General features: G+C 66.2%; 48 protein-coding genes. 32 read left to right on the forward strand and 16 right to left on the reverse strand.

Going from position 1 to position 56,692, the window contains the following annotated elements:
- Positions 1-1,339, reverse strand: a 1,339-nt coding sequence (locus tag AB4061_RS31810; RefSeq protein WP_441640194.1) for an MdtA/MuxA family multidrug efflux RND transporter periplasmic adaptor subunit, incomplete at its 3' end; no start/stop codon positions are given.
- 330 nt (positions 1,340-1,669) lie between these two features.
- Here AB4061_RS31810 and AB4061_RS31815 point away from each other — a divergent pair.
- From AB4061_RS31815 to AB4061_RS31825, 3 genes are all read left to right on the forward strand, one after another.
- Complete coding sequence (locus AB4061_RS31815; RefSeq protein ID WP_441640195.1) at positions 1,670-2,401, forward strand: response regulator; 732 nt, start codon at positions 1,670-1,672, stop codon at positions 2,399-2,401.
- Complete coding sequence (locus AB4061_RS31820) at positions 2,398-3,675, forward strand: ATP-binding protein (RefSeq protein ID WP_441640196.1); 1,278 nt, start codon at positions 2,398-2,400, stop codon at positions 3,673-3,675. Before AB4061_RS31815 ends, AB4061_RS31820 begins: the two co-directional genes overlap by 4 nt.
- Before the next feature lie 204 nt (positions 3,676-3,879).
- Positions 3,880-4,140: a GYD domain-containing protein gene (locus tag AB4061_RS31825; protein WP_441640197.1), complete on the forward strand. Its 261-nt coding sequence runs from the start codon at positions 3,880-3,882 to the stop codon at positions 4,138-4,140.
- Positions 4,141-4,206: 66 nt separating this feature from the next.
- Here the strand turns inward: AB4061_RS31825 and plsY are convergent, their stop codons facing one another.
- From plsY to AB4061_RS31870, 9 genes are all read right to left on the reverse strand, one after another.
- A complete protein-coding gene (plsY, locus tag AB4061_RS31830) occupies positions 4,207-4,824 on the reverse strand; it encodes a glycerol-3-phosphate 1-O-acyltransferase PlsY (RefSeq protein WP_441640198.1) in 618 nt (205 codons plus the stop codon).
- Positions 4,825-5,839: 1,015 nt separating this feature from the next.
- On the reverse strand, positions 5,840-6,469 hold the full coding sequence (locus tag AB4061_RS31835; RefSeq protein ID WP_441640199.1) for a nucleotidyltransferase family protein: 630 nt from the start codon (positions 6,467-6,469) through the stop codon (positions 5,840-5,842).
- The gene (locus AB4061_RS31840; RefSeq protein ID WP_441640200.1) at positions 6,466-7,494 is read right to left on the reverse strand and encodes an XdhC family protein; all 1,029 of its coding nucleotides are present in this window, start codon (positions 7,492-7,494) and stop codon (positions 6,466-6,468) included. Before AB4061_RS31840 ends, AB4061_RS31835 begins: the two co-directional genes overlap by 4 nt.
- Positions 7,467-8,048, reverse strand: a complete 582-nt coding sequence (locus tag AB4061_RS31845) for a CoxG family protein (protein WP_441640201.1) — start codon at positions 8,046-8,048, stop codon at positions 7,467-7,469. The genes AB4061_RS31840 and AB4061_RS31845 overlap by 28 nt, the downstream gene beginning before the upstream one ends.
- The gene (locus AB4061_RS31850; RefSeq protein ID WP_441640202.1) at positions 8,039-9,334 is read right to left on the reverse strand and encodes a vWA domain-containing protein; all 1,296 of its coding nucleotides are present in this window, start codon (positions 9,332-9,334) and stop codon (positions 8,039-8,041) included. The genes AB4061_RS31845 and AB4061_RS31850 overlap by 10 nt, the downstream gene beginning before the upstream one ends.
- 3 nt (positions 9,335-9,337) lie before the next feature.
- Positions 9,338-10,234 carry an AAA family ATPase gene (locus AB4061_RS31855; RefSeq protein WP_150987835.1) on the reverse strand — a complete coding sequence of 299 codons (897 nt, stop codon included), beginning with the start codon at positions 10,232-10,234 and terminating at the stop codon, positions 9,338-9,340.
- 126 nt (positions 10,235-10,360) lie between these two features.
- Positions 10,361-11,161, reverse strand: a complete 801-nt coding sequence (locus AB4061_RS31860; RefSeq protein WP_441640203.1) for an FAD binding domain-containing protein — start codon at positions 11,159-11,161, stop codon at positions 10,361-10,363.
- 15 nt (positions 11,162-11,176) lie between these two features.
- Positions 11,177-13,558 (reverse strand): xanthine dehydrogenase family protein molybdopterin-binding subunit, encoded by a 2,382-nt coding sequence (locus AB4061_RS31865; protein ID WP_441640204.1) that lies wholly within the window; start codon positions 13,556-13,558, stop codon positions 11,177-11,179.
- A gap of 10 nt (positions 13,559-13,568) precedes the next feature.
- Entirely contained in the window at positions 13,569-14,051 is a 483-nt protein-coding gene (locus tag AB4061_RS31870) for a (2Fe-2S)-binding protein (RefSeq protein ID WP_441640205.1), read from the reverse strand.
- Positions 14,052-14,430: 379 nt separating this feature from the next.
- Between AB4061_RS31870 and AB4061_RS31875 the strand changes: the two genes are divergently transcribed.
- The 10 genes from AB4061_RS31875 (at position 14,431) to AB4061_RS31920 (ending at position 27,531) form a co-directional block, all read left to right on the forward strand.
- The gene (locus AB4061_RS31875) at positions 14,431-15,009 is read left to right on the forward strand and encodes a YqaA family protein (protein ID WP_441640206.1); all 579 of its coding nucleotides are present in this window, start codon (positions 14,431-14,433) and stop codon (positions 15,007-15,009) included.
- A gap of 158 nt (positions 15,010-15,167) precedes the next feature.
- Positions 15,168-19,142: a DUF3683 domain-containing protein gene (locus tag AB4061_RS31880; protein ID WP_441640207.1), complete on the forward strand. Its 3,975-nt coding sequence runs from the start codon at positions 15,168-15,170 to the stop codon at positions 19,140-19,142.
- Positions 19,143-19,377: 235 nt separating this feature from the next.
- Complete coding sequence (locus AB4061_RS31885) at positions 19,378-19,812, forward strand: HIT family protein (RefSeq protein WP_441640208.1); 435 nt, start codon at positions 19,378-19,380, stop codon at positions 19,810-19,812.
- Positions 19,813-19,971: 159 nt separating this feature from the next.
- Positions 19,972-21,855, forward strand: a complete 1,884-nt coding sequence (locus AB4061_RS31890; RefSeq protein WP_441640209.1) for an ABC transporter ATP-binding protein/permease — start codon at positions 19,972-19,974, stop codon at positions 21,853-21,855.
- Positions 21,856-21,907: 52 nt separating this feature from the next.
- Positions 21,908-22,321, forward strand: a complete 414-nt coding sequence (locus AB4061_RS31895; RefSeq protein WP_441640210.1) for a gamma-butyrobetaine hydroxylase-like domain-containing protein — start codon at positions 21,908-21,910, stop codon at positions 22,319-22,321.
- A gap of 44 nt (positions 22,322-22,365) precedes the next feature.
- Positions 22,366-23,097, forward strand: a complete 732-nt coding sequence (ubiE, locus tag AB4061_RS31900) for a bifunctional demethylmenaquinone methyltransferase/2-methoxy-6-polyprenyl-1,4-benzoquinol methylase UbiE (protein WP_150987860.1) — start codon at positions 22,366-22,368, stop codon at positions 23,095-23,097.
- A 52-nt stretch (positions 23,098-23,149) separates the two neighbouring features.
- Positions 23,150-24,163: a Tim44 domain-containing protein gene (locus tag AB4061_RS31905; RefSeq protein WP_441640211.1), complete on the forward strand. Its 1,014-nt coding sequence runs from the start codon at positions 23,150-23,152 to the stop codon at positions 24,161-24,163.
- A gap of 276 nt (positions 24,164-24,439) precedes the next feature.
- The gene (locus AB4061_RS31910; RefSeq protein WP_441640212.1) at positions 24,440-25,114 is read left to right on the forward strand and encodes a ubiquinone biosynthesis accessory factor UbiJ; all 675 of its coding nucleotides are present in this window, start codon (positions 24,440-24,442) and stop codon (positions 25,112-25,114) included.
- A gap of 105 nt (positions 25,115-25,219) precedes the next feature.
- On the forward strand, positions 25,220-26,797 hold the full coding sequence (ubiB, locus tag AB4061_RS31915; RefSeq protein ID WP_416047571.1) for a ubiquinone biosynthesis regulatory protein kinase UbiB: 1,578 nt from the start codon (positions 25,220-25,222) through the stop codon (positions 26,795-26,797).
- A 71-nt stretch (positions 26,798-26,868) separates the two neighbouring features.
- Positions 26,869-27,531, forward strand: a complete 663-nt coding sequence (locus AB4061_RS31920) for a methyltransferase domain-containing protein (protein WP_441640213.1) — start codon at positions 26,869-26,871, stop codon at positions 27,529-27,531.
- A 49-nt stretch (positions 27,532-27,580) separates the two neighbouring features.
- Here the strand turns inward: AB4061_RS31920 and AB4061_RS31925 are convergent, their stop codons facing one another.
- Entirely contained in the window at positions 27,581-28,189 is a 609-nt protein-coding gene (locus tag AB4061_RS31925; RefSeq protein WP_441640214.1) for a hypothetical protein, read from the reverse strand.
- Between the two features lie 438 nt (positions 28,190-28,627).
- On the opposite strand from AB4061_RS31925, the gene AB4061_RS31930 reads away from it, so the two are divergent.
- From AB4061_RS31930 to AB4061_RS31960, 7 genes are all read left to right on the forward strand, one after another.
- Positions 28,628-30,064, forward strand: a complete 1,437-nt coding sequence (locus AB4061_RS31930) for a sodium:solute symporter family protein (protein ID WP_441640215.1) — start codon at positions 28,628-28,630, stop codon at positions 30,062-30,064.
- A 199-nt stretch (positions 30,065-30,263) separates the two neighbouring features.
- A complete protein-coding gene (locus AB4061_RS31935; protein WP_441640216.1) occupies positions 30,264-30,629 on the forward strand; it encodes an FmdB family zinc ribbon protein in 366 nt (121 codons plus the stop codon).
- Between the two features lie 14 nt (positions 30,630-30,643).
- The gene (locus tag AB4061_RS31940; RefSeq protein ID WP_441640217.1) at positions 30,644-31,342 is read left to right on the forward strand and encodes a DUF502 domain-containing protein; all 699 of its coding nucleotides are present in this window, start codon (positions 30,644-30,646) and stop codon (positions 31,340-31,342) included.
- A 43-nt stretch (positions 31,343-31,385) separates the two neighbouring features.
- On the forward strand, positions 31,386-33,191 hold the full coding sequence (gene aspS / locus AB4061_RS31945; RefSeq protein WP_441640218.1) for an aspartate--tRNA ligase: 1,806 nt from the start codon (positions 31,386-31,388) through the stop codon (positions 33,189-33,191).
- 217 nt (positions 33,192-33,408) lie between these two features.
- On the forward strand, positions 33,409-34,299 hold the full coding sequence (locus AB4061_RS31950) for a hypothetical protein (RefSeq protein ID WP_441640219.1): 891 nt from the start codon (positions 33,409-33,411) through the stop codon (positions 34,297-34,299).
- A gap of 105 nt (positions 34,300-34,404) precedes the next feature.
- A complete protein-coding gene (gene nudB / locus AB4061_RS31955) occupies positions 34,405-34,878 on the forward strand; it encodes a dihydroneopterin triphosphate diphosphatase (protein ID WP_441640220.1) in 474 nt (157 codons plus the stop codon).
- The gene (locus AB4061_RS31960; protein WP_441640221.1) at positions 34,875-35,663 is read left to right on the forward strand and encodes an endonuclease/exonuclease/phosphatase family protein; all 789 of its coding nucleotides are present in this window, start codon (positions 34,875-34,877) and stop codon (positions 35,661-35,663) included. The genes nudB and AB4061_RS31960 overlap by 4 nt, the downstream gene beginning before the upstream one ends.
- 31 nt (positions 35,664-35,694) lie before the next feature.
- Here AB4061_RS31960 and AB4061_RS31965 read toward each other — a convergent pair whose 3' ends face one another.
- Entirely contained in the window at positions 35,695-36,576 is an 882-nt protein-coding gene (locus AB4061_RS31965; protein ID WP_441640222.1) for a LysR family transcriptional regulator, read from the reverse strand.
- A gap of 135 nt (positions 36,577-36,711) precedes the next feature.
- Between AB4061_RS31965 and AB4061_RS31970 the strand changes: the two genes are divergently transcribed.
- A complete protein-coding gene (locus tag AB4061_RS31970; protein WP_441640223.1) occupies positions 36,712-37,311 on the forward strand; it encodes a short chain dehydrogenase in 600 nt (199 codons plus the stop codon).
- On the opposite strand, the gene mobB is transcribed toward AB4061_RS31970, so the two are convergent.
- Positions 37,299-37,853 (reverse strand): molybdopterin-guanine dinucleotide biosynthesis protein B, encoded by a 555-nt coding sequence (gene mobB / locus AB4061_RS31975; protein ID WP_441640224.1) that lies wholly within the window; start codon positions 37,851-37,853, stop codon positions 37,299-37,301. The genes AB4061_RS31970 and mobB overlap by 13 nt on opposite strands.
- A gap of 141 nt (positions 37,854-37,994) precedes the next feature.
- Between mobB and clsB the strand changes: the two genes are divergently transcribed.
- The 7 genes from clsB to AB4061_RS32010 all read left to right on the forward strand — a co-directional run bounded on the left by clsB (position 37,995) and on the right by AB4061_RS32010 (position 47,911).
- Entirely contained in the window at positions 37,995-39,311 is a 1,317-nt protein-coding gene (gene clsB, locus AB4061_RS31980) for a cardiolipin synthase ClsB (protein WP_441640225.1), read from the forward strand.
- A gap of 368 nt (positions 39,312-39,679) precedes the next feature.
- Positions 39,680-40,270 carry a TetR/AcrR family transcriptional regulator gene (locus AB4061_RS31985; RefSeq protein ID WP_043343612.1) on the forward strand — a complete coding sequence of 197 codons (591 nt, stop codon included), beginning with the start codon at positions 39,680-39,682 and terminating at the stop codon, positions 40,268-40,270.
- Positions 40,271-40,343: 73 nt separating this feature from the next.
- Positions 40,344-42,131, forward strand: a complete 1,788-nt coding sequence (locus tag AB4061_RS31990) for an acyl-CoA dehydrogenase C-terminal domain-containing protein (protein WP_441640226.1) — start codon at positions 40,344-40,346, stop codon at positions 42,129-42,131.
- Positions 42,132-42,334: 203 nt separating this feature from the next.
- Positions 42,335-44,761, forward strand: a complete 2,427-nt coding sequence (locus AB4061_RS31995) for a 3-hydroxyacyl-CoA dehydrogenase/enoyl-CoA hydratase family protein (protein WP_441640227.1) — start codon at positions 42,335-42,337, stop codon at positions 44,759-44,761.
- An 18-nt stretch (positions 44,762-44,779) separates the two neighbouring features.
- Positions 44,780-45,979 (forward strand): acetyl-CoA C-acyltransferase, encoded by a 1,200-nt coding sequence (locus AB4061_RS32000; protein ID WP_441640236.1) that lies wholly within the window; start codon positions 44,780-44,782, stop codon positions 45,977-45,979.
- A 144-nt stretch (positions 45,980-46,123) separates the two neighbouring features.
- On the forward strand, positions 46,124-47,080 hold the full coding sequence (locus AB4061_RS32005; RefSeq protein ID WP_441640228.1) for a DegV family protein: 957 nt from the start codon (positions 46,124-46,126) through the stop codon (positions 47,078-47,080).
- A gap of 54 nt (positions 47,081-47,134) precedes the next feature.
- On the forward strand, positions 47,135-47,911 hold the full coding sequence (locus tag AB4061_RS32010; RefSeq protein ID WP_441640229.1) for an enoyl-CoA hydratase: 777 nt from the start codon (positions 47,135-47,137) through the stop codon (positions 47,909-47,911).
- 11 nt (positions 47,912-47,922) lie between these two features.
- Here AB4061_RS32010 and AB4061_RS32015 read toward each other — a convergent pair whose 3' ends face one another.
- The 3 genes from AB4061_RS32015 to AB4061_RS32025 all read right to left on the reverse strand — a co-directional run bounded on the left by AB4061_RS32015 (position 47,923) and on the right by AB4061_RS32025 (position 51,429).
- Positions 47,923-48,606 carry a Fe2+-dependent dioxygenase gene (locus AB4061_RS32015; RefSeq protein WP_441640230.1) on the reverse strand — a complete coding sequence of 228 codons (684 nt, stop codon included), beginning with the start codon at positions 48,604-48,606 and terminating at the stop codon, positions 47,923-47,925.
- Positions 48,607-48,661: 55 nt separating this feature from the next.
- Positions 48,662-50,863, reverse strand: a complete 2,202-nt coding sequence (locus tag AB4061_RS32020) for a TonB-dependent receptor (protein ID WP_441640231.1) — start codon at positions 50,861-50,863, stop codon at positions 48,662-48,664.
- A 161-nt stretch (positions 50,864-51,024) separates the two neighbouring features.
- On the reverse strand, positions 51,025-51,429 hold the full coding sequence (locus AB4061_RS32025; protein ID WP_441640232.1) for an acyl-CoA thioesterase: 405 nt from the start codon (positions 51,427-51,429) through the stop codon (positions 51,025-51,027).
- A 200-nt stretch (positions 51,430-51,629) separates the two neighbouring features.
- Between AB4061_RS32025 and AB4061_RS32030 the strand changes: the two genes are divergently transcribed.
- The 4 genes from AB4061_RS32030 to AB4061_RS32045 all read left to right on the forward strand — a co-directional run bounded on the left by AB4061_RS32030 (position 51,630) and on the right by AB4061_RS32045 (position 56,504).
- Positions 51,630-53,525, forward strand: a complete 1,896-nt coding sequence (locus AB4061_RS32030; protein ID WP_441640233.1) for an ABCB family ABC transporter ATP-binding protein/permease — start codon at positions 51,630-51,632, stop codon at positions 53,523-53,525.
- A 308-nt stretch (positions 53,526-53,833) separates the two neighbouring features.
- Positions 53,834-54,844, forward strand: a complete 1,011-nt coding sequence (locus AB4061_RS32035) for an ABC transporter substrate-binding protein (protein ID WP_441640237.1) — start codon at positions 53,834-53,836, stop codon at positions 54,842-54,844.
- Positions 54,841-55,704, forward strand: a complete 864-nt coding sequence (locus AB4061_RS32040; RefSeq protein ID WP_441640234.1) for an ABC transporter ATP-binding protein — start codon at positions 54,841-54,843, stop codon at positions 55,702-55,704. The genes AB4061_RS32035 and AB4061_RS32040 overlap by 4 nt, the downstream gene beginning before the upstream one ends.
- A 2-nt stretch (positions 55,705-55,706) precedes the next feature.
- A complete protein-coding gene (locus tag AB4061_RS32045; protein ID WP_441640235.1) occupies positions 55,707-56,504 on the forward strand; it encodes an ABC transporter permease in 798 nt (265 codons plus the stop codon).
- The last annotated feature ends 188 nt before the right edge of the window (positions 56,505-56,692 follow it).

Genomic DNA, 56,692 nt, shown 5'->3' on the forward strand with positions numbered 1-56,692 from the left:
CCGCTGGCGCCACCATCCCGCTGGCGCCACCATCGCGGCGCCGTCCGCGCCCGCGCGGCGCGCTGGCCGGTACCAGCGCGGCGGCGCGCGCCGCCGGGTCCACGGTTTCCACCGTCATGCCTTCCTTGAGCCGGTCGGCGCCGTCGATCACCACGCGCTGGCCGGGCTGCAGGCCCTTGGTCACCACGGTGCGCTCGCCGTCGCTCGGGCCGAGCGCGATAACCTGGACCTTGACCTTGCTGCCGTCGTCGACCACATAGACAAAAGTGCCTTGCTGGCCGCGCTGGATCGCCGCCACCGGTACCACGGTGGCGTCCTCGATCGTGTCCACCTTGGTGCGCATGTTGACGAACTGGTTCGGGAACAGCAGGCCGTCCTGGTTCTGGAAGATCGCCTTGAGCTTGACCGTGCCGGTGGTGGTGTCGATCTGGTTGTCGGTGGTCAGCAGCGTGCCATCAGCCAGGCGGTTGCGGGCCTGGCGGTCCCAGGCCTGCACGGGAATGGTCTCGCCCGCGTGCAGACGCTTGAGCACCGACGGCAGGTTGTCTTCAGGGATGGTGTAGAGCACCGCGATCGGCTGGATCTGGGTGATCAGGGCGATGCCGCTGGTGTCGCTGGTGCTGATGATATTGCCCGGGTCGACCTGGCGCAGGCCGATGCGGCCGGAGGCCGGCGCCATGATGCGGGTGTAGCCCAGTTGCAGGCGGGCGCTGTCCACATTGGCCTGGTCGGTCTTGACCACGCCTTCATACTGGCGCACCAGGGCGTCCTGGGTGTCTACCTGCTGGCTGGAGATGGAATCCTGGCCGAGCAGCGTGCGGTAGCGCTTCTGGTCCAGGCGGGCGTTTTCCAGCAAGGCACGGTCGCGCGCCAGCGTGCCCACGGCCTGGTCCAGCGTGGCCTGGAACGGGCGTGGGTCGATCTCGGCAAGCACGTCGCCGGCCTTGACCATCTGGCCCTCCTTGAACAGGACCTTGAGCAGAGGGCCCGACACCTGGGCCCGCACGGTCACATTGGCCACGGGCGTGACATTGCCCAGGCCGTTGAGGATGACGTCCATATTACGCTTGGCCACGGTGCTGACCACCACCGGCGAGCGCTGGCCGCCGGGACCCCCAGGGCCACTGGGGCCGCCAGGGCCGCCAGGGCCACCACGGCTGCCGTTAGTGCCGCCGGGCGCGCCCGCGGCACCGGCGGCGGGCGTACGATGCTTGTACCAATACCAGCCTCCGCCGGCCAGCAGCAGGATCAGCGCGGCGGCAATCAGTTTGCGGCGGTGCGAGGCAGCCTTGGGCGGCGGTGGCAGCTTAGCCGGTTGATGTTCTTCGGGGTTGGCCATGACCGGATCCTGGGAGCGACGCGTCAACAAAAACGCGTTTGAACGATGTTCGGGGTTTGAGAGGCAGAAGTATGCCGCAACGCCGTCGGCACGTGCCGCTCGCAGCACGCGGCTTCATGCGCGACTACGCGCTGGCCGGGCGGCGTCGGGCGGGGCCGTCCTGACCGGCGACCGCCGGCAACGGCAACATAAGCGAAGGATAATGCGCCTTGGCGGCACCCATGTTTCAGCGCGGGCGGCCAATCTTACAGATCATTACCAGCAGCCCGGGTGTAATGCCTTGAAACAATTCGCCCGGATTGCCGCGCCCAGCCTAGCTATCATCTGCCTATGCGAGCCAATCAGCCTACCCAAATCCTCGTCGTGGACGACGATCCCGAACTCCGCGACCTGCTGCGCGAATACCTCACCCAGCAGGGCTTTGCCGTGTCCGTGCTGCACGATGGCGAAGGCTTGCAGGGACGCCTGGAGCGCGAGCGCCCCGCCCTGATCGTGCTCGACCTGATGATGCCCAAGGTGGATGGGCTGACCGCATTGCGCAACCTGCGTGCCAAGAACGACGACATTCCCGTGATCCTGCTGACCGCGCGCAGCGACGAGATCGACCGCATCGTGGGGCTGGAGATCGGCGCGGACGATTATCTCGGCAAGCCATTCTCGCCGCGCGAGCTGCTGGCGCGGATCAATGCCGTGCTGCGCCGCAAGCTGGCCCGCCCCGCGGCTGCGCCGGAAGACCGCGAGGGCATGGCCTTCGGGCCGTTCCGCGTCAACTTCCGCCAGCGCTCGCTGGCGCGCAGCGGCGACCCGGTGGCGATCAGCGATACCGAGTTCGCGCTGCTCAAGCTGCTGTTGATGCACCCGCTTGAGGTGCTGTCGCGCGAGCGCATCGTGGAGCTGATGTACGGCACCGCGAGCGGCATCAGCGACCGCGGCATCGATGTCCAGATCTGGCGCCTGCGCCGCTTGCTCGACGAAGACGCCCAGCGTCCCCGCTACATCCAGACGGTACGGGGGCGCGGTTATACCTTCGTGCCCGACGAAGCCGAAGACATCGCCCAATGAAGCTGCGCATCGATACGCTGTTCGGACGCATCGCGCTGCTGATCGCAGCGGTGCTGGTGCTGAGCCATTTCTCCTGGCTTGCGATCCTGCGCATGGATCGCCGCCAGCAGCAGGTGGATTACTCCGTCGAGCAGATGATGTTCCAGTTCGACAGCATCCAGCGCGCGCTTGCCGCCCAGCCGCCCATCAAGCTGCCAAGCCTGGTGGAAGTGGCCAGCGAGGCCAGCGCGGCCGAGCACACCGTGGCGGCCAAGGGCCGGGCGCGACGGCTGGTCGAGCAGTTCTCTCAGCGCATGCCGCCTGGGACCCAGGTACGGCTCGAGGAAGACCAGACCACGCGCATCTGGGTCAAGCTGCCACACCGGCAGGACTGGATTGCCATGCCTGCGCTATGGGTGGTCAACCCGCCGCCCGACAACCGCCTGCTGCCTGGCGTGATCCTGGTGGTCGGCGTAGCCATGGCGGTGGCCTTGCTGATTGCCTGGCAGATCCAGCGCCCGGTGCGCGACATGGCCGCCGCGGCCGAGCAGCTGTCGCGCCAGCACAGCGTCAAGCCGCTGCGTGAGCGCGGCCCGCACGAGCTGCGCCAGTTGATCGTGCGCTTCAACCGCATGATGGCTGACCTGACCCGCATCGACCAGGAGCGCAATACGATGCTTGCCGGCATCGCCCACGATCTCAAGACGCCGCTGGCGCGGTTGCGGTTGCGCGCCGAGATGCTGGCCGACCCGAAGGCCGCGGCCGGCGTCACGCGCGATGTCGAGTCCATGTCCGCCATCGTCGAGCAGTTCCTGACCTTTGCCCAAAGCGGCGAGCCCGCGGCGCGGCCGGTGCCGGTCGATCGCCGCATCGGCGAGCTGGCCGCCTCGCTGGCCGAGCAGGACAAGTCGGTGGAGGTCTCGCTGATGGCGGGCGAGGGCTTCCGCATGATCGCCACCCAGCTCGACCGTATCGTCGGCAACCTGGTCGACAACGCCTATGCCTACGGGGCAGCGCCGGTGCTGCTCAGCACCTCGCGCCAGGCCGATGGCTGGCACATGGTGGTGGAAGACCATGGCGAAGGCATTCCGCCAGATGCCATGGAAAAGGTCACCCTGCCGTTCGTGCGGCTGGACCCGGCGCGCGGCGGCAATGCGCACTCGGGCCTGGGCCTGGCCATCGTCGACCGGCTGGTGCGCCAGGCGGGCGGCCGCCTGGCGCTGGCAAACCGGGACGAGGGCGGCCTGCGGGTGGAAATGGTGTTTCCGTTCGCGGCGCTGGCACAAGCGGCCTGAGCACCGGCCGCCGGACGGCGGCGTCCCGGCTCGTATCAGATCTGGAACACATTCAGGCGGTTTTCCCCTGCGCGGGGGCTGCCTGCTGACGCCATGCCCACGCCGGCCATATGCTGGCTGGCGTGGTACGCAGCTTGCTGCGAGTAGTTGCTCTATGCGCTTTGGCAACGCGTAGCGCGAATCCACTTGATCAGGAGACGCATCATGGCAACTTTCGTCACGCTTCTAAACTTCACCGACCAAGGAATCCGTACCGTCAAGGACACAACCAAGCGCGCCGCGGCCGTTCGCGAAATGGCGAAGGCAAGCGGCATCGAAATGAAAGATATCTTCTGGACGCTCGGTCAATATGCCACCATGACCGCATTCGGCCTTGCCCTGGGCATGGCGGGCAACGTCCGCAGCCAGACGCTGCGTGCCTTCTCCGCTGACGAGATGAGCGGCATCCTCAGCAAGCTGCCGTAGCCACTTGCCAGCCGGCATGAAAAAGCCCGCATCACTGTGCGGGCTTTTTACTGTCTGACCCGGCGTTCAGGCGCCGGGCGCCTTTTTCTTCTCGCCGATGCGGCTTTCCTTGCCGGCCAGCAGCTTTTCGATGTTAGCGCGATGCCGCACCACCAGCAGCACGCTGATCGCGAATACCGCGCCGGCGATCACGTCCACCCCCGACATCAGGACGTAGAAGAAGGGCGCAAAGATCGCCGACACCAGCGCCGCCAGCGACGAGTAGCGGAAGAAGAAGGCCACGATCAGCCAGGTTGCCATCGTGCCCGCGCCCAGCAGCGGGTCGACGGCAAACAGGATGCCGGCCGCGGTGGCCACGCCCTTGCCGCCCGCAAAGCGGAAGAACACCGGGAACAGGTGGCCCAGGAACACCGCTGCCGCCACCAGCGCGATGCCCGTGTCGTCGACGCCGTACGCCGGGCCGAAGCGCTGCGCCAGCCAGACCGCCAGCCAGCCCTTCAAGGCATCGCCGATCAACGTCAGGATGGCGGCCTTCTTGTTGCCGCTGCGCAGCACGTTGGTAGCGCCGGGGTTGCCGGAGCCATAGGTGTGCGGATCGGGCAGGCGCATGGCCTTGCTGACCACGACGGCAAAGGAAATGGAGCCGATCAGGTAGGCGGCTAGTGCGAAGATCAGATTGGCCATGTGGGGATTGGGGGTTTGAGGCTGGCGGGATTGTAGCGTGGAAGGGGATTGGGAGGGGTGGGGGGATGGGTTGGTCGCTGTTTCTTTGGGCGGCGATGGTTTTTGGACCCAAGAGCCATACGACATCCCCCTGCGGGGGCTGCCGGTCACTTTTCTTTGACCGGCAAAGAAAACTAACGAAAAGAAAGCCGCCCTGCCGGGAGCAGAGCAATAAGGCTGTTTTTGCCTCGGTGATTGCGTCGTACGGCCCGGAGTGTTGGCTGGCGTGTCCAACCGGCCCAAAGGACATCGCAACTGCATGAYCCATGGGTTACGTCGTGCGGCCCCTGACCTCGTGTGCGGTGACCATTCCCACATCTGCCGTTCGCGGCGCGAGGGGCTGCGCCGTTTCGGGTGTGGCTGGTTTCGTGGTTTTGTCTCGGAGGACGAGCGCCGTGAGGTACGAGCACGGCCCCGCGAACCGGGCCACGGTGCCCACCACGAAACCAGAGGGGGGTGATAGCAAGGTGCCGCTCGCGCCGGTACGGCAGGGCATCAAATGGCCGGGCAGCCACCGCCAGAGACAAAACCACGAAACCACCAAGTCAGGCAGGATCGTGGCGCTCCGCACCGCGAACGGCAGATGCCCGAACACTCACCGAGCAAAGCGATGAGGGGCACCACCACGTGACCATTGGGTCATGATATAGCGATGCCCTTCGGGTCGGCAGGATACGCCAGCCAACACTCGGGGCCGTACGACGCAACCACTGCCCAACATAAGCCTGATTGCTCTGCTCCCGGCAGGGCGGCTTTCTTTTCGTTAGTTTTCTTTGCCGGTCAAAGAAAAGTGACCGGCAGCCCCCGCAGGGGGATGTCGTATGGCTCTTGGGTCCAAAAACCAACGCCGACGAAATAAACAGCGACCAACCCAGCAGAGCGATGTCGTATGGCACCTTGGGTGCAAAAACCAACACCGCCAGCAAACACCCCAATACCCCCCCTACACCCCCCTTCCCCCTACACCCCCTTCCCCCTACACCCCCCTCCCCCCTATATCCCCCTCAACATCCACATCCCGAAACGCCCCCTCATCCTCAGTAAGAATCCTCATCACCGGCTGCGTCTTCAACAACTCCCGCGCGCCTTCATCCCCGTCAAGCTTCAGCAGGGCATCCCGCCACGCGGATCCGAATCCAACCGGATGCCCGCGCCGTCCGTCGCGCCACGGTGCGGCAATCGCGTCACGCGTCGTGATCGTCAACGCCACCGCGCGCACCAGCTCGGCCGGCAGCCACGGCATGTCGGCCAGCGCCACTACCCAGCCGCTGGCGCCGGGCGTGGCGGCCACCGCCGCGGCCAGCGCGGCGCCCATGCCGGCCTCGGCTGCTGCGGTCTCCAGTACCCGGCAGCCGGCAGCTTGCAATTCGGCGGCTAGCGCGGCATTGCCCGGGCGGATCACGGCTAGCGTGCCGGGCAGCACGGAGACCAGCGTGCGGGCGCTGTGGGCGGCTACGGTGTGGCCGTCGGGCAGCGTGGCCAGGAGCTTGTTGCGCTGGCCGGCGGGGTCGAAGCGGCGGCCGTAGCCGGCTGCCAGCAAGATGCCGGTGGGGGGCTCGGCGGTGTGGATGGCGCCGTTGATGGGGCCCGTCAGCGGGCTGGTCACGGGGCGGGGCTGCAGGTGCTGCCTTCGTTGGCGGCCAGTTCGCGCGCGGCCTTGGCGCCTTCTACCTGGAGGATGTCGGGCAGCGAGACGTGGTTCTTGGCGGCGACGACTTCGGCCAGGATCGAGATGGCGATCTCGGGCGGCGTGCGGCTGCCGATGTAGATGCCGACCGGGCCGTGCAGCCGCGCGAGCTGCAGGTCGTTGAGGTCGAACTCCTTGAGCCGCTCGCGGCGCGCCTGGTTGTTGCGGCGCGAGCCGAGGGCGCCGACATAGAAGGCGCGCGTGCGCAGGGCTTCCATCAGGGCCAGGTCGTCGAGCTTGGGGTCGTGCGTGACGGCGATCACCGCGCAGCGCTCGTCGAGCTTCATCTCGGTCACGGTGTCGTCCGGCATGGTGCGCACCATGGTGACGCCAGGGATGTCCCAGGTTTCGGTGTATTCCTCGCGCGGGTCGCACACGGTGACCTGGAAGCCCAGGCCAACCGCGATCTGGCTCAGGTACTTCGATAGCTGTCCCGCGCCAATCACCAGCATGCGGTAGCGCGGCCCGTGGATGGTGAGCAGCGTGGCGCCGTCGAAGGCAAGGCCGTCGGTGGCCTGGGCCGGGCCCAGGGTGGCGCGGCCGCTAGCCATGTCGAGCGTGCGGGCTACCAGCTTGCCGTTTTCCACGGCGGCCAGCAGTTCGTCCAGGTGGCTGTCGGCGCTGAGCGGCTCGGTCACCAGTTCGATGGTGCCGCCGCAGGGCAGGCCGAAGCGGTGCGCTTCCTCGGCGCTGATGCCGTACTTGACGGCCTCGGGGTGCGCGCCGGCAATGCCTTCGCGCCGTACCCGGTCGATGATGTCATCTTCGATGCAGCCGCCCGAGACCGAGCCGACCACCAGGCCGTCGTCGCGCACGGCCAGCATGGCGCCTTCCGGCCGGGGCGAGGAGCCCCAGGTTCTGACTACCGTCACCAATAGCGTGCGATGGCCTTCGGCCTGCCACTTCACACTGCTTTTCAGGACTTCGAGATCCACGCTGTCCATGATCGTTTCCGCTTCGTTTCACCGTTTTGTTCATCGGGCGCGCTGCCTTCGGCGGCCGCCGCTCCGTCCTTGGCGACATTGTCATCCGTGCCTGGCTCGTCACCCTGCGCGCCGGACCCGCTCACCGCCGCCGTGAAGCGGTCGAAGAAGGTATCGGCCATCTTGCGCGCGGCGGCGTCAACCAGGCGTGAGCCGATCTGCGCGATCTTGCCGCCAACCTGGGCGTTGACCGTGTAGGTCAGCACTGTCGCATCGCCTTCGGGGGCCAGCGTGACGGCTGCGGTGCCTTTGCCGAAACCGGCGACCCCGCCTTGTCCGTCGAACTGGATGGTGTAGCTGTCGGGCGCCTGGATGTCCTGCAGGGCCATGCGCCCCTTGAAGCGCGCCTTGACCGGGCCTACCGCGGCGGTCAGCGCCACCAGGTAGGCGTTGTCGCCGTCAGGCTCGATGCTCTCACATCCTGGGATGCATTGCTTGAGCAGCGCCGTGTCGTTCAGGGCTTCCCAGGCGGTTTGCTGCGCTACCGGCAGTTGCCGCGTCTGTGTCATTTCCATGGTTGGGGCGTCTCCTTGGTGTCCTTCATGTTTTTAATGTCTCCCGGCCTCGGCGCCGCAGGGAACACGGGCATGGCCAGCGTCTCGCGCGCGGTCAGCAGGGATTCGAGCGCGAACAGGCTGTCCAGGTTGTGCGCCGAGCGCAGGGCGTCCACATGCGGCAGGATGGCTTGCACGCCACGCGCCTGCGGCACGAAGCCGGCATAGCGCAGCAGCGGGTTGAGCCAGACGATGCGATGGGCGAAGCGGCGCAAGCGCGCCATTTCGGCGCCTAGCAGGTCGATGTCTTCATGGTCGAGCCCGTCGGTGACCAGCAGCACCGTGGCGCGTCCGGACAGCGTGCGGCGCGCCCACTGGCGGTTGAAGGTGGCCAGCGCGGCGCCAATGCGGGTGCCGCCGGCCCAGTCGCGCACCTGGCCCGTGATGGCGCCAACCGCCTCGTCCGGGTCGCGTTCGCGCAGCCAGCGGGTGATGTTGGTCAGCCGGGTGCCGAACAGGAACACAGAGAGCCGCTCGCGCGATTGCATCAGCGCATGGCAGAAGTACAGCACCGCGCGCGAGTACTGGCTCATCGAGCCGGAGATGTCGAGCAGCAGCACCAGCGGTGGGCGGCGCTCGGCGCGGCGGCGGTATTTCCAGCGCAGCCATTCGCCTTGCTGGCGCACTGCAAGCCGGGCGCTGGCGCGCAGGTCGGCGTGCGGTCCGCTGGCGGCGGCGCGCAGGCGGCGCGTGCGCTCTGTGGCCAGGCGCGCGTGGCGGGCGCGGATCATGTGCTGCAGCGCGCGCCATTCTTCCGCGCCGAGGGTTTCAAAGTCGCGTTGCGCCAGGCGCTCCTGCGCGGAGAAGGTGAGCGGCGCGGTGAAGCGCTCGACGTGGTCCTCGCCACGTCGGCCGGACTCGGGCGGGCGCTGGGCGGCGAGCGCGTCGGCCAGCCGGTTGTTGCGCGGCGGCGGCGGTGCGCCGGCATCCACGCGCGGCAGCAGCAGGGCGCGCAGCTTGCCCTCCCAGTCCGGGTCGCGCCAGAACAGGTCGAACGCGGCGTCGAACAACAGGCGCTGGTCGGGCCCGCTCACCATTAGGGCTGCCATGGCCGCRCGCACCTCGTCGCGCCTGCCGATGTCCACGTATTGCAGCGCCAGCAGCGTATCCACAGCCTGTGCGGGCGACAGCGCAAAGCCGGCATCGCGCAGCAGCCGCACGAAATGCGTGACGTTGCGCGCCAGCATGGGCAGCGTGCCAGCGGGTGGCGCGGCGGCCAGCGGAGCGTCCGGATGGAGCCGGGGCATGGCTCAGGCTCCCGGCGCCCGGCTGGCGAGCAGCTCGGCCACGGTGGGGCCATCGACCCGGGCCAGGTCGTCCTGGTACTTGAGCAGCACGCCCAGCGTGTCGCGCACCGATTGCGGATCGAGCTCGCAGACGCCCAGCGCGGCCAGCGCGCGGCACCAGTCGATGGCCTCGGCGATGCCGGGCGACTTGAACAGGTCGATGCCGCGCAGCCGGTGGATGAAGTCGATGGCCTGGTGCTGCAGCGCGGCGGCGGCCTCGGGAGCGCGCGCGGCCACGATCTGCAGTTCGCGCTCGCGCTGGGGATAGCCCATCCATTGGTACAGGCAGCGGCGCTTGAGCGCGTCATGCACCTCGCGGGTCCGGTTGGAGGTGACGATGATGAGCGGCGGCTGCTCGGCCCGGATCACGCCGATCTCGGGGATCGACACCTGGAACTCGGACAGCACCTCCAGCAGGAAGGCTTCGAAGGGTTCGTCGGCGCGGTCGATCTCGTCGATCAGCAGCACGCGCGGGATGCCGGGCGCGGCCGGGTCGGGCAGCAGGGATTCCAGCAAGGGGCGCTTGAGCAGGAAATCGTCGTGATACAGCGATTGCGTGTCGGGCCGCTCGCCGCGCGCTTCCGCCAGGCGCAGCGCCATGATCTGGCGCGGGTAGTCCCATTCGTACAGCGCGCTGGAGGCATCGAGCCCCTCGTAGCATTGCAGGCGCAGCAAGCGCGTGCCGAGCGCGTCGGCCATGGCCCGCGCCAGCGCGGTCTTGCCCACCCCGGGCTCGCCTTCGAGGAAGAGCGGGCGCTGCATGCGCAGCGCCAGGTACAGCACGGTGGCGGTTTCGCGATCGGCGAAGTACTGCTGTGCCTCCAGCAGGGCGGCGGTCTGGTCGATGGACTGGGGAAGCATGGGCGCTAGCCGGTTGGCTCCCCTCTCCCACGTGGTGCGAGAGGGGCTGTGGGAGAGGGCGGGCGTGAGCGCGAAGCGAACACGCCCGGCTTGGCGAGTGCGGGCGCTTCGCTCCGGCTTCCTCCCTTAGCTTTTCAGCGCCTGCTCCACCGCGCGCGCCGCCAGCACCGGGATCAGGTGCGCGCGGTACTCGGCGGAGGCATGCAGGTCGGTGTTCAGCTTGCTTGCATCCACCACCACCGCGCGCGCTGCCGCTGGCGTGAAGCTGGCTGCCAGCGCCTGCTCCAGCGGTGCGCTGCGGAACACGCTGTCGGCCGCGCCGGTGACCGCGACCCGCACCACCTTGCCGAACTGCGCCACCATCACGCCCACCAGCGCGAAGCGCGATGCCGGGTTGCGAAACTTGATGTAGGCAGCCTTGTCCGGCGTGGGAAAGCGCACGGCGGTGATCAGCTCATCGGGTTCCAGCGCGGTTTCGTAGAGGCTCTTGAAGAAGCTGTCGGCGGCGATATTGCGGCGGTCGGTGACCACCGTGGCGTTGAGCGCGAGCACGGCCGCTGGGTAGCAGGCGGCCGGATCGTCGTTGGCGAGCGAGCCGCCCAGCGTGCCCATCGCGCGCACCTGGCGGTCGCCGATGCCGTCGGCCAGCGCGGCCAGCGCGGGAATGCGCTGGCGCACGTCGGCGTTGGCCGCCACGTCGGCATGGCGTGCCGCCGCGCCGATCACCAGCTCATCGTTCTCGACACGGATATCCGCCATGCCGGGAATGCGGGCTACGTCGATCAGCGCGGATGGCGCGGCCAGGCGTAGCTTCATCGCGGCCAGCAGGCTCTGGCCGCCGCCGAGGTACTTGGCGTCGGGGTCCGCCTTGAGTTTGTCCACAGCCGCCTTGGTATCGGCGGCGCGTTCGAAATTGAATGCGTACATGGTGTGCCTCCGATCTCAGTTAGGGGCCTGCGCGTGGCGGATGGCCTGCCACACGCGGTGCGGCGTGGCGGGCATCTGGATGTCGCGCACGCCAAGCGGCGAGAGCGCATCCACCAGCGCGTTGATGAAGGCCGGCGGTGAGCCGATCGCGCCGGCCTCGCCGCAGCCTTTCACGCCCAGCGGGTTATGCGTGCAGGGCGTGCCCTTGGCGGTTTCCACCGTGAAATCCGGCAGGTCGCCGGCGCGCGGCATGGCGTAGTCCATGTAGGAGCCGGTCAGCAACTGGCCGCTGTCGTCGTCGTACACGCACTGTTCCAGCATGGCCTGGCCGAGGCCCTGGCCGATGCCGCCGTGCACCTGGCCTTCGACGATCATCGGGTTGATGATGTTGCCGAAATCGTCCACCGCGGTGAACTTGATCACCTTGCTCTCGCCGGTGTCCGGATCGACTTCCACCTCGCAGATGTAGGCGCCCGATGGATAGGTGAAGTTGGTCGGGTCGTAGAAGGCGTTTTCGTTCAGGCCCGGCTCCAGCTTGTCGAGCGGGTAGTTGTGCGGCACGTAGGCGGTGAGCGCAACCTCGCCGAAGGTCTTGCTGCGGTCGGTGCCGGCCACGCTGAACGTGCCGTTCTTGAACTCGATGTCGGCGTCCGAGGCCTCCAGCAAGTGGGCCGCGATCTTCTTGGCCTTGGCTTCGATCTTGTCGAGCGCCTTCATGATGGCCGAGCCGCCTACCGACAGCGAGCGCGAGCCATAGGTGCCCATGCCGAACGGCACGCGGCCGGTGTCGCCGTGCACCACTTCCACGGCATCCAGCGCAATGCCGAGCCGGTCCGCCACGATCTGCGCGAAGGTGGTTTCATGCCCCTGGCCGTGGCTGTGCGAGCCGGTGAAGACGGTCACGGTGCCGGTCGGGTGGACACGGATCTCGCCCACCTCGAACAGTCCCGCGCGCGCGCCCAGCGCGCCGGCGATATTCGACGGCGCCAGCCCGCATGCCTCGATGTAGCAGGAGTAGCCCAGGCCGAGCAGCTTGCCGCGCTGCTTCGCTTCTTCGCGACGCGCGGGAAAGCCTTTGACGTCGGCGAGTTCCTGCGCGCGTGCCAGGCACGGCTCGTAGTCGCCGGTGTCGTAGGTCAGGCCGACCGGGGTGGCGTAGGGGAAGTCGTGGATGAAGTTCTTGCGGCGGATTTCCGCCGGGTCCATCTTCATTTCGCGCGCTGCGGCTTCCACCAGCCGCTCCACCACATAGGTGGCTTCCGGGCGGCCCGCGCCGCGGTAAGCGTCTACCGGCGCGGTGTTGGTGAACACGGCGCGCACTTCGGCATAGATCGCCGGCGTGGTGTACTGCCCGGCCAGCAGCGTGGCGTACAGGATGGTCGGCACGCTCGACGCGAAGGTCGACAGGTAGGCGCCCATATTGGCAGTGGTGTGCACCCGCATGGCCAGGAACTTGCCGTCGGCGTCCATCGCCAGCTCGGCCTTGGTGACGTGGTCGCGGCCGTGCGCATCGGTCAGGAAGGACTCCGAGCGTTCGGCGGTCCACTTGATCGGGCGCTTGATCTTCTTCGAGGCCCAGGTCAGCGCCACGTCTTCCGCGTACAGGAAGATCTTGGAGCCGAAGCCGCCGCCCACATCCGGCGCGATGATGCGCAGGCGCGACTCCGGCAGGCCGAGCACGAAGGCGCCCATCAGCAGGCGCTCCACGTGGGGGTTCTGGTTCGATACGTAGACCGTGTAGCTGTCGTCCTGCCGGGTGTAGCTGGCATTGACGGCGCGCGGCTCGATGGCGTTGGGGATCAGCCGGTTGTTGATGATCTCCAGCGTGGTCACGTGGGCGGCCTTGGCAAAGGCGGCGTCGGTGGCGGCGCGGTCGCCATGGCCCCAGATGTAGCTGGTGTTCTCGGGCACGTCGTCATGTACCAGCGAGGTGGCCGAGGCAGCGTGGGCGGTGTTCACCACGGCGGGCAGTTCGTCGTATTGCACGTCGATCTTCTCGGCGGCGTCCTTGGCTTGCTGCAGCGTTTCGGCGATCACCAGCGCGACCTGGTCGCCCACGTGGCGGGCCTTGCCCTGCGCCAGCACGGGGTGCGGCGGCTCCTTCATCGGGCTGCCGTCGATGCTGTGGATCAGCCAGCCGCAGGGCAGGCCGCCGACCTTGTCGGCCGCCACGTCGTCGCCGGTGAAGATGGCGACCACGCCGGGCGAGGCGAGTGCCTCGGTCTTGTCGATGGAGACGATGCGGGCGTGCGCGTGCGGCGAGCGCAGGAAGTAGCCGTAGCTTTGCTGCGGCAGCACAATGTCGTCGGTGTACTGGCCGTTGCCGGTGAGAAAGCGGTAGTCTTCCTTGCGCTTGACCGAGGCGCCGATCAGGTGCTGGTTGTCAGGTGCGTTCATGGCGGTCCCCTTATTCAGCGCTGACGCCATGCATCGCGGACTGGCCTTCCTGCACCGCGCGCACGATGTTGTGGTAGCCGGTACAGCGGCACAGGTTGCCTTCGAGCTGCTCGCGGATGGCGGCGGCGTCGGCATTGGGCTGCTGCCTGACCAGCGCGATGGCGCTCATCACCATGCCGGGCGTGCAGAAGCCGCACTGCAAGCCGTGGCAGTTGCGGAAGGCTTCCTGCATGGGGTGGAGCTGGCCCTCCGGGGCGAGTCCTTCGATGGTGGTGATGCTGGCGCCATCCGCCTGCAGCGCCAGCATGTTGCACGACTTGACCGCGCGGCCATCCATGTGCACGGTGCAGGCGCCGCATTGGGCGGTGTCGCAGCCGACATGGGTGCCGGTCAGGCGGAGTTGTTCGCGCAGGAACTGGACGAGAAGGGTGTGGGGTTCTACCTGCGCGTCGACGGCGCGGCCGTTGACGGTCAGGCGGATAGGAATCGCCATGCTTGTCTCCATGTGGGTGGACACGTGCACGACCAATCCCTGAATCCCGAAAAAACTGCGCGGGACTGGCCACGACGCGTTGCTGCCGTTTTGTTGGGTACGGCTATTTCGTGATGTTGGTACTGCGGTACTGCGGTGCTGCCGGGTAATGTCTGACAATGGCCTAGCAATGCCGCGCCGCGAACGTTTGGCTGCGGCATGCTCTAACAGTTAATCACAAATCTCAGGCGCATGCCATGCGGGTTGCCCCTTCGCCACCTGGCGCTGCCAGAGGGCGCGCACGGCGTCGGTCGCGGGCGTGCAGGATGGCGCTGCTAGAATGGCCCGCCGCCCGACCGCCACACCGCATTCACCTCGCTCCGGCACCAAATCTCTTTATATGGAAGGCTTCATCGACTGGCTGTTCGAAACCGTTGCCCTGCCCAAGGTGGGCTTGCCGGCTATCTTCGTGGTCAGCCTGGTGTCCGCCACCTTGCTGCCCCTGGGCTCGGAGCCGGCGGTCTTCGCGTATATCAAGCTGAATCCACATCTATTCTGGCCGGCCATCGTCGTTGCCACGCTCGGCAATACCGCGGGCGGTGCCATCGACTGGTGGCTTGGCTACGCGGCCAAGCTGGCCGTGGTGCGCTTGCGCAAGCGGCGCCAGCAGCGCGTGCACGAGGAGGAGCACGCCGAACACCGCCGCCACCCCCGCCAGCCGCGCAAGCCGCCGCTGGATGCGCGCTACTTCCGGTGGATGCGCCGGCTGGGGCCGCCGACCCTGCTGGTATCGTGGCTGCCCGGGATTGGTGATCCTTTGTGCACTTTGGCGGGCTGGCTCCGGCTGTCGTTCTGGCCCAGCCTGGTTTACATGGCGATTGGCAAGTTTCTGCGCTACCTTGCCATGACGATTGCCCTGCTCTGGATCCCGAATAGTTTCTGGCATGGCATCGCAGCCAGCCTCAAAAGCCTGTTCTAGCCAGCGCCTCTCGCGTCACGGCAAGGGTAAAGCAACCCTTGCCCAAGCAAGGTTCTGCCATGTTGCGGTGCGGCGAAAGCAGGCCTTGAAGTACAATTGCCCTTTAAAGACGATCCGGCGCACCGTCTCCGTGCGCTACAGGAAGCGGTCCCCTCCCCATGAACGCCCCACTCGTGCTCGATGCCAAACTCGCCGCGCAGGATGCGCCTGCGCGCCTGCGAGAGATCCCTTATAACTACACGTCATTCTCGGATCGCGAGATTGTCATCAGGCTGCTAGGCGAAGAAGCCTGGCGTATCCTGGCCGAGCTGCGCGGCGAACGCCGCACCGGCCGCTCCGCCCGCATGCTGTATGAAGTGCTGGGCGATATCTGGGTGGTGCGCCGCAATCCCTACCTGCAGGACGACCTGCTGGAGAACCCCAAGCGCCGCCAGATGCTGGTTACGGCACTGCACCACCGGCTCTCCGAGGTCGAAAAGCGCCGTGCCGCCGACCGTGCCGAGCACGCCGAGCCGGCCGCGGAGGACCGCTCCCACCGGGTCGAGCAGCTGGTCAGCTTTGCCAAGCAGGCCATCGAGGACTTCAAGCAGGAGTTCGCGGATGCCTATGACCTGCGCAAGCGCACCCAGCGCGTGCTGGGCCGCATCACGCAGAAGGACAACATCAAGTTCGACGGCCTGTCCCGCGTCTCGCATGTGACCGACGCGACCGACTGGCGCGTGGAATATCCCTTCGTGGTCCTCACCCCGGACACCGAGGAAGAGATCGCCGGCATGGTCAAGGGCTGCTTCGAGCTGGGCCTGACCATCATCCCGCGCGGAGGCGGCACCGGCTATACCGGCGGCGCCGTGCCGCTGACGCCGATGAGCGCGGTCATCAACACCGAGAAGCTGGAACAACTCGGGCCGGTCGAGCAGACCGACCTGCCGGGCGTGGCGCACAAAGTCGGCACCATCTTCTCCGGCGCTGGCGTGGTGACGCGCCGCGTGGCGGATGCGGCGGACAAGGCCGGGCTGGTGTTCGCAGTCGACCCGACCTCGATCGATGCCTCCTGCATCGGCGGCAACGTGGCCATGAACGCCGGCGGCAAGAAGGCCGTGCTGTGGGGCACCGCGCTGGACAACCTGGCCTGGTGGCGCATGGTGGACCCGGAAGGCAACTGGCTGGAAGTCACGCGCCTGGACCACAACCTGGGCAAGATCCATGACGTGGCGGTCGCCACCTTCGAGCTCAAGTGGTCGGACGGCAACCGCGCGCCCGGCGAAAAGCCGCTGCGCACGGAAACCCTGGCCATCGAAGGGCGCAAGTTCCGCAAGGAAGGCCTGGGCAAGGACGTCACCGACAAGTTCCTGGCGGGCCTGCCCGGCATCCAGAAGGAAGGCTGCGACGGCATCATCACCAGCGCGCGCTGGATCCTGCACCGCATGCCGGCGCATGTGCGCACGGTCTGCCTGGAGTTCTTCGGCCAGGCGCGCGACGCCATTCCCAGCATCGTGGAAATCAAGGATTACCTCGACGCCGAATCGCGTACCCCCGGCGGCGCCATCCTGGCCGGCCTGGAGCACCTGGACGAGCGCTACCTGCGCGCGGTGGGATACGCTACCAAGAGCAAGCGCAATGCCTTCCCGAAGATGGTGTTGATCGGCGACATCGTCGGCGATGACCAGGACGCGGTCGCCCGCGCCACCTCGGAAGTCATCCGCATGGCCAACGGCAAGAGCGGCGAAGGCTTCGTCGCGGTCAGCCCGGAGGCCCGCAAGAAGTTCTGGCTGGACCGCTCCCGCACCGCTGCCATCGCCAAGCACACCAACGCCTTCAAGATCAATGAAGACGTGGTGATCCCGCTGCCGCGCATGGGCGAGTACACCGACGGCATCGAACGCATCAATATCGAGCTGTCGATCAAGAACAAGCTCCAGCTGACCGATGCGCTGGAAGCCTTCTTCGCGCGCGGCAACCTGCCGCTGGGCCGCAGCGACGACGCCAACGAGATCCCCAGCGCCGAGCTGCTGGAAGACCGCGTGCAGCACGCGCTGCAGCTGCTGCGCGAGATCCGCTCGCGCTGGACCTACCTGCAGGACCACCTGGATACGCCGCTGGCCACCGCGCGCGCGTCGCTGATCGGCCACGGCCTGGGCCTGCTCGGCCAGGCTTTCGAGGCGCGCCTCGCGCTGCAGCCGGACGCCACCGTGTTCCACCTGCTGCAGGACCGCACCATCCGCGTGTCCTGGAAGAGCGAAGTGCGCGCCGAACTGCGCAATATCTTCAACGGCGGCGAGTTCAAGCCCATCCTCGACGAAGCGCAGAAGATCCACAAGCAGGTGCTGCGCAGCCGCGTCTTCGTGGCGCTGCACATGCACGCCGGCGACGGCAACGTGCACACCAATATCCCGGTCAACTCGGACGACTACGACATGCTGCAGGACGCCCACCGCGCGGTGGCCCGCATCATGGCGCTGGCGCGCTCGCTGGACGGCGTGATTTCCGGCGAGCACGGCATCGGCATCACCAAGCTGGAGTTCCTGACCGAGGACGAGATCGGCGAATTCCGCGAGTACAAGCAGCGGGTGGATCCGCAGGGCCGCTTCAACAAGGGCAAGCTGTTGCCCGGCGCCGACCTGCGCAATGCCTATACGCCGTCGTTCGGGCTGATGGGGCATGAGTCCATCATCATGCAGCAGAGCGATATCGGCGCCATTGCCGACAGCGTCAAGGACTGCCTGCGCTGTGGCAAGTGCAAGCCGGTGTGCGCCACCCACGTGCCGCGCGCCAACCTGCTGTACAGCCCGCGCAACAAGATCCTGGCGACCTCGCTGCTGGTGGAGGCCTTCCTGTACGAGGAGCAGACCCGCCGCGGCATCTCGATCAAGCACTGGGACGAGTTCTCCGACGTGGCCGACCATTGCACGGTCTGCCACAAGTGCGTGACGCCGTGCCCGGTCAAGATCGACTTCGGCGACGTGTCGATGAACATGCGCAACCTGCTGCGCAAGATGGGGCAGAAGAAGTTCAATCCCGGCACCGCCGCGTCGATGTTCTTCCTCAACGCCACCAGCCCGCAGACCATCAACATGACCCGCAAGGTCATGATCGACTGGGGCTACAAGGCGCAGCGCCTGGGCAACGACGTACTCAAGAAGTTCGCCAGGAAGCAGACCGCGCATCCGCCCGCCACGGTGGGCCGCGCGCCGGTGCAAGAGCAGGTGATCCACTTCATCAACAAGAAGATGCCGGGCAACCTGCCCAAGAAGACCGCGCGCGCGCTGCTGGACATCGAAGACAACGAGATCGTGCCGATCATCCGCGACCCGAAGCGGACTTCGCCCGAGACCGAGGCGGTGTTCTACTTCCCGGGCTGCGGCTCGGAGCGGCTGTTCTCGCAGGTGGGCCTCGCCACGCAAGCCATGTTGTGGCATGTGGGCGTGCAGACCGTGCTGCCGCCGGGCTACCTGTGCTGCGGCTATCCGCAACGCGGCAACGGCCAGTTCGACAAGGCCGAGAAGATGGTCACCGACAACCGGGTGTTGTTCCACCGGGTCGCCAACACGCTCAACTACCTCGATATCAAGACTGTGGTGGTGAGCTGCGGGACCTGCTACGACCAGCTTGCCGGGTATGAGTTCGACAAGATCTTCCCGGGCTGCCGCATCATCGACATCCACGAATACCTGCTGGAGAAGGGCGTCAAGCTGGAGGGCGTGACCGGTACGCGCTATATGTACCACGACCCCTGCCACACCCCGATCAAGACCATGGACCCGACCAAGCTCGTCAACGAGCTGATGGGCGGCAACGAAGGCGGTAGCAAGATCGAGAAGAACGAGCGTTGYTGCGGCGAGTCCGGCACGCTGGCGGTGTCGCGCCCCGACATCTCCACCCAGATCCGCTTCCGCAAGGAAGAGGAAATGACCAAGGGCGCGGACAAGCTGCGCACCGACGGCTTTGTGGGTGACGTCAAGATCCTGACCAGCTGCCCGTCCTGCCTGCAGGGTTTGTCGCGCTACAAGGAAGATGCCACGGTCACGGCGGACTACATCGTGGTGGAGATGGCCAAGCACCTGCTGGGCGAGAACTGGATGCCGGACTACGTGGCCAAGGCCAACTCGGGCGGCATCGAGCGGGTGCTGGTGTGATGGGGGAGGCGAGGGCGGTAAGCACGATGCGCTTCGACAAGCCTCTGGTTTGCTCCCCTCTCCCGCTTGCGGGAGAGCAACCGTGTCAAGCGGGGCCGGGGGAGAGGGCGGACGGTCGCCAGCCCGCAGGCTCTCACTCCGAGCAAGCTCCCACCCTCTCCCCCAACCCCTCTCCCGCGGGGCGGGAGAGGGGAGCTGACTTTGGACGGCGGGTTGATGTAGCGGGAGCGCCCGCATGAACCGCGTCCCCAACTGCCCCCTGTGCGACACCGACGGCGGCGAACTGGCCTGGCGCGGCGAGCGCGCCCGGGTCATCCTGGTCGAGCACGAGCGCTTTCCCGGCTTCTGCCGGGTGGTGTGGAATGGCCACGTGGCCGAGCAGACCGACCTGCCCGAGGACGACCAGGCCTGGCTGATGCGGCTGGTGGCGCGGGTGGAGCGCACGGTGCGCGATGTCATGGCGCCCGACAAGGTCAACCTGGCCGCCTTCGGCAATATGGTGCCGCACCTGCACTGGCATATCATTCCACGCTACCGCTGGGATACCCATTTTCCGGAAGCCGTCTGGGCGGCTGCGCAGCGCGAGCCCGATGCCGCGCGCCTGGCCGGCCTTGCGCAGCGCCTGCCGGCCTTGCGCGCGGCCCTGGCGAAACTGGACGAAGCAGGCTGACGCCTGGCGTAGGCGCACCCGTGCCGTGCTGGCATTGCTGCCGGTTTTTTTGAATTTCCGGAACCAGCCGGGCAGCGCCGTCTTCTAACACCCGTTGTCTTCATTCCCACAAGAGCGGGGCCCGTGGATCAGCCCTGGCCCGCTTGCGCGAAAGGTGCCATGTCCACACCGACTTCCGTTACCGTTCCAGGCCCGGCCGTGCCGGCCCGTGCCCTCAAGATCCAGAGCCGCCTGCGCATGGGCGAGACCTGGAGCCTGATCAAGCCTTACTGGATATCCGAGGACCGCAAGGCCGGTCTCGGGCTGCTGGCCTTCGTGGTTGCGCTTAATCTTGGCATCGTCTATATCAATGTGCTGCTCAATGACTGGACCCGCGTGTTCTACAACGCGCTGGAGCAGCACGACTACGCCTCCTTCAAGACCCTGCTGATCCGCTTTTCCTGGATTGCCGGTTTCTTCATCGTGGCGGCCATCTCGCGTCAGTACTACACCATGATGCTGCAAATGCGCTGGCGTACGTGGATGACGGGGCGCTTCATGGACCACTGGCTCAGTCATCAGGCGTACTACCGCATCGAGCAGACCCATACCACCGACAACCCCGACCAGCGGCTGGCCGACGACCTGCGCTCGTTTACCGACGGCGCCCTGACGCTGTCGCTCGGGCTGCTCAATTCGGTGGTAACGCTGCTGTCCTTCGTCGGCATCCTGTGGGCGGTGTCCGGGCCGATCAGCTTCATGCTCGGCGGCAATGAGATCGTTATTCCTGGCTATATGGTGTGGTTCGCCATCGCCTACGCGGTGATCGGGTCGCTGATTGCCCACCTGGTGGGCCGGCCGCTGATCGGGCTTAGCTACCAGCAGGAGCAGTACGAGGCGGATTTCCGCTTCACGCTGGTGCGCCTGCGCGAGAACAGCGAGCCGGTGGCGCTGTACCGGGGGGAGCCGACCGAGCAGGCCGGCCTGCGCTCGCGCTTCGACCGCATTCGCGCCAACTGGAACCAGTTGATGCGTTATACGCGGCGCCTGACCTTCGTCAATTCCGGCTATAGCCAGTTCGCCATCATCTTCCCGCTGATCGTGGCCGCTCCGCGGTACTTCGCCGGCAAGATGACGCTGGGCGGGTTGATGCAGGTGAGCTCGGCGTTCGGCCAGGTGCAGGGCGCCCTGTCCTGGTTCGTCGATAACTACGCGACGCTGGTCGGCTGGAAGGCCGCGGCCAACCGGCTGATCGACTTTCGCGACGCCATCCGCGTGGCGGAGCGCCAGGACCAGGAGCACACCGGCGTGCGCGACATCGAGGTGGTCAAGGCCGATGCCGGTGCCGAGGCGGATAACGATGGCATCCGCATCAATACCCTCGCGCTCGCGCTGCCGGTGCGCACCGGCAACGGCGGCGAGATCCACCAGCGGCCGCTGGTGGCGCCGTTCTCGCTGCAGATCGCGCCCGGCGAACGCTGGCTGGTCAGCGGCCCCTCGGGTTGCGGCAAGAGCGTGCTGTTCCGCGCGCTGGCCGGGATCTGGCCCTACGGCAGCGGCACGGTAGCCATGCCCGGCGCGGCTCGCATGCTGTTCCTGCCGCAGCGCAGCTACCTGCCGATCGGCTCGCTGGCCGATGCGCTGGCCTATCCCGACGCCGGCACCGCGCATAGCCGCGAAACCTTGCAGAAGGTGCTGCGCGAAGCCCGGCTCGGCGCCCTGGCCGAGCAGCTCGACGTGTTCGACAACTGGTCGCTGCGCCTCTCGCCGGGCGAGCAGCAGCGCCTGGCCTTTGCGCGCGCGCTGCTGCAAAAGCCCGACTACCTGTTCCTGGACGAGGCCACCAGCGCGCTCGATGAGGAAACCGAAAGCGCGATGTACAGCCTGATGGTGGACGCCCTGCCCGGCGCGGCGATCATCAGCATTGCCCACCGCAGCACGGTTGCCGCCTTCCATGGCAAGCGCCTGCGCTATGTCGCGGCCGACGGAGCGCACTGGGAGGCGGAGCACGATGGGCAAGGCGAGGCGGCTGCGGTAAGCTATCGGGTCGTACACGAAGCGTAAAGGCCGGTGTGGCCGCAACCTGCGGCTCGCCCACAGCCGCGCGCCACCCATCATGGCAGGCCTCGAAAAAGATACTCCCCATCCCACCGCCCTCACCGTGCACACCCAGTCGCGCGTGCTGGAGGTGGGTTTTGACAACGGTTCCAGCTTCCGGCTGCCGTTCGAATACCTGAGGGTGAACTCACCCTCGGCCGAAGTGCAGGGCCACGGCCCGGGCCAGGAAGTGCTGCAGACCGGCAAGCGCGACGTCACCATCGCCGCGGTGGAGCCGGTCGGCAACTACGCCATCCTGATCCGTTTTTCCGATGGCCACGATACCGGCATCTATTCCTGGGAACTGCTTTACCGCCTGGGCGCCCAGCAGGACGCCATCTGGCAGTCCTACCTGGAGCGGCTGCAAGCGGCCGGCGTCGATCGCGACACCCCCATGGTGGCCCCCGGCGGCCATGCCTGCGGCAGCCATTGAGATTGCGTGTCCCCGCGGGCCATTACTGAGTTCTGGAGCGAGTTATGAGCGAGACCCACTTCGGGTTCGAGAAGGTCAAGGAAGAAGAGAAGGCCGGCAAGGTAGCCGAAGTCTTCCATTCGGTGGCCAACAAGTACGACGTCATGAACGACCTGATGTCCGGCGGCATGCACCGGCTGTGGAAGATGTTCACCATCGCCCAGGCCGGCGTGCGGCCTGGCTTCAAGGTGCTCGACATTGCCGGCGGCACCGGCGACCTGGCCAAGGCCTTCGCGCGCCAGGCCGGGCCCACCGGCGAGGTCTGGCTGACCGACATCAATGAGTCGATGCTCCGGGTTGGACGCGATCGCTTGTTGAATAAAGGCATCGTCATCCCCACCTGTCTCTGTGACGCCGAGCGGATTCCGTTCCCGGACAACCACTTCGACCTGGTCACCGTGTCCTTCGGGCTGCGCAACATGACGCACAAGGAGGTGGCACTGTCCGAGATGCGCCGGGTGATCAAGCCGGGCGGCAAAGTCATGGTGCTGGAGTTCTCCAAGGTGTGGAAGCCGCTGGAAAAGGCCTACGACATGTATTCCCTGAAGTTCTTGCCGTGGCTGGGACAGCGCGTGGTACAGGATTCCGATAGCTATCGCTATCTGGCTGAATCGATCAGAATGCATCCAGACCAGGCTTCACTTGTACGGCTGATGGAACATGCGGGCCTGGAGAATGTCGAATACTTCAACCTGACAGCGGGAGTGGTGGCACTCCACGTCGGGCGAAAGTACTAGACTGATATAGGCTCAAAGAAAAATGAGCGAACTTAACAGGGGAAGCACTGATATGTCGCTATTTCGCGCAAAATTCATGGCGGGTGTGCTGATTGGCACGCTCGCCCTCGGCATGGCGCTCGACGCCAATGCCAAACGCCTCGGCGGGTCGCGCAGCATCGGCAAGCAATCGTCCGGCGTGACGCAACGCCAGCAGGCACCGGCACAGCAATCGCCGAACCAGACGCCCGCGCAGCAGGCACCGGCCCAGCAAGCCGCGCCCGCCGCCGCCGGCGCGGGGGCAGCCGCTGCTGCCGCACCCAAGCGTAACTGGGGTGGCATGCTTGGCGGCATCGCCGCCGGCCTGGGCATTGGCTGGCTGCTGTCGCACTTCGGCCTGGGTGGCGCCGCCATGGGCTTCCTGTCCAACCTGATCCTGATCGCCCTGGTGGCATTCGCCGCAATCTGGCTGATCCGCAAGTTCCGCGGTGGCGCCAAGGCGCCGCAGCAACCGGCCTATGCCGGTGCGGCAGCCGGCAGCGGCTCGGGTAACGGGTTTGGCGGCAGCAACGAACCGGTTCTGCGCCAACAAGTGCCGGCTGGCGCACCCAATCCGGTAATGCCCACGCCCGGTTCCGTCGCATCGATGCAGTCCGCCGCACCGGTGATGGCTGGCGCGGCAGCGGCAGCAGGCGCGGCCCAGCCCTGGGGCGTGCCGGCCGACTTCGACACCCAAGCCTTCCTGCGCAACGCCAAGGTCTACTACGTACGCCTGCAGGCAGCCTGGGACGCCGGCAATCTCGAGGACATCCGCGAGTTCACCACGCCGGAAATGTTCGCCGAGATCAAGATGGACCTGTCCGAGCGCGGCACCGAGGTCAACAAGACCGACGTGGTCACGCTGGAAGCCGAACTGCTCGGCATCGAAGACAGCCCGGCCCAGCATCTGGCCAGCGTGCGCTTCTCCGGCATGATCCGCGAAAAGGCCGGCGATCCCGCCCAGCCCTTCGCCGAAGTCTGGAATCTGGCCAAGCCGGTAAGCGGCCCCGGCGGCTGGCTGCTGGCAGGGATCCAACAAACTTCCTGAGTGCAGGGAGTGCCTTGCCGGCAGGTTCAAGGCCGGCAGGTGGCATAGAATGGAGGCCCACGTGAAAACGTGGGCTTTTTTTGTTTGCGGGGGTTGGGGGGCGTTGCTTGATTTGAAAGTCAAAGTCAACGTCAAAGGCAGTTTCACCCCCCCTGCGGGGCGGCGAAACTGCAGTTGCTTTTGACGTTAAGCCGTTGAAGTTGATTTTGACTTTAGAACCGACCAACCCAACCCACTACCCTGAAAGGCCCGCCCCCAGCCCCGCCCAATCCAATCATGACCACCCTCCCCACCCCCCTGGCCACCCCCCCGATCACCGCCCTGAACCACCTGCTGGAACAGGAACCCTGGGCAACCACCATGCTCCAGCCCTTCGCTGGCCGCATCATCCGCTTTGACGCGGCCGCGTTCACGCTCGCATTGAAGGTGACGGGGCAGGGCCTGACGGAGCTGGCCCCGGTGGATGAAACCCCGGCGGTCACGCTGACCGTGCCGCTGCAGCAGTGGCCGCTGGTGGCTTCGGACGTGGCGGGCGGCGGCCAGGCGGCGGCGATGAAGCATGTGCGCATCGAGGGAGATGCCGAGCTGGCCAACACGGTCTCCACGCTGGCCCGCAGCCTGCGCTGGGATGCGGCCGAGGACCTGTCGCGCGCATTGCGCGGCATCCTGGGCGGCCCGGTGAGCGATAGCGTGGCGCAACGGGTGGTGGACGGCGTGCAGCAGGTGCATGCCCAGGCCACGCGGGTGGGTCGCGCGCTGGTCGATAACGTGACCGAATATCTGCTCGACGAGCAGCCGACCCTGGTGCGCCACGCGGCGCTCGACGAGTTCGGCGCCGGTGTGAGCGCGCTGCGCGACGACCTCGCCCGGCTGGAAAAGCGGCTGGAAAAGCTGGAGCAGCGCACCCGCTCCGAGCGTGGCGCCGGCACGTTGCCGTCCGCCCATCGCTGATCGCCCGCGGCCTGCCGCCGCCAGACCCCTGCTCAATTGCGCATCCACGGCTTTATCCATTGCCAGACCGGCCAAGCAGCACGGCCCCAACACTGAAGAACCTGCATGACCCGCTTCCTGCGCCTTTGCAAGATCGTTTTCGTCATCCTCTACTACGGCCTGGACGAACTCGTGCTGTCTGGTTTCAAGAGCCGCCGCATCCGTTTCCTGGTGCGTGTCATTACCATTGGCCGCAAGCTCGACATGCCCCGGGGCGAACGCCTGCGCCTGGCGCTGACGCGCCTGGGGCCGATCTTCGTCAAGTTTGGCCAGGTGCTCTCCACCCGGCGCGACCTGATGCCCGAGGACATCGCCGACGAGCTCGCCAAGCTGCAGGACCAGGTGCCGCCGTTCGATTCGGTCGTGGCGGTCAAGATCATCGAGCGCTCGCTGGGCCGGAAGCTGGCGACGCTGTTCGAGAGCTTCGACCACAAGCCGGTGGCCAGCGCGTCCATCGCCCAGGTTCACTTCGCCATCCTGAAGGGCGGCCCCAACCACGGCCGCGAAGTCGCCGTGAAGGTCCTGCGCCCGGGCATGCTGCCGGTCATCGACAGCGACCTGGCGCTGATGCGGGACCTGGCCGCCTGGCTTGAGCGTTTCTGGGCTGACGGCAAGCGCCTGAAGCCGCGCGAGGTCGTCGCCGAGTTCGACAAATACCTGCACGACGAACTCGACCTGATGATCGAGGCCGCCAACGCCAGCCAGCTGCGCCGCAACTTTGCCGACACCAAGCTGCTGCTGGTGCCCGAGGTGTTCTGGGACTGGTGCAGCAGCGAGGTCTTCGTGATGGAGCGCATGCATGGGATCCCCATCTCGCGCACCGAGTCGCTCAGGGCGGCTGGCGTCGACATGCACCTGCTGGCGGAGGAGGGCGTAGAGATCTTCTTCACGCAGGTGTTCCGTGACGGGTTCTTCCACGCCGACATGCACCCGGGCAATATCCTGGTGTCGGTGGCGCCGCAGAGTTTTGGGCGCTACATTGCGCTGGATTTCGGCATCGTCGGCGCGCTGTCCGAGTTCGACAAGAACTACCTGGCGCAGAACTTCATCGCCTTCTTCCGCCGCGACTACCATCGCGTGGCGTTGCTGCACGTGGAGTCGGGCTGGGTGCCGGCCCATACGCGGGTGGAGGAACTGGAGAGCGCGGTACGGGCGTGCTGCGAGCCCTATTTCGACAAGCCGCTCAAGGAGATCTCGCTGGGCATGGTGCTGATGCGCCTGTTCCAGACCTCGCGCCGCTTCAATGTCGAGATCCAGCCGCAACTGGTCCTCCTGCAGAAGACCTTGCTCAATATCGAAGGGCTGGGGCGCCAGCTCGATCCGGACCTGGACCTGTGGAAGACCGCCAAGCCCTTCCTCGAGAAATGGATGCACGAGCAGGTTGGCTGGAAGGGTGCCTGGGAACGCATCCAGGTGGAGGCCCCCCAATGGGCCAAGATGCTGCCCGACTTCCCGCGCCTGGCGCACCAGTTTCTCGAGCGCCGCGCACTGGTCGACAATGGCCAGCAGGAGAAGCTGCTGGCCGCCCTGGTCGCCGAGCAGCGCCGCACCAACCGCCTGGTCGGCACGGCCTTGTTGCTGGTTGGCGGGTTCATCGCCGGGGTGGTGCTGACCGAGTTGCTGGCCTGGGTTGGCTACTGGTAGCGCGCGGGATAGTGCCCAGGATAGGGCCTAGGATAGTGCCCAGATTCGCCCGGGCCACGAATGCAAAGTTGATGGAATGCAACGCAGTGGAGGCTAGCTTGACCAAATCCGATAAGGCGCCGAACAAGGCCGCAGCCCCGCCAGCCTTTGCCACGCGCGACGCGGGGGATCCGGCTTTCTGGGATGAGCGCTTCGAGAAGGGCTTCATGCCCTGGGACCTGGGCGGCGTGCCGGCCGATTTCGAGGCCTTCGCCAGCGCGATGGCGCCGTGCCCAACGCTAATTCCCGGCTGTGGCAACGGCTGGGAAGCGGGATGGCTCCATGCGCGCGGCTGGCCGGTGACCGCCATTGATTTCTCGCCCGAGGCCGTGGCCAGCGCGCGCCGCGCGCTGGGGCCGGCCGGGGCCGTCGTGCACGAGGCGGATTTCTTTGCCTTTGCGCCCGAGCCTGCCTGCCAGTGGATTTACGAACGGGCCTTCCTGTGCGCCTTGCCGCCAGCCATGCGGGCCGGCTACGCCGCCCGCGTGGCGCAACTGCTGCCGCCGGGCGGCCTGCTGGCCGGCTTCTTCTTCCTGGACGAGACGCGCGGCGGGCCGCCTTTCGCCATCCCCGAGGCCGAACTGCGCGCGCTGCTTGCGCCGGCCTTCGAGCTGGTGGAGGCGCGGGCCGCCACTGGCTCGCTGCCGGTATTTGCCGGCCGCGAGCAGTGGCAGGTCTGGCGCCGCAGTGCTTAGGTTTCAGGCTTCAAGCTTTAGGGTTCAGCCGCAGGCGTCGGCCTTTGCCTCAGCCGCGCACGCGGGCGTTGTGCTTGTCGTGGTAGATCGCCCGGCTGTCGCGGTTTTCGGCGCGCTGGATGCCACGCTGCGCGCCGGCGCCGACATGGCCGTTGGCGCCGGCGCGCGCTTCGCGCCGATCCACGTGAGCCTGGCCGCGTTCGAGGCTGCCGGCCTCGCGGTTGGTGAGCGAGCCGTTGGCCACGCCGTTCTTGATGCGCTGCTCTTGGTTGATATTGCGCTGCACGTCGGCCTGCATGCGCTGCGACGAGGCACTGGCGGGGTTGCCGGTGATGCCGTTATGCGTGTCATGTGCGATGTCGCGGCTCACGTGGTTCTCGGCACGCTGGATCGACGCTTGCTCGCGCGGGGAGACCGAGCCGTTGGCCAGGGCGTGTGCTTCCATGTGGTCCACGCGTGCGGTCTGCTTTTCCAGGCTGGCCGCTTCGCGCGTGCTCAGGCTGCCGGATTTCAGGCCGTTCTCGATGCGCTGTTCCTGGTTGACGTTGCGCTGCACATCCTGCGAAACCGCCGCGGTCTGGGCGCTGGCCAGGCCGGCGCCGAGCAGGCCTGCGGCAATCATCAGGGTCTTGAGCATCTTGGTTTGGCGGTTCGACATGGTGTTCTCCTTTTCCTCGTTGGGCCGTGTGCGGCAGCGTGGCTCGTGGGCGCGGCGCCCGATGTTGCTGCCTTGGCTGCGGCGGACATGGCGCGCTGACCCAGGGTTTGTAAGCTGTGTAACCGCGCGTAAGCCGCAAGGCTTGCACACCATGGCGGGGCGCCGCGGCCGCGGCGGGCCTCCACGGCGCAGTCCACGTCACCTGTGGCGCCAGGGCTGCACCGTGCTGGCCAATTTCCGCGTGGCGGCGGGTTTTTTTCTCGCCGCGCGGCAGGCGTCGTTATAATCCGCGTTTTGATTCGGCTACGACCGCAGGCTAGCTCAGCCACCCATGCGGCCCCGACCGATGAATTGGACTCCGGGCAAGGCTGGCCGCAAATCCCGCCTCACCGGCAACCGGTTTCTCGCCGCAAGGGCACTTTGGGATAGGGCAGCAGCATGCTGATCTGGTTCGTCATCATCTATTGGGTAATCTCCGTCGGCATTGGCCTGTGGGCCGCGCTGCGCGTGCGCAACGCCACCGACTTCGCGGTCGCCGGCCGCAGCCTGCCGTTCTACATCGTCACCGCCACCGTGTTCGCGACATGGTTCGGCTCGGAGACGGTGCTGGGCATCCCCGCGGTCTTCCTCAAGGAGGGCTTGTCGGGGGTAGTGTCCGATCCCTTTGGTTCCTCGCTTTGCCTGATCCTGGTCGGCCTGTTCTTCGCGCGCCCGCTGTACCGGATGAACCTGCTCACCATCGGCGATTACTATCACAATCGCTACGGGCGGCTGGCCGAGGTGCTGACCACACTGTGCATCGTGATGTCCTACCTGGGCTGGGTTGCGGCGCAGATCAAGGCACTCGGGCTGGTGTTCTTCACCGTCTCGGACGGCGCGCTGTCACAGGAAGCCGGCATGATGATCGGGGCCGCCAGCGTGCTGGTGTACACCCTGTTCGGCGGCATGTGGGCCGTGGCGGTGACCGACTTCATCCAGATGATCATCATCGTGATCGGGATGCTGTATATCGGCTATGAAGTCAGCGGCCAGGCCGGCGGTGTGGCCGCGGTGGTGTCGCATGCGGCGGCGGCCGGCAAGTTCGAATTCCTGCCCTCGCTGGACCTGATCCAGATCATCGGCTTCGCGGCCGCGCTGTTCACCATGATGCTGGGGTCGATCCCGCAGCAGGACGTGTTCCAGCGCGTGACCTCGTCGCGCACCGAGAAGATTGCCGGGCGCGCTTCGGTGCTGGGCGGCGTGCTCTACTTCTGCTTTGCCTTCATCCCGATGTTCCTGGCCTATTCGGCCACCATGATCGACCCGGAGATGGTGCAGAAGTACATCAATACCGATTCGCAGCTGATCCTGCCCAAGCTGATCCTGACGCACGCGCCCATGTTCGCCCAGGTGATGTTCTTCGGCGCGCTGCTGTCCGCCATCAAGAGCTGCGCCTCGGCGACGCTGCTGGCACCGTCGGTCACCTTCGCCGAGAACATCCTGCGGCCCTATTTCCGCCATCTCGACGATCGCCGCTTCCTGCGCGTGATGCAGGCCGTGGTGCTGGTGTTCGCCGTGCTGGTGACGCTGTTCGCGCTGAACTCGCATCTGTCCATTTTCCATATGGTGGAAAATGCTTATAAGGTCACTCTGGTGTCGTCGTTCGTCCCGCTGGCCTTTGGCATGTTCTGGAAGCCGGCCACGCGCCAGGGCGGCCTTGCCGCGATCATCCTCGGGCTGGTTTCCTGGCTGTGCTGCGAGATCGCTTTCGCCGATGCGGCGGTGCCGCCGCAGATGGTCGGCCTGCTGGTCTCCATGGGCGGCATGGTGTTCGGCTCGCTGCTGCCGCAGTGGATCAACGACCATCCGCGTGTCAAGGAAGTCCATCTGGCCTGAGCGTTGCGGGCATCCGGCGGGCCACGCGTGGCTTCGAAGGCATTTCCAGCCCTTTTTCCGCCGGCCCGGCGTTCTCAGAACGGTTTATAATTCAAGGCTTTGCACCGCAAGGTGCGCGCACGGGAGTGGCAACTTCCCGCTCGGCGCGGCCATGCGGTTCCATCCAATTTCCGTTCCAGACTCCTTGCGGAGAGCCACTATGCCGATCTATGCCTATCGTTGCGACGCCTGCGGCCACGGGCGCGATGTGCTGCAGAAAATGAGCGATGCCCCGCTCACCGACTGCACATCCTGCGGCGCGAAGGGCACGTTCAAGAAACAACTGACCGCCGCGGGCTTCCAGCTCAAGGGGTCGGGCTGGTACGTCACCGATTTCCGCGGTGGCAACGGTGGCACGTCCGCTGCGCCCGCCACGGCGGCCGCAGGCAGCGCCACCGAGGGCAAGAGTGAAGCAGCGGCACCGGCCTCGTCCGGCGCAGCCACTGATTCCTCCAGCACCAGCACCGTCAGCACGGCGCCGACCAGCACTGCCGGCGGTTCCGGCAGCGCCGTCGCCAGCCATTGAGGGCAGAACGCATCGTGCCGGCGAAGAAGACTTCCGCCCTCAAGACCTGGTTCCTCACCGGGCTATTGGTGCTGGTGCCGCTGGGCATCACGCTATGGGTGTTGAACCTGGTCATCAGCACCATGGACCAGAGCCTGGCGCTGCTGCCTGAAGCCTGGCAGCCGGTCCAGCTGTTCAAGGTGCGCATCCCGGGCCTGGGCGCCATCCTGACGGTGGTGTTCATCCTGCTGGTCGGCCTGCTGGCCCACAACTTCATCGGCCAGCGGCTGGTGCGCTGGTGGGAAGCGCTGCTGCGCCATATCCCGGTGGTCGGGCCGATCTATACCAGCGTCAAGCAGGTTTCGGATACGCTGCTTTCCTCGTCCGGCAATGCCTTTCGCAAGGCGCTGCTGGTGCAGTACCCGCGCGAGGGCTCGTGGACCATCGCATTCCTCACCGGCCGTCCCGGCGGCGATGTGCAGAATCATCTGCAGGGCGAGTACGTCAGCGTCTACGTGCCGACCACGCCTAATCCGACCTCGGGCTTCTTCCTGATGATGCCCAAGGCCGATACCATCGAACTCGACATGACCGTCGACGCCGCGCTGAAGTACATCGTCTCGATGGGCGTGGTGGCGCCGACCGAGCTGCCGCGCAAGAGCGGCTCGGCGCGCGCCGGTGAGGCGGAGGCAGAAGCCCTCGCCGAGTCCGCCGGCTCATCGCATTCAAATTGATCGCCGGCCGCATCGGCGGCCGCGTTATTCCGGGAATTCTCTTATGTCCTCCATGCGTACTCACTATTGCGGTCTCGTGACCGAACAACTCTCGGGCCAGGAAGTGGCTCTCACCGGCTGGGTGCAGCGTCGCCGCGATCACGGTGGCGTGATCTTCATCGACCTGCGCGACCGCGAAGGCCTGGTGCAGGTGGTGTGCGATCCCGATCGCCCCGAGATGTTCAAGGCAGCCGAAGAGATCCGCAACGAGTTCTGCGTGCGCATCACCGGCAAGGTGCGGCCGCGTCCGGCCGGCACCGAGAACACCAACCTGACCTCGGGCAAGATCGAGGTGCTGTGCCATGAGCTGACCGTGCTCAACCCGTCGGTCACGCCCCCGTTCCAGCTCGATGACGACAACCTGTCCGAGACCACCCGCCTGACGCACCGCGTGCTGGACCTGCGCCGCCCGCAGATGCAGTACAACCTGCGCCTGCGCTACAAGGTGGCCATGGAAGTGCGCAAGTACCTGGACGCGCAAGGCTTCATCGACATCGAAACCCCGATGCTGGGCAAGAGCACGCCCGAGGGCGCGCGCGACTACCTGGTGCCGTCGCGGACCAACCCGGGCCACTTCTTCGCGCTGCCGCAGTCGCCGCAGATCTTCAAGCAGATGCTGATGGTGTCGGGCTTCGACCGCTACTACCAGATCACCAAGTGCTTCCGCGACGAGGACCTGCGTGCCGACCGCCAGCCCGAGTTCACGCAGATCGACTGCGAGACCTCGTTCCTGAACGAGCAGGAGATCCGCGACCTGTTCGAGGACATGATGCGCACGGTGTTCAAGAACGCCATCGACGTCGACCTGGACGCCAGCTTCCCCGTGATGGAATTCCGCGAAGCCATGGCTCGCTTTGGTTCGGACAAGCCTGACCTGCGCGTCAAGCTCGAGTTCACCGAACTGACCGACGCCATGAAGGACGTCGACTTCAAGGTGTTCTCCGGCCCCGCCAATAGCGAGAACGGCCGCGTGGTTGGCCTGTGCGTGCCGGGCGGCGCCGCCATCTCGCGCAGCGAGATCGATGCCTACACCCAGTTCGTCGCCATCTACGGCGCCAAGGGCCTGGCCTGGATCAAGGTCAACGAAGTGGCCAAGGGCCGCGACGGCCTGCAATCGCCGATCGTCAAGAACCTGCACGACGCGGCCATCGCGGAGATCCTGAAGCGCACCGGCGCCAAGGACGGCGACATCATCTTCTTCGGCGCGGACAAGGCCAAGGTCGTCAACGACGCCATCGGTGGCCTGCGCCTGAAGATCGGCCACTCCGAGTTCGGCAAGACCCACGGCCTGTTCGAGGACGTGTGGAAGCCGCTGTGGGTGATCGACTTCCCGATGTTCGAGTACGACGAGGACGATGCCCGCTGGGTCGCCATGCACCACCCGTTCACCAGCCCCAAGGACGAGCACATGCAGTACCTGGAAACCGATCCGGGCAAGTGCATCGCCAAGGCCTACGACATGGTCCTGAACGGCTGGGAAATGGGCGGCGGCTCGGTGCGGATCTTCCGTGAGGACGTGCAGAGCAAGGTGTTCCGCGCCCTGAAGATCGGCGAGGAAGAAGCCCGTGCCAAGTTCGGCTACCTGCTGGACGCGCTGCAATATGGCGCGCCCCCGCACGGCGGCCTGGCCTTCGGCCTGGATCGCATCGTCACCATGATGGCCGGCGCCGATTCGATCCGCGACGTGATCGCCTTCCCCAAGACCCAGCGCGCGCAAGACTTGCTCACGCAAGCACCGAGCTCGGTCGACGAGAAGCAACTGCGCGAGCTGCATATCCGCCTGCGCGCCGCGGAGCCGAAGACGGCCTGAGCCGGGGTTCAGACTGCTTGAAAAGGCCGCGCGACAGCGCGGCCTTTTTTGCATTGGTGGCTGCGATTCATGCCACGTGCCACAGCCAGCCCCCAATCGCTGGTTTCCAATTGTTACATCGCGGAACGAAGCCCCCTCCCGCCCAGTCTTCTCCCTTTATAGCGCCAAGCCGCAAGCCCAATTCGAAGGCACGACGGCCGCGCGGGAGGATTTTGCCGTGCACCTGGATGTAGAACTGATTCGCCAGTTTTTACTGGCCCATGCCGAGACCATCCTCACCTGGCTGGCGGCCGGGCTGGCGATGATGATGCTGGCGCGTTTCGAGCTGCGGCGCGCGGTGCGCCGCTCGGCGGTGGCCATGTCGGAGTCCGTGGCGACCACGGTGGCGGCTTGTGTGCCGGATATCGCGCATGCTGCGAAGACCGGCGGCGGTGGGGGCGTGCCGATGCTGGAGCCGGTGGAGATGCAGCGCGCCGAAGCCCTGCGCCGGGTGGCGCTGGATACGGTGGGCACCGTCATGGCGCGCGGGCGCTGGCTGGAGGACCTTGGCAACCTGAGGCTGCCCGATGACGCTTTGCTGCAGGGCAGCCGCGCGGGCGGCGCGGATCCGTTGCTGGTGGTCGCGCCGCAGCCGGTGGTGCAGGCTTACCTGACGGCCCAGCGCAGCTTCGATGAGTACGTTGTGAAGCTGCGCGACGAGCGTCGCGAAGCGCTGCGGCTGCAGGACGGCTTGCAGGCGCTGGTCGCGGAGGCCGCGCATATCGAGCAGGAGACCGGCAGCATCGTGATGCGCTTCGAGCAGGTCAATGCACAGGCCGCCCAAGGTGTGGAAGCCGGTGACTACCAGCGCTTCCTGATCCAGAAATACAACACGCTGGGCGTGCGCGAAAAAGAGATCGCGCACGAGCGCGCGCAGTTGCAGGCGCAGGTCCAGCAATGCGCGGACCGCCTGGCCGCGCATGCGCAGGTGGCTTCGCGCGAGTACACGCGCGCGCTGACCCCGTTGATGCAGCAACTGCGCGCCGCGTGGGGCCACGGCGACTCGCCGGGCGTATTCGAGACCTGGTTGCGCGAGACGCCGGCTCCGTCCAGCGTCCACGCTGCATGACTGGGCGCGGGCAGCAAGATCGCCATGTTCGTGATGCCCGCCATGTTTCCCATGGTGCCCGGGCGCATCTGCGGTAAGCTTGGGGACGCCGTTTGCCCTATCCCCATGTCCTACAAAATTCCTGAATCCGTCCTGGTTGTGATCCACACGCCAGACCTGCAAGTGCTGTTGATCGAGCGCGCCGACCGGCCGGGCTACTGGCAGTCGGTCACCGGCAGCCTGGACACGCCCGACGAGCCGCTCGGGCTGACGGCCGCGCGCGAGGTGGCCGAGGAAACCGGCCTGATCGCCGCCGAGCACCGGCTGGACGACTGGAACCACACCATCGAGTACGAAATCTACCCGCAGTGGCGCCACCGCTACGCGCCGGGCGTGACACGCAACACCGAGCACTGGTTTGGCTTGCGTGTCGCGCAGCCGGTGCCGGTGACGCTGGCGCCGCGCGAGCACCTGCAGTATCAGTGGCTGCCGTGGCAGGAGGCCGCCGCGCTCTGCTTCTCGACCAGCAATGCCGAGGCGGTGCTGCAGTTGGGCTGGCGGGTGCAGGGGCAGCGTGCGGCTTGCGGAGCGGACCTATGAGGCTGCGCGTCGTCACCTACAACATTCATAAGGGCGTGACCGGCATCAAGGGCAAGTCGCGTATCCATAACGTGCGCGATGGCCTGCACGTGGTGAATGCCGACATCGTCTTCCTGCAGGAGGTGCAGGATCGCAATGACCGCCTGGTGGCGGCAGCCTTGTTCGACCCGGATTACACCCAGCTCAACTACTTGGCGACCGACGCGTATCCGCATTCGGTCTACGGCCGCAATGCGGTGTACGACCACGGGCACCACGGCAATGCCATCCTGTCGCGCCATCCGATCCTGATGTCGGAAAACCTCGACATCTCCGACCATCGCTTCGAGCAGCGCGGCTTGCTGCACGCGGTAGCGGATATGAATGGGGTCGAGGCCCACCTGATCTGCGTGCATTTCGGCTTGTTCGCGCGCAGCCGCGCGCGCCAGGCGGAGGCACTGGTCAAGCGCGTGCAGGACGTGGTGCCAGCCGAGGCGCCGCTGTTGATCGCGGGGGATTTCAATGACTGGAACCACCGGCTCGACAACCTGATCTGCACCACGCTTGGGGCGACGGAGGTGTCCTCCGCGGGTGGCGCGCGGCTGCACACCTTTCCCAGCCACATGCCCTGGTGGCAACTCGACCGCATCTATGTGCGCGGCTTCGAGATCGAGCACGCCAGCGCGCTGACCGGCCGCGACTGGGCCCAGCGCTCGGACCACGTGCCATTGATGGCGGAGCTTGCACGCATTGCCGTGCCGGAGCGGCCGGTTGTCCACAAGGCCAGGGCAGGCACGACTTCCTGAGGGCTATCCCCAGGCCCTCCTCAGGTCCTCCTCAGGCCCCCATTTTCTCCAGCATGACGTCAACAAAGCAGGCCTGCTTGGGCAGCGGCCGGGGGTCGCGCGGATAGAGCAGGTGGACCGGCCTTGGCACTGGCATCGCGTTTTCCAGCAACGGGACCAGCAGCCCGGCGGCTATGTCCGCCGCCAGCAGCACTTCCGGCTGCATCACCACCCCACAGCCAGCCAGTGCCGCGCGCCGCAGCGCCTGGCCGTTGTTGGCCGCCAGCGGCACCGATGACTTGGGCGCCGCGCCATCCTCGGGGGCCGGCCACCCCATGCCTTGCGGCCACAACAGATGATTCAGACAGCGGTGCCCTGCCAGGTCCGCCAGCGTGCGCGGATGGCCCGCTTGCGCGAGGTAGGCCGGCGCCGCGCAGATCGCCATGCGATACGGCCGCAACGGGCGTGCCACCAGATGGTCGGAGCTGGCTAGTGCGCCGATGCGCACGGCGGCGTCGAAACCATCGGCAATCAGGTCGGTGAAAGCGTCGTCGAGCACCAGTTCCACGGTGACCTCCGGGTAGCGCAGCAGGTAGGCCGAGACCGCTTCGGCTACCGCGGTCTCCCCCAACGTCACCGGCGCGGTCACGCGCAGGCGGCCGCGTGGCTGGCTGTGCAGGCGCTCGGCCACGGTCTCCGCTTTGCGCACGCGCTCCAGGATCTGACGGCATTCCTCCAGGAACAGGTGGCCGGCTTCGGTCAGGCTCTGGCGGCGCGTGCTGCGTTGCAGCAGACGCACGCCCAGATGCCGCTCCAGCTGGCCGACATGCTTGCCTACCATCACCGCCGACAGGCCCAGCGCATCGGCGCAGGCGCTGAAGCTGCCGGCTTCGGCGGCGGCGGCAAACACTTCCATGCTGCGCAGCTTGTCCATGGATTGCTAATAAAAAATTAGGGATGCGCGAAATCCTAGCCCATTTATCCCTCCTGAATCCACTTTCACAATGCATTCCTGATGGCGGCAGAAAGAATGCCGTCTTCCTAGACAACCAGAACCATGGGGAATGCAATGAAAATTGTTGTGATCGGAGCCAGCGGAACGCTCGGGCAGGCGGTAGTACAGAACCTGTCGGCTCGCCACGACGTGGTGCGGGTCGGCAAGTCGCGCGGCGATCATCGGGTCGACCTGACCCGGCCGGAATCCGTGCAGGCCTTGTTCGAAGCGACCGGCCGGGTGGACGCCATCGTTGCCACGACCGGAAGCCTGTTTTTCGGGCCGCTCGCGCAGATGCGGGCCGAAGACTTCGAAATCGGGCTGCAGGACAAGTTGCTCGGACAGGTGCGGCTGGCGCTGGTTGGCCAGCATTTCCTGAACGACGGCGGCTCGATCACGCTCACCAGCGGCATTGTCGGCAGCGAGCCGATCCGCATGGGCGCCAATGCCGGCAGCGTCAATGCGGCGCTGGAAGGGTTCGTGCGTAGCGCGGCGCCCGAGCTGGAGCGCGGCCTGCGCATCAATGTGGTCAGCCCGACGGTAGTGCAGGAATCATGGCCCGCGTATGGCGATTTCTTCCCCGGCTTTGAGCCGGTGCCGGCGGCGCGCGTCGCGCTGGCCTTCCAGCGCAGTGTGGAAGGGCCGCGCAGCGGGCATGTCTATCAGGTCTGGTGAGGCTGCGCCAAGGCGGCGGCCAGTGCGGGCGTAAGTTCGAGCGCGCCGTCGCGGATGACCTGGCAGATCGCGTCAAGGTCCGCCAGGTCCAGCACGGGCAGGGCGGTGAGCACGGCCACCGCCTGCGGCTGGTCGCTGGCGACGGCCACGATGCTCGGCACTTCCGGCCACAGCGCAGGCCTGCCCAGGTCTGGGCGGAACACTTCCAGCTTGGGGAAATCGCTGCGCTTGTAACCCTCCACCAGCACCAGGTCCGTGTCGGCGGGCAGCACGGCCAGCGCATCGGCCAGCTCAGGCGAGGCCTCGGCTTCGGGATAGTGGCGCATCAGCGTGAGGTGCCGCGCGCCCACCAGCACGACGTTGGCGCAGCCTGCCTGGCGCATGCGCCAGGAGTCCTTGCCCGGGGTGTCCGGGTCAAAGCCATGGTGGGTGTGCTTGACGCCGGCCACGCGCAGGCCGGCGGCGGCGAAGCGCGGGATCACTTGATCCAGCAACGTGGTCTTGCCGCTGCCGGACGCACCGGAGATGCCGAAAACCTTCACGATGTCGGGGGGTGCGAGGGGATGAAACGGCGACGATAGCAGAGAACGGCCGCCGCGGCGCGCATGGCCCCACACGCTGTGTGCGCCGCGCGCGCCGCCGGGCGCACGCACAGGACATCGGCGTGCCTGATAATGTGGCTCATGTCATCGATTCCGCCCCCACGCCCGCCCCGCGCGCCGCCTCCCGCGCTTGCCGCAAGCCGCGACGATGCCCCCGCACGCGCGCCGCGGCATGCCGGCCCACTGCGCTCCGAATGGCGCCGCGGCAGGCCTCTGGGCGGCAACGCGGTCCGTTTGCTGCGCGGCGGCAATGAGTTCTTCCCGGCCTTGGTTGCCGCGATCGATCAAGCCGTATTCTCGGTTTCGCTCGAGACGTACATTTATGCCGACGATGCGGTCGGCGCGGCGGTGAGCGACGCGCTGATCCGTGCCGCCGGGCGCGGCGTGGCCGTGCACCTGGTGGTGGACGGTTTCGGCGCTGGCGACATGCCGGCCGGGCTCGCCGAGCGCCTGCGCGAGGGCGGGGCGAGCCTCAAGATCTTCCGTCCGCTGCGCCGCTTTAGCCTGGCACGGCGCAACCTGCGCCGGCTGCACCGCAAGCTGGCCGTGATCGACCAGCAGATCGGCTTTGTTGGCGGCATCAACATCATCGACGACCACAACCATGGGCCCTTCGAGAGCGCCGGGCTCGGCCCCCGCTACGATTTCGCGGTGGAGGTGCGGGGCCCGCTGGTCAACCAGATCGCGCTGACCGCCGAGCGCCTGTGGTGGCAGCTATCGCTGCGCGGCGAAATGCGCAGCGTCGGCCTGGCGGGGGTGGCGGCGGAGTTTCCGCTGATCACCGACCTGCCGCTGCCGCGCCAGGACCAGGCCGGCGGCATGCGCGCCGTGCTGCTGCTGCGCGACAACCTGCGCAACCGCCGCGCCATCGAGCGCCAGTACCTGCAGGCGTTGGGCAGCGCGCGGCGGGAAGTGATCATTGCCAACGCTTATTTCCTGCCTGGGCACAAGATGCGCCGCGCTCTGCTGGCGTGCCGCAAGCGCGGCGTGCGCGTGCGGCTGCTCCTCCAGGGCAGGGTCGAGTACCGTTTGCAGCACTATGCAACCCATTCGCTCTATGCAACCTTGCTCGGCGCCGGCGTGGAGATCTACGAATACGCCGATAGTTTTCTGCACGCCAAGGTGGCCGTGGTCGACGATGCCTGGGCCACGGTGGGCTCCAGCAACATGGACCCGTTCAGCCTGCTGCTGGCCCGCGAGGCCAATGTCGCGGTCTATGACGGCGCGTTCTGCGCCGAGCTGCGCCAGGAGCTGGAGCACGCCATTGCCTCGCGCAGCATCGAGGTCAAGGCCGCCACGCATGCGCGCCGTTCGGCGTTGCGCCGGGTGGCGAACTGGGCCGCTTATATGGTGCTGCGTGTCGGCGTGATCATCGCCGGCGTGACAGGGCGCTACTGATCGCGGGACAATACCCGGTGGGGCGATGCTGCTGTGCATCATTCGCGGCAACAAGGATCGATATCTCGCTGCGTCGCGGCATGTTGCGGCGCAGGAGCGCGGCCGCTGCGTTTAGAAACCCCGATCTAATTAAAAGCTTGCTGCCAGCGGGCGCGATCACAATAATCTGAACGGTCGTTCTTTTTTGCCTTAGACTGCGTGCATTCGCGTCTGCCAGGCGGTGAAGCAGTCAGCCGGGCAGCGAAAAAAATGCATAACGTCAGGGTCATACGCGGCGCGATCCGTTTCGCGCCGCGAAGAACGGAGAAAAAATCATGCGACACCAGTCAGCTCGTCTCGAATCCGCCACTTCCGCGTCCCCCGCGCCCATGCGCAAGGGGGAAATGACGCGCGTGGCAATTCTGGATGCCGCGCTGGAATTGTCGTCCCGCGACGGGCTCGAAGGCTTGACCATCGGGCTGCTCGCGGAACGCATGCAGATGAGCAAAAGCGGCGTGTTCGCGCATTTCGGTTCGCGCGAGGACTTGCAGGTGGAGGTGGTGCGCGAGTATCACCGCCGGTTCGAGCAGGAGGTTTTCTATCCCTCGCTGCACGAGCCGCGCGGGCTGCCGCGCCTGCAGTCCATGGTGCGCCGCTGGATGGAAAAGCGCATCCAGGAAGTGACCACGGGATGCATCTACATCAGCGGGGCGGTGGAGTACGACGACCGCGCGGAAAGCCCGGTGCGTGACGAACTCGTCAAGAGTGTCACCATCTGGCGCGCCGCGCTGACGCGTGCCATCGACCAGGCACGGGAAGAGGGGCACCTGCGCGCGGATTGCGATCCGCGCCTGATGCTGTTTGAAATGTACAGCCTTGAACTAGGCTTGCATCATGACGCCCGCTTCCTGCGCTTGCCCGCGAGTGCCGAGCTTGCCATGGTCGCGCTCAATAAATTGATTCAGTCCTACCGTACCTGACGCCGCCGCGGCGTCCCGTGCCGGATCGTGCACGGGCGGCGTAGCGGCTTTGCAAACCTCCAAGGAGTCTTTGATGGGCCAGTACACCGCACCGTTGCGCGACATGCAGTTCGTGCTCCATGAATTGCTCGGCGTGGAAGCCGAACTCAAGGCGCTGCCGAAGCACGCCGACGTTGACGCGGACACCATCAACCAAGTGCTTGAGGAAGCCGGCAAGTTCTGCTCCGAGGTCGTGTTCCCGCTCAACCAGAGCGGCGACCGCGAAGGCTGTACCTACGTCGGCGACGGCGTGGTGACGGCGCCCAAGGGCTTCAAGGAAGCGTACAAGCAGTACGTGGAAGCCGGCTGGCCGGCACTGGGCTGCGACCCCGAATACGGCGGCCAGGGCCTGCCTATCCTGGTCAACAATGCCTTGTACGAGATGCTGAACTCGGCCAACCAGGCGTGGACCATGTACCCCGGCCTGTCGCACGGCGCGTACGAAGCGCTGCATGCGCACGGCACGCCCGAGCTGCAGAAGGTCTACCTGCCCAAGCTGGTCTSCGGCGAGTGGACCGGCACCATGTGCCTGACCGAGCCGCATTGCGGCACCGACCTGGGCATCCTGCGCAGCAAGGCCGAGCCGCAGGCCGATGGCTCCTACACCATTACCGGCACCAAGATCTTCATCTCGGCCGGCGAGCACGATCTGTCCGCCAACATCATCCACCTGGTGCTGGCACGGCTGCCGGATGCCCCGCAGGGCACCAAGGGCATCTCGCTGTTCGTGGTGCCAAAGTTCGTCCCCGATGCGAGCGGCAACCCGGGCGAGCGCAACGGCATCAAGTGCGGCTCGATCGAGCACAAGATGGGCATCCACGGCAACGCCACCTGCGTGATGAACCTGGATGGCGCGCGCGGCTGGCTGGTGGGCGAGCCCAACAAGGGCCTGAACGCCATGTTCGTGATGATGAACGCCGCCCGCCTGGGCGTGGGCATGCAGGGCCTCGGGCTGACCGAGGTGGCCTACCAGAACTCGCTGGCGTATGCCAAGGACCGCCTGCAGATGCGCGCGCTGACCGGTCCCAAGGCCCCGGACAAGCCGGCTGACCCGATCATCGTGCACCCGGACGTGCGCCGCATGCTGCTGACGCAGAAGGCCTTTGCCGAAGGCGGCCGCGCGTTCAGCTACTGGACCGCGCTGCAGATCGACCGCGAACTGTCGCACCCGGACGAGTCCGTGCGCAAGGAAGCGGGCGACCTGGTTGCGTTGCTCACGCCCGTGATCAAGGCCTTCCTGACCGATAACGCGTTCACCGCCACCAACGAAGGCATGCAGGTGTTCGGCGGCCACGGCTACATCGCCGAGTGGGGCATGGAGCAGTATGTGCGCGACGCGCGTATCAACATGATCTACGAAGGCACCAACACCATCCAGGCGCTGGACCTGCTGGGGCGCAAGATCCTGGGCGACATGGGCGCCAAGATGAAGGCCTTCGGCAAGATCGTGCAAGCGTTCGTCGAGGAAGAGGGCACCAACGAAGCCATGCAGGAGTTCGTCAATCCGCTGGCCGACCTGGGCGACAAGGTGCAGAAGCTCACCATGGAAATCGGCATGAAGGCCATGGGCAACCCCGACGAAGTCGGCGCGGCCGCCGTGCCTTACCTGCGCGTGGTGGGCCACCTGGTGTTCTCGTACTTCTGGGCCCGCATGGCCAAGATCGCGCTGGAGAAGGAAGCCAGCGGCGACAAGTTCTACACCACCAAGCTGGCGACCGCACGCTTCTACTTTGCCAAGCTGCTGCCGGAGACGGCATCGCAGATCCGCATGGCACGCGCTGGTTCGGCCACGCTGATGGCGCTGGACGCGGATCTGTTCTGACGGACTGTTTGTCCTGAATTAATGCGGTTGTCTTAGCGCGGGCGCAAGCTGTTTGCCACGGCGCTGCGGATGCCGATGGTGTGCTCCCCTCTCCCATGAAATGGGAGAGGGGAGCACACCGGCAGCAGCAGGAACTGAAGCAACCCCAGCGCCACGCGCAGCCAGCCCACCTCATCTCAACGCTCACTTTCCTAGGAGCGCGCATGTCCAATTTCATCGTCAAGAAGGTCGCCGTGCTGGGTGCCGGCGTCATGGGGGCGCAGATCGCCGCCCATCTCGTCAACGCCCGCGTGCCCGTGGTGCTGTTCGACCTTCCGGCCAAGGAAGGCCCCAAGAACGGCATCTCGCTGCGTGCCATCGAGAACCTGAAGAAGCTCTCGCCGGCACCGCTGGGCATCAAGGACGAAGCCGGCCTGATCCAGGCTGCCAACTATGAGGACGACCTCGCGCTGCTCAAGGAGTGCGACGTGGTGATCGAGGCCATCGCCGAGCGCATGGACTGGAAGCACGATCTGTACAAGAAGGTCGCACCGCACCTGGCATCGCACACGATCTTCGCCACCAATACCTCGGGCCTGTCGATCACCGCGCTGTCCGATGGTTTCGACGCGGACCTGAAATCGCGCTTCTGCGGCGTGCACTTCTTCAACCCGCCGCGCTACATGCACCTGGTGGAGCTGATCCCGACCGCCACCACGCAGCCGGCGATCCTGGACCGCCTGGAAACCTTCCTGACTTCCACGCTCGGCAAGGGCGTGGTGCGCGCCAAGGACACGCCGAACTTCATCGCCAACCGCGTTGGCATCTTCTCGATCCTGGCGGTGTTCGCCGAGGCTGAGAAGTACGGCATCCCCTTCGACGTGGTCGACGACCTGACCGGCTCCAAGCTGGGCCGCGCCAAGTCCGCCACCTTGCGCACCGCCGATGTGGTGGGCCTGGACACCATGGCCCACGTGATCAAGACCATGCAGGACACCCTGCTGGACGATCCGTTCGCGCCGGTGTACAAGACGCCCGCCGTGCTCAAGGGGCTGGTGGATGCGGGCGCATTGGGCCAGAAGACCGGCGCCGGCTTCTACAAGAAGGAAGGCAAGGCCATCAAGGTGCTGGATCCCAAGACGGGCCAATACGTCGACTCGGGCAAGAAGGCCGACGAGATCGTGGTGCGCATGCTGAAGAAGGAACCGGCCGAGCGCATCAAGCTGCTGCGCGAGTCCACCAACCCGCAGGCGCAGTTCCTGTGGGCGGTGTTCCGCGACGTGTTCCACTACATCGGCGTCTACCTCGAGCAGATCGCCGGCTCCGCCGCCGATATCGACCTGGCGATCCGCTGGGGCTTCGGCTGGAATTCCGGCCCCTTCGAGGACTGGCAGTCGGCTGGCTGGAAGCAGGTGGCCCAGTGGGTGAAGGAAGACATCGAAGCCGGCAAGGGCCTGGCCAACGTGGCGCTGCCCGCATGGGTCTTCGAAGGGCCGGTGGCCGAGAACCAGGGCGTGCATGGCGCGCAGGGTTCATGGTCGCCCGCCGCGCAAGCCTTCGTGCAGCGCAATGCGTTGCCGGTGTACGAGCGCCAGGTGTTCCGTGCCACGGTCAAGGGCACTGCCGCAACGGATCCGCGCAAGGCCGGCCGCACCGTGGAAGAAAACGATGCCGTGCGCATCTGGGTGAGCGAGGGCCAGGACGATGTGCTGGTGGTCTCGTTCAAGAGCAAGATGAACACCATCGGCCCGGACGTGATCGACGGCCTGACGCGCGCCATCGACCTGGCCGAAGCCGAGTACAAGGGCCTGGTGGTGTGGCAGCCCACGTCGCTGCAACTGGGCGCGCCGGGCGGCCCGTTCTCCGCGGGCGCCAACCTGGAAGCCGCGATGCCGGCCTTCATGATGGGCGGCGCCAAGGGCATCGAGCCCTTCGTCAAGAAGTTCCAGGACGGCATGATGCGGGTGAAGTATTCCGCCGTGCCGGTGGTGTCGGCGGCGTCCGGCATCGCGCTGGGCGGCGGCTGCGAGCTGATGCTGCATTCGGCCAAGCGCGTGGCCGCGCTGGAAACCTATATCGGCCTGGTGGAAGTCGGCGTGGGCCTGGTGCCGGCCGGTGGCGGCCTGAAGGAGGCCGCGCTGGCTGCCGCACGTGCTGCGCAAGCCGCCGGCAGCACCAACTACCTGCAGTTCCTCACCAATCGCTTCCAGGCAGCGGCCATGGCCAAGGTCTCCTCCTCGGCGCTGGACGCGCAGAAGCTGGGCTACCTGCAGCCATCGGACACCATCGTGTTCAACGTGCATGAGCTGCTCTACGTGGCGCAGAACGAAGTGCGCGCGCTGTCCAACGCCGGCTACCGCGCCCCGGTGCCGGGCACGCTGGTGCCGGTGGCAGGCCGCTCCGGCATTGCCACCATCAAGGCGTCGCTGGCCAATATGCGCGACGGCGGCTTCATCTCCGCGCACGACTTCCTGATTGCCAGCCGCATCGCCGAGGCAGTGTGCGGCGGCGAAGTGGAAGCCGGCTCGCTGGTCAGCGAGGAATGGCTGCTGGCGCTGGAACGCAAGGCCTTTGTCGACCTGCTCGGCACGGGCAAGACCCAGGAACGCATCATGGGCATGCTGCAGACCGGCAAGCCGGTGCGCAACTAAGGCAAGCGAGGAACCGACATCATGAAACAACTGCAAGACGCATACATCGTTGCCGCAACCCGCACGCCGATCGGCAAGGCTCCCAAGGGCGCGTTCAAGAACACCCGTCCGGACGACCTGCTGGCCACCATCCTGCGCGCGGCTGTGGCGCAGGTGCCTAACCTCGATCCCAGGCTGATCGAAGACGCCATCGTTGGCTGCGCCATCCCTGAGGCGCAGCAGGGCCTGAACGTCGCGCGCATCGGCGCGCTGCTGTCGGGCCTGCCGAATACCGTGGGCGGCATCACCGTCAACCGCTTCTGCGCCTCCGGCCTGTCGGCCGTGGCCATGGCCGCTGACCGCATCCGCGTGGGCGAGTCCGACGTGATGATCGCCGCTGGCGTGGAATCGATGAGCATGGTGCCGATGATGGGCAATTCGCCGTCGATGTCGCCGGCGATCTTCGAGCGCGACGAGAACATCGGCATCGCCTACGGCATGGGCCTGACCGCCGAGAAGGTCGCACAGCAATGGCAGGTCAACCGCGAAGACCAGGATGCTTTCTCGCTCGCTTCGCACCAGAAGGCGATCCGCGCCCAGCAGGCCGGCGAGTTCAAGGACGAAATCACCCCGATCGAGATCGTCGAGAAATTCCCCAACCTGGCCAGCGGCCTGGTCGACGTGAAGACACGCACCATCTCGCTCGACGAAGGCCCGCGTCCGGAGACCTCGATCGAAGGCCTGGGCAAGCTGCGCCCGGTGTTTGCCAACAAGGGCAGCGTCACCGCCGGCAACAGCTCGCAGACTTCGGATGGCGCCGGTGCGCTGATCCTGGTTTCGGAAAAGATCCTCAAGCAGTTCAACCTCGTGCCGCTGGCGCGCTTTGTGTCGTTCGCGGTGCGCGGCGTGCCGCCCGAGATCATGGGCATCGGCCCCAAGGAAGCGATTCCCGCGGCGCTCAAGGCGGCCGGCCTCACGCAGGACCAGATGGACTGGATCGAGCTGAACGAGGCCTTCGCCGCGCAGTCGCTGGCGGTGATGCGCGACCTGCAGCTGGACCCGGCCAAGGTCAACCAGATGGGCGGCGCGATCGCACTGGGCCACCCGCTGGGCGCCACCGGAGCGATCCGTTCGGCCACCGTGGTGCATGCGCTGCGCCGTAACAACCTGAAGTACGGCATGGTCACCATGTGCGTCGGCACCGGCATGGGCGCGGCAGGTATCTTCGAGCGCGTCTAAACGCGCCGTGGGGCAGGCAGCCTGGGCGCCAGGTGCGTTCGTGCTGCCCGCCCCGAACTCTCTATCAGGTGAAGAAAGCGGTGCCATCACAAGGAGACAGCTGCCGCCTCGATGCGGCTCGCCTGACAGGGAGGAAACAACTACATGCAGGAGACACTCATCCTGGCCGACGCCGCGTGCGACATGCCGCGCTCGCTGATGGCCGAGCTTGGCGTGCGCACGGTGCCGTTCCGCATTCGCGCGGGCGACCGCTTTGTGGCCGACGTGCGCGACGAGCCGGCCTTGCCGTCGCTTTACGAACAGTATCTGGTCGGCAAGCAGGACCACTACGCTGAATCCATCCCCTTGCTGGAGCGCGAGATCGAAGACCACCTGCTCAAGCATGTGGTGACCTCATGCGACCGCGCGCTGCTGCTCACCATCGCCAGCAGCCGCAGCAAACTGTATGCGCATGCCTCGGGCGCCGTGGTTGGCACCGTGGCCAGGAGCTTCAAGGCACGCAAGGACGCGGGGCGCACGGGGTTGTTCGAGCTGAAGGTGATCGACACCGGCGCGATCGGCCCGGGCCAGGCGCTGATCGTGCGCGAGGCGGCGCGCCTGCTGGGCGGCGGCGCCAGCGCGCAAACGGTGGTGGAGGCCGTGGAGACACGCCTGCGCGATGCCGCGCATATGTTCCTGGTGCCCGACGAGTTGCTCTACATGTACACGCGGGCCAAGCACAAGGGCGAGAACAGTATCACCTGGGGCCGCTACATGCTCGGCAGCGCGTTCAATATCCGCCCCGTCGTGCATATGCATTGCGGCCAGACCGAGCCGGTGGCCAAGGCGCGCGGCGCGGACGAAGGCATGCGCCGCGTGATGGCGCATGCGCAGCAGTGCATCCGCAGCGGCCGCTTGCTCAGCCCGGCGGTATCGCTGAGCTATGCCGGGCCACCCGGGGCGATTCAAGCGTTGCCTGCCTATCAGTCGCTCGCGCGCACCGCGCAGCAGCATGGCGTGGAACTGATGCTGGCGCCGATGAGCCTGACGGTGGCGCTCAACGTCGGCGCAAAGGCGTTCGGGATGAGCTATCTTTGCGAGGATCCGCCGGCGTTCGAGTGAACGGGCTTCAGCATGGCGGACAAGTCAACCAAGCAGTAAGGAGAAGACGATTTCATGAGCATCCTGACCACCATCGAGCAAGGCATCCTGACCCTTGAGTTCGATCGCCTCGACAAGAAGAACGCCATCACGGCGGCGATGTACCAGGCCATGGCCGATGCGCTGCGCGTCGCCGATGCCGACCCCGCCGTGCGCGTGATCGTGATCCGCGGCAAGCCGGAAGTATTTACCGCGGGCAATGACCTGGAAGACTTCATGCAGCGTCCGCCCACCTCGGACGAGGGCGGGCAGCCGGCGCCGGTATTCCAGTTCCTGCAGCAGATCAGCCAGGCCAGCAAGCCGCTGGTGGCGGCGGTGAGCGGCCCGGCGGTGGGCGTGGGCACCACCATGCTGCTGCATTGCGACCTGGTCTATGTCTCCGAGACGGCCAAGCTGTCGCTGCCGTTCGTGCAGCTGGGCCTGTGCCCGGAGGCGGCATCGAGCATGCTGCTGCCGCGCCTGCTGGGTCACCAGCGCGCTGCCGAGAAACTGATGCTGGGTGAGGCGTTCAGCGCGCAGGAAGCGCTACAGATCGGCCTGGCCACGCGCGTGCTGCCGGTGGCGGAGCTCAACGAGTTCGTGCAGCAGCAGGCGCGCAAGCTGGCCGCGCTGCCGGCTTCGTCGCTGCGGGAAACCAAGCGGCTGATGAAGGGCGGCGACAAGGCTGCCGTGCAGGCCAAGATGGCGGAGGAGGGCGAGGTGTTCCGGCGCATGCTGCAGGCGCCGGAAGCCAAGGAGGCGTTCAAGGCGTTCTTCGAGAAGCGCCGCCCGGATTTCTCGCGCTTCAGTTAAGCCTGCGGCGTTCAAGGCGTCGCCCATTCGCGCAGCAGATTGTGGTAGACGCCGGTGAGGCGCACCACGGTGGCGTGTCCATGGCCAAGCGCATGCCCGATTTCCTGGATGGCGGTGTCCAGGTCGAACAATAGGGCGCGCTGGCGGGCGTCGCGCAGCAGGCTCTGGATCCAGAAGAACGCGCATAGCCGCGTGCCCCGGGTCACCGGGCTGACACGGTGCAGGCTGGAAGCGGGGTACAGGATCATGTCGCCGGCGGGTAGCTTGACCGCATGCGTTCCATAGGTATCTTCGACGATCAGTTCGCCGCCGTCGTAGTCGTCGGGCTCGCACAGGAAGAGTGTGGCCGAGATGTCCGTGCGGATGCTGTCCGAGCCGTCGGGCAGGTAGCGGATGGCATTGTCGACATGGGTGCCGAAGGATTGTCCGCCCGCATAGGCGTTGAACAGCTTGGGGTAGATCCTGGCCGGCAGCGCCGCCGAGAAGAACAGGGGATGGCGCCGCAAGGCCTGCTCGATCATCGCGGCGACACGCCCGCCCTGCGGGGAGTCGTGCGGCAATTGCAGATTGTCCTTGGCGAGGGAGGACTGGAATCCTGCGGTCGCCTTGCCGTCGGCCCAATCGGCCTGCGTCAGCAGGCTTACGCTTTCCCGCACCTGTTCCGGCGTCAGCACGCCGGGTATGTGAATCATCATTTGGCTGACCTTGGGCCGGGGGCATCCGCTGCGGCGACGCCCCCCGCGCGTAGCGTTAGAAGGAGTAGACGGCTGACAGCACCGCGGAGCGGCCGTCGCCGTACTCGATCGCGGACGAGCGCGATGCGCTGCCCAGCGTCTGGCGCACCCGCTCCACATAGGCCTTGTTGAAGAGGTTGTCGACGTTGAGCTGGAACTTGAGGTTCTTGTTCGGCGCATAGCCGAGCATGGCGTTGTGCACCAGGTAGGCACCAAGCGTGCCGTCCCCCACCGATGTCACGTTGCGCCTGCCGATGAAGCGCGCGCCGTAGCCCAGCGTCCAGCCCGCGGGCAGCTGGTAGGTGGTCCACAGGCTGAAGGAGTGCGCCGGTGTGTTGGCCAGCGCCTTGCCTTCGCGCTCGGGCAGCGTCATTGACTTGAGTGTCTTGCTGTTCAGGTAAGTGTAGTTGGCGAAAACGTCCCAGTTCGGCGTCACCTTGCCGGCCGTGCCCAGCTCGACGCCGCGCACGCGCTGCTTGCCGGCCAGGGCGTAGCTGCCGTCGAGGAGGCGTTCGCGCGTGTTGTCCTTGTCGACCTGGAACAGCGCCGCGTTTAGTCCCAGGCGCCGCTCCATGAACTCCCATTTGCTGCCGAGCTCATAGGTCTTGTTCTTCTCGGGCGCCAGTCCCCCCGTGCCCTTGTTCACGCCCGAGCCGGTGCTGACCAGGTACTCGGCGGACGGGTTGAAGGACGTGCCGTAGGCGAAATAGATCCTGCCGTTGTCCGTGGGCTTGAACACCAGTCCCGCCCGGCCGCTGAGCTGGTTGGTGGTGCTGTCCGCGCGCTCGGTTGCCTTGCCCAGCGGCGTGCTCTCGGCGCTGCCATCTATCCAGTCGTAGCGCAGGCCAAGGTTCAGGTCCCAGTGCTTGCCCAGGGCGATGGTGTCAAGCGCGTACAGCGCCTTTACGTCAAGCCATGTCTTGGTGCGCGCGCTGTCGCGCCGGTCGGTGGGCGCGCTCCAGTAGCCTGGCGGGTTGGAGAGATCGAAGCCGTTGGCGGGATAGTACCTGGCGAGATAGTAGGAATAGGTGGTCCGGTCGTAGGTCTCGCGTGAGATCTCGAAGCCACTGACGAGGGTGTGTCCCAGCCCCAAGGTGTCGAAGCGGCTGGTCAGGTTGGTCTGGTTGATCCACAGCTCGGTGGCCGAGTCGCGGCCATAGCCCTGCGGCCCTGCCGGCCGGTAGCGGCCCGGCGGCAGCCCCGTCTGGTTCACGTGCGAGGCAGAGATCACGGTGTCGCGGTGCAGGCGCGAATAGCGGGTCAGGTTCTGCAGCTTGAGCTTGTCGTTGAATTCGTGTTCGAACTTGACGGTGGCCGCATCGGTGGTGATGTTCTCCCGGTCCACGTTGCGCCAGCCGAAGTAGCCGTGCCGGCTGACGCCCGCGAGCCGCTGGCCGTTCAGCGCTGGCACGCCGTAGTCGGGCAGGTTGTCGTCGCTCTGGTGGAAATAGCTCAGCGTCAGGCGCGTCGGCGATTGCATGCCGAAGGTGATCGATGGCGCGATGCCCCAGCGGCGGCGTTCGATGACGTCGCGGCCCGGTATGTCATTCTCGTGCGCCATCAGGTTCAGGCGGACGACCGCCGCGGGCCCGTCCCACGGCAGCGGCTGGTTGGTGTCCAGGGTCAGGCGGTGGAAGCTGGCAGTGCCGAGCCCGCCGCCGACGTGCGTGAACCTGTCCGCCTTCGGTTGCTTGCTGATCATGTTGATGTTGCCGCCGGTGGTGCCAGCGCCGCCGAAGACCGAATTCGGCCCTTTGATCACCTCGACCGCTTCGAGGTTGAAGAGGTCGGAACGGTTGTTCTGCCCGCTGTCGCGCAAGCCGTCGATCTGCATGTTCGCGTTGGCGCTGAAGCCGCGGATATTGATGCTGTCGCCGGAGCCGCCACCACCCTCGCCGGCGTTGAAGGTGATGCCGGAGACGTTGGAAAGCGCCTGCCGCAAGCTCAAGGCGTTCTGTTCCTCCAGCACGTGCTGCGGCACCACCGTGATGGTCTGGGGCGTATCGAGCAGTGGCGCCGCGTATTTTGCCGAGCCGGAGGCTTCGACCTTGGAGCTGGGTGCCTGCGTTCCCGTGACCGTGACCGGCGCCAGTTCGATGTGTTTGCCCTGCCGTTGTAAATCGTCTGCCAGGACCGGTGTAGCGCAGGCCGCCGCCAGGACGGCGGAAGCGAGGGAGCGCCGCGGTGGCAGCGCGGCAGACCTGATGTACGAACGCATGCAATCCTCCTTAAACAATAATGATAATCATTATCATTTAAGGATTTGGGAAGAGGCGGGACAATCGGAGGCGTCTGAATGTACCGGCGGAAATTTCTGCATTTCCTCCGGGAGCTCAGCGCAGACGCTGACCCGCTCGCGCCGGCTTCAGCCGCGGCCGCTTATATCGCTGGCAACACCCGCGGTTGCCTTGCATCGTCCGTCGCCACATAGGTCAGGATGGCTTCTGTCACCTTGACGATCTCGTGGCTGTGGCGCATGCGCTGCGCATAGACTTCCACTGATACCGTGATCGAGGTGCGGCCCGTTTTCTCAATATCGGCGTAGAAGCTCACCAGGTCGCCGACAAAGACCGGGTGCTTGAACAGGAAGGAGTTCACCGCCACGGTGGCCACGCGGCCCTGCGCGCGTTCCACCGCCGGGATCGAGCCGGCAATGTCCACCTGGGCCATGATCCAGCCGCCGAAGACGTCGCCGTGCACATTGGCGTCCGATGGCATGGGGACCACGCGCAGGGCGGGATTCTTGCCGGCAGGCAGGCAGGGGAGGGCGTCGGCTTGATTCATGATGGCTTGAGCTTGGATAGGGTTGGAGCTGGGTGGCAAGGGCTGCGCTGGGGTGCCGGCGCGCTGGTGCGCATGTCGGAGTGACCTTGCCGCCGTGCGGCCCGGGTGTCGCGGCGGTTCCGTGACGAGGGTAAACGGTGTGGCGCCGGCTAACAAAGACGATCTCTGCCACAATCGCATATTCGCCCGAATTCTAACGTATGCGACGCTACTCTACGTCGGCCGAGCCGTCCCCCGCCCAGCCTTCTTCCCTCTTCGGCAAATCCAACGTTCCCCGCAGCGATTGGCAGACCGTGCGCAACCTGTTGCCCTATGTCTGGCATTACAAATGGCGAGTGATTCTGGCGCTGGTGTGCCTGGTGGCGGCCAAGGTGGCCAACCTGGGCGTGCCGATCCTGATGAAAAAGCTGGTGGACAACATGAATGTTCCCGCCGGCAGCGCGAGCGCGCTGCTGGTGGTGCCGGTGGGGCTGATCGTCGCCTACGGGATACTGCGCTTGTCCGGCACGCTGTTTACCGAGTTGCGCGAGATCCTGTTCTCCAAGGTCACGCAGAGCGCGGTGCGCGAGATCGCGCTGCAGGTGTTTCGCCACCTGCACGCGCTGTCGCTGCGTTTTCACCTGGACCGCCAGACCGGCGGCATGAGCCGCGACATCGAGCGCGGCACGCGCGGCATCCAATCGCTGATCTCCTACTCGCTCTACAGCATCCTGCCGACCCTGGTCGAGATGGGGCTGGTGATGGGCTTCTTCATCCTGCACTACGACATCTGGTTCGCTGCCATCACGGGCTGCGCGCTGGTGAGCTATATCGTGTTCACCATCGTGGTGACCGAGTGGCGCACGCACTTCCGGCGCAAGATGAACGAGCTGGATTCGCGCGCCAACCAGAAGGCGATCGATTCCCTGCTCAACTTCGAGACCGTCAAGTACTTCGGCAACGAGGAGTACGAGGCCGGCCGCTATGACGAGAACCTGCGCAAGTACCGCACCGCGGCGATCCGCTCGCAAAACTCGCTGTCGTTCCTCAACTTCGGCCAGCAGGCCATCATCGCCACCGGCCTGATCATGATCCTGTGGCGCGCCACCGTGGGCGTGGCGGCGGGCAAGCTCACGCTGGGCGATCTGGTGCTGGTCAATACGCTGATGATCCAGCTGTACATTCCGCTGAACTTCCTCGGCGTGATCTACCGCGAGATCAAGCAGGCCACCACCGACATGGACCGCATGTTCGTGCTGCTGGGCACCAACCGCGAAGTCGCAGATGCGCCGGACGCCGCGGCCTTGCGCGTGCAGGGCGCGGCGGTGCGTTTCAACCGTGTCGGGTTTGGCTACGAGAGCAACCGCGTGATCCTGGACGAGGTGGACTTCGCCATCGCCRCCGGCACCACTACCGCGGTGGTGGGCCACAGCGGCTCGGGCAAGTCCACGCTGGCGCGGCTGTTGTTCCGCTTCTATGACGTGAGCAGCGGCGGCATCGAGATCGACGGCCAGGATATCCGCGCGATCACGCAGGACAGCCTGCGCCGCGCCATCGGCATCGTGCCGCAGGACACCGTGCTGTTCAACGACAGCATCTACTACAACATCGCCTACGGCCGCCCCGACGCCAGCCGCGACGAAGTCATCGAGGCCGCGCGCGCGGCCCAGATCGACGGCTTTATCCGCGAGCTGCCGCAGGGCTACGACACGCCGGTGGGCGAGCGCGGCCTCAAGCTGTCGGGCGGGGAGAAGCAGCGCGTCGCCATTGCCCGCACGCTGCTGAAGAACCCGCCAATCCTGGTCTTCGATGAAGCCACCTCGGCGCTGGATTCCCGTACCGAGCAAGCCATCCAGGCCGAGCTGATGCGGCTGGCGCAGAACCGCACCACGCTGCTGATCGCGCACCGGCTCTCTACGGTGGTGCATGCCGACCAGATCCTGGTGATGGACCACGGCCGTATCATCGAGCGCGGCACCCATGCCGAACTGATGCGGCTCGACGCCCGCTACGCCGAGATGTGGCATATCCAGGCGCGCAGCGCGGCAGAGAGCGAGGCCCCCGTGGAGGATGTCGCGCTGGCGATCGAAGCCGGCGACGCAACCCAGGACGCCTGACACGGCAATCGCCAGGGCCGCAATGAATTGTTGACAATCCATTGTGGCAAACCGGCCAGAACCATCCGGTTGCACGAATTTGGTTCGACAATAGGTGGCGTATCAGCCCCATCATGGTGCGTGTTTGCATGGCACGCGCCTTGCGGACGAACTATCCAGGAAGACGACTAACTGGAGAGAGTTCAATGCCGCTATTCCGTGCCGCCACCCCGTTCGAGGCCACTGCCGCTCACGTCGGCGCCCAACCCGCCCATGCCGCGCCCGGCGCTGCCGTATCCACCGCGCGCCGCCGCTGGCTGCAGCTTGGCATGGCGCTGGGCACTGCCCTGGTGCTGTCGACACAATTTGCCGGCGAGGCGTACGCCCAGACCAAAGTCCGCTTCCAGCTCGACTGGCGCTTCGAAGGCCCGTCTGCGCTGTTCCTGCTGGGCGAGCGGAAGGGCTACTACAAGGCCGAGAAGCTCGATGTGTCGATCGACGCCGGCAACGGATCGGGCAACGTGGTCAACCGCGTGGCTTCCGGCACCTACGACATGGGCTTTGCCGACCTGGCCTCGGTGATGGAGTTCTATGGCAACAACCCGGATGCCAAGAACAAGCCGGTGGCCGTGATGATGGTCTACAACAACACGCCCGCCGCCGTGCTCGCGCTGAAGAAGTCCGGCATCAAGACCCCGCACGACCTGGCCGGCAAGAAGCTCGGCGCACCGGTATTCGACGCCGGCCGCCGCGCCTTCCCGATCTTCGCCAAGGCAAACGGCCTGCAGGCATCGAGCTTCAACTGGCAGGCGATGGACCCGACCCTGCGCGAGACCATGCTCACGCGCGGCGACCTCGACGCCATCACGGGCTTTTCCTTCACCTCCATCCTCAACCTGAATGCGCGTGGCGTGAAGGACGAGGACATCGTGGTGCTGCCTTACCCGCAATACGGCGTGAAGCTGTACGGCAACGCCGTGATCGCCTCGGAAGACTTCCTCAAGAAGAACCCGGAGGCGGTCAAGGCCTTCCTGCGCGCCTTCGCCAAATCGGCCAAGGACGTCATCGCCAAGCCGGAAGAGGGCATCAAGGCGGTCAAGGCGCGTGACGGCATCATCGACGAGAAGCTCGAGACCAAGCGCCTGAAGATGGCGCTGGACAGCGTCGTCAAGTCGCCCGACGCGCGCGTCGAGGGCTTTGGCCGCGTCAACAAGCCGCGCCTGTCGCTGATGGCTTCGCAAGTGGCCGACGCCTTCGGCACCAAGGGCCGCATCAACCCCGACAACCTGTGGACCGATGCCTACCTGCCGTCCGCTGCCGAACTGGATGTGCTGCGATGACGCTTGGCACCACTTCCCTGCGCACCGGGGCCGCGCTTGCTGCCGAACTGCCGGACGAGCCGGCGGCGCAACCCTTCGTCGAGTTCAACCGGGTCTGGCTCGCCTATAACGACGAGCTTGCCCGCCAGGGTGAGTTCGCCATCGAGGACATCTCGCTGCAGGTCGAGCCGGGCGAGTTCATCGCCATCGTCGGGCCTTCCGGCTGCGGCAAGTCCACCTTCATGAAGCTGGCGACCGGGCTCAAGCCGGCCACGCGCGGCGTGGTCAGGATCGCCGGCGAGAAGGTCACCGGCCCGCTCAAGATGGTTGGCATGGCCTTCCAGGCGCCGACGCTGCTGCCCTGGCGCACCACGTTGCAGAATGTCATGCTGCCGCTGGAAATCGTCGAGCCCTACCGCTCCACACTGCGCCAGCAGCGCGAGGAGTACACGGCGCGCGCACGCGAGCTGCTGCGCACCGTGGGCCTGGCCGGCTACGAGGACAAGTACCCGTGGCAGCTCTCCGGCGGCATGCAGCAGCGCGCSGSTATCTGCCGYGCGCTGATCCACGAACCGCGCATGCTGCTGCTCGATGAGCCCTTTGGCGCGCTCGACGCTTTTACCCGCGAGGAGCTGTGGTGCGTGCTGCGCGACCTGTGGCAGGCCCAGCGCTTCAACGTGATCCTGGTCACCCACGACCTGCGCGAGGCTGTGTTCCTGGCTGACACCGTCTACGTGATGAGCCAGCGCCCTGGGCGCATCCTCACGCGCAAGGGGATCGACCTGCCGCGTCCGCGCGACCTCGACCTGACCTATACCGAACCCTTTGCCGACCTCGTGCATGCGCTGCGCGAGAAGATCGGCCACGTACGGCAGCACTGACCATGAGCACTTTCTCTTCCTCGATGAGCGCGGCTCAGCAACGCCGCGTGCAGCGCGTGGCGCCGTGGCTGCTGCTGGGCACGTTCCTGCTGCTGTGGCAGGGCGCGTGCCTTGTGTTCAATGTGTCGGACTTCATCCTGCCCAGCCCCAGCGCGATCGTCACGTCGCTGCTCGACTACTGGGATGTGATTGCCGGCCACGCCTGGCGTACCTTCTGGACCACCATGGTTGGCTTTGGCCTTGCCATCATCGTGGGCGTGGTGCTGGGTTTGCTGATGGGCTCGTCCAAGCTGGCGTACGCCGCCGGGTATCCGCTGATGACGGCGTTCAATGCGTTGCCGAAGGCGGCCTTCGTGCCGATCCTGGTGGTGTGGTTCGGGCTCGGCGCCGGCCCGGCGATCCTGACCGCCTTCCTGATCTCGTTCTTCCCGATCATGGTCAATATCGCTACAGGGCTGGCTACGCTGGAGCCGGAACTGGAGGATGTGCTGCGCGTACTTGGTGCAAAGCGCACCGATGTGTTGCTCAAGGTCGGGCTGCCGCGGTCGATGCCTTACTTCTTTGCTTCGCTCAAGGTGGCGATCACGCTGGCGTTCGTCGGCACTACCGTGTCGGAGATGAGTGCAGCCAATGAGGGTATCGGCTATCTGCTGGTGTCCGCCGGATCGGCGATGAAGATGCCGCTGGCGTTTGCCGGGCTGGTGGTGATCGCCGTGATGGCGATGGTGATGTATGAGTTTTTTGCGGTGGTGGAGAGGCGGATGACGGGGTGGGCGCATCGGGGGGGAATTGAGGGCTAGAGGGGGTCGTTTGGGCGGTGTTGGTTTTTGTACCCAAGGTGCCATATGACATTGCTCGGGCCTGTCAGTTTTTTTGTGTGCAGGGCAGGTATAGACTCACCGTCGACTTGAGCGGTGAGTGCAGCATTATCTCAACGATGCGGATGGGTGAAGCGCTCCTCGTACAGGATCGCGAACTGGTTCATAGC

Origin of the sequence: Cupriavidus sp. YAF13 (assembly GCF_052113425.1) — a bacterium.
Classification (GTDB): domain Bacteria; phylum Pseudomonadota; class Gammaproteobacteria; order Burkholderiales; family Burkholderiaceae; genus Cupriavidus.

What these genes read in the sequence shown, in the direction of transcription:
- aspS (WP_441640218.1), top strand. Translation starts at nt 31,386, where the DNA reads ATGTCCTCCATGCGTACTCACTATTGCGGTCTCGTGACCGAACAACTC.
- ubiE (WP_150987860.1), top strand. Translation starts at nt 22,366, where the DNA reads ATGAGCGAGACCCACTTCGGGTTCGAGAAGGTCAAGGAAGAAGAGAAG.
- AB4061_RS31890 (WP_441640209.1), top strand. Translation starts at nt 19,972, where the DNA reads ATGTCCACACCGACTTCCGTTACCGTTCCAGGCCCGGCCGTGCCGGCC.
- AB4061_RS31885 (WP_441640208.1), top strand. Translation starts at nt 19,378, where the DNA reads ATGAACCGCGTCCCCAACTGCCCCCTGTGCGACACCGACGGCGGCGAA.
- AB4061_RS31820 (WP_441640196.1), top strand. Translation starts at nt 2,398, where the DNA reads ATGAAGCTGCGCATCGATACGCTGTTCGGACGCATCGCGCTGCTGATC.
- AB4061_RS31875 (WP_441640206.1), top strand. Translation starts at nt 14,431, where the DNA reads ATGGAAGGCTTCATCGACTGGCTGTTCGAAACCGTTGCCCTGCCCAAG.
- ubiB (WP_416047571.1), top strand. Translation starts at nt 25,220, where the DNA reads ATGACCCGCTTCCTGCGCCTTTGCAAGATCGTTTTCGTCATCCTCTAC.
- AB4061_RS31960 (WP_441640221.1), top strand. Translation starts at nt 34,875, where the DNA reads ATGAGGCTGCGCGTCGTCACCTACAACATTCATAAGGGCGTGACCGGC.
- AB4061_RS31815 (WP_441640195.1), top strand. Translation starts at nt 1,670, where the DNA reads ATGCGAGCCAATCAGCCTACCCAAATCCTCGTCGTGGACGACGATCCC.
- AB4061_RS31840 (WP_441640200.1), bottom strand. Translation starts at nt 7,494, where the DNA reads ATGGACAGCGTGGATCTCGAAGTCCTGAAAAGCAGTGTGAAGTGGCAG.
- AB4061_RS31935 (WP_441640216.1), top strand. Translation starts at nt 30,264, where the DNA reads ATGCCGATCTATGCCTATCGTTGCGACGCCTGCGGCCACGGGCGCGAT.
- AB4061_RS31825 (WP_441640197.1), top strand. Translation starts at nt 3,880, where the DNA reads ATGGCAACTTTCGTCACGCTTCTAAACTTCACCGACCAAGGAATCCGT.
- AB4061_RS32005 (WP_441640228.1), top strand. Translation starts at nt 46,124, where the DNA reads ATGCAGGAGACACTCATCCTGGCCGACGCCGCGTGCGACATGCCGCGC.
- AB4061_RS32035 (WP_441640237.1), top strand. Translation starts at nt 53,834, where the DNA reads ATGGCGCTGGGCACTGCCCTGGTGCTGTCGACACAATTTGCCGGCGAG.
- AB4061_RS31925 (WP_441640214.1), bottom strand. Translation starts at nt 28,189, where the DNA reads ATGTCGAACCGCCAAACCAAGATGCTCAAGACCCTGATGATTGCCGCA.
- AB4061_RS31870 (WP_441640205.1), bottom strand. Translation starts at nt 14,051, where the DNA reads ATGGCGATTCCTATCCGCCTGACCGTCAACGGCCGCGCCGTCGACGCG.
- AB4061_RS31865 (WP_441640204.1), bottom strand. Translation starts at nt 13,558, where the DNA reads ATGAACGCACCTGACAACCAGCACCTGATCGGCGCCTCGGTCAAGCGC.
- clsB (WP_441640225.1), top strand. Translation starts at nt 37,995, where the DNA reads ATGTCATCGATTCCGCCCCCACGCCCGCCCCGCGCGCCGCCTCCCGCG.
- AB4061_RS32020 (WP_441640231.1), bottom strand. Translation starts at nt 50,863, where the DNA reads ATGCGTTCGTACATCAGGTCTGCCGCGCTGCCACCGCGGCGCTCCCTC.
- AB4061_RS31910 (WP_441640212.1), top strand. Translation starts at nt 24,440, where the DNA reads ATGACCACCCTCCCCACCCCCCTGGCCACCCCCCCGATCACCGCCCTG.
- AB4061_RS31860 (WP_441640203.1), bottom strand. Translation starts at nt 11,161, where the DNA reads ATGTACGCATTCAATTTCGAACGCGCCGCCGATACCAAGGCGGCTGTG.
- AB4061_RS32025 (WP_441640232.1), bottom strand. Translation starts at nt 51,429, where the DNA reads ATGAATCAAGCCGACGCCCTCCCCTGCCTGCCTGCCGGCAAGAATCCC.
- nudB (WP_441640220.1), top strand. Translation starts at nt 34,405, where the DNA reads ATGTCCTACAAAATTCCTGAATCCGTCCTGGTTGTGATCCACACGCCA.
- AB4061_RS31895 (WP_441640210.1), top strand. Translation starts at nt 21,908, where the DNA reads ATGGCAGGCCTCGAAAAAGATACTCCCCATCCCACCGCCCTCACCGTG.
- AB4061_RS31970 (WP_441640223.1), top strand. Translation starts at nt 36,712, where the DNA reads ATGAAAATTGTTGTGATCGGAGCCAGCGGAACGCTCGGGCAGGCGGTA.
- plsY (WP_441640198.1), bottom strand. Translation starts at nt 4,824, where the DNA reads ATGGCCAATCTGATCTTCGCACTAGCCGCCTACCTGATCGGCTCCATT.
- AB4061_RS31930 (WP_441640215.1), top strand. Translation starts at nt 28,628, where the DNA reads ATGCTGATCTGGTTCGTCATCATCTATTGGGTAATCTCCGTCGGCATT.
- AB4061_RS31920 (WP_441640213.1), top strand. Translation starts at nt 26,869, where the DNA reads ATGGAATGCAACGCAGTGGAGGCTAGCTTGACCAAATCCGATAAGGCG.
- AB4061_RS32015 (WP_441640230.1), bottom strand. Translation starts at nt 48,606, where the DNA reads ATGATGATTCACATACCCGGCGTGCTGACGCCGGAACAGGTGCGGGAA.
- AB4061_RS32045 (WP_441640235.1), top strand. Translation starts at nt 55,707, where the DNA reads ATGAGCACTTTCTCTTCCTCGATGAGCGCGGCTCAGCAACGCCGCGTG.
- AB4061_RS31855 (WP_150987835.1), bottom strand. Translation starts at nt 10,234, where the DNA reads ATGCTTCCCCAGTCCATCGACCAGACCGCCGCCCTGCTGGAGGCACAG.
- AB4061_RS31995 (WP_441640227.1), top strand. Translation starts at nt 42,335, where the DNA reads ATGTCCAATTTCATCGTCAAGAAGGTCGCCGTGCTGGGTGCCGGCGTC.
- AB4061_RS31905 (WP_441640211.1), top strand. Translation starts at nt 23,150, where the DNA reads ATGTCGCTATTTCGCGCAAAATTCATGGCGGGTGTGCTGATTGGCACG.
- AB4061_RS31845 (WP_441640201.1), bottom strand. Translation starts at nt 8,048, where the DNA reads ATGGAAATGACACAGACGCGGCAACTGCCGGTAGCGCAGCAAACCGCC.
- AB4061_RS31985 (WP_043343612.1), top strand. Translation starts at nt 39,680, where the DNA reads ATGCGCAAGGGGGAAATGACGCGCGTGGCAATTCTGGATGCCGCGCTG.
- AB4061_RS32010 (WP_441640229.1), top strand. Translation starts at nt 47,135, where the DNA reads ATGAGCATCCTGACCACCATCGAGCAAGGCATCCTGACCCTTGAGTTC.
- AB4061_RS31965 (WP_441640222.1), bottom strand. Translation starts at nt 36,576, where the DNA reads ATGGACAAGCTGCGCAGCATGGAAGTGTTTGCCGCCGCCGCCGAAGCC.